The organism is Facivitalis istanbulensis (assembly GCF_040560405.1).
GTDB lineage: Bacteria > Pseudomonadota > Alphaproteobacteria > Sphingomonadales > Sphingomonadaceae > Sphingomonas > Sphingomonas istanbulensis.
Map to the genome: position 1 here is coordinate 166,454 of NZ_JAVSCQ010000001.1, position 57,671 is coordinate 224,124.

General features: G+C 66.3%; 51 protein-coding genes and 1 tRNA gene (2 of these 52 running past the window's edge). 18 read left to right on the forward strand and 34 right to left on the reverse strand.

From position 1 onward, the window contains the following. From RN629_RS00860 to RN629_RS00890, 7 genes are all read left to right on the forward strand, one after another. Nucleotides 1-123, forward strand: partial view of a peptidylprolyl isomerase gene (locus RN629_RS00860; protein WP_407033374.1) — the 3' end only. The gene continues 642 nt to the left of window position 1, outside the view; only the last 123 of its 765 coding nucleotides appear in the window; the start codon falls outside the window, past its left edge; it ends in the stop codon at nt 121-123. Beyond that, on the forward strand, nt 120-1,157 hold the full coding sequence (gene queA / locus RN629_RS00865; protein WP_407033375.1) for a tRNA preQ1(34) S-adenosylmethionine ribosyltransferase-isomerase QueA: 1,038 nt from the start codon (nt 120-122) through the stop codon (nt 1,155-1,157). Before RN629_RS00860 ends, queA begins: the two co-directional genes overlap by 4 nt. Next, nucleotides 1,154-1,678, forward strand: coding sequence for an EF-hand domain-containing protein (locus tag RN629_RS00870; protein ID WP_407033376.1), 525 nt, complete (start codon nt 1,154-1,156; stop codon nt 1,676-1,678). Before queA ends, RN629_RS00870 begins: the two co-directional genes overlap by 4 nt. After that, nucleotides 1,675-2,820 carry a tRNA guanosine(34) transglycosylase Tgt gene (gene tgt, locus RN629_RS00875; RefSeq protein ID WP_407033377.1) on the forward strand — a complete coding sequence of 382 codons (1,146 nt, stop codon included), beginning with the start codon at nt 1,675-1,677 and terminating at the stop codon, nt 2,818-2,820. Before RN629_RS00870 ends, tgt begins: the two co-directional genes overlap by 4 nt. A 21-nt stretch (nt 2,821-2,841) precedes the next feature. Then, nucleotides 2,842-3,054 carry a hypothetical protein gene (locus tag RN629_RS00880; protein ID WP_407033378.1) on the forward strand — a complete coding sequence of 71 codons (213 nt, stop codon included), beginning with the start codon at nt 2,842-2,844 and terminating at the stop codon, nt 3,052-3,054. A gap of 25 nt (nt 3,055-3,079) precedes the next feature. Next, nucleotides 3,080-5,938, forward strand: a complete 2,859-nt coding sequence (locus tag RN629_RS00885; RefSeq protein WP_407033379.1) for a M16 family metallopeptidase — start codon at nt 3,080-3,082, stop codon at nt 5,936-5,938. Nucleotides 5,939-6,055: 117 nt separating this feature from the next. Further along, nucleotides 6,056-7,096, forward strand: coding sequence for a cell wall hydrolase (locus RN629_RS00890; protein WP_407033380.1), 1,041 nt, complete (start codon nt 6,056-6,058; stop codon nt 7,094-7,096). Nucleotides 7,097-7,195: 99 nt separating this feature from the next. Here the strand turns inward: RN629_RS00890 and RN629_RS00895 are convergent, their stop codons facing one another. Beyond that, the gene (locus RN629_RS00895; protein WP_407033381.1) at nt 7,196-7,606 is read right to left on the reverse strand and encodes a glycine zipper 2TM domain-containing protein; all 411 of its coding nucleotides are present in this window, start codon (nt 7,604-7,606) and stop codon (nt 7,196-7,198) included. Between the two features lie 215 nt (nt 7,607-7,821). Continuing rightward, nucleotides 7,822-10,734 carry an excinuclease ABC subunit UvrA gene (gene uvrA / locus RN629_RS00900; protein WP_407033382.1) on the reverse strand — a complete coding sequence of 971 codons (2,913 nt, stop codon included), beginning with the start codon at nt 10,732-10,734 and terminating at the stop codon, nt 7,822-7,824. Between the two features lie 218 nt (nt 10,735-10,952). Between uvrA and RN629_RS00905 the strand changes: the two genes are divergently transcribed. Both RN629_RS00905 and RN629_RS00910 read left to right on the forward strand, forming a co-directional pair. Next, entirely contained in the window at nt 10,953-12,467 is a 1,515-nt protein-coding gene (locus tag RN629_RS00905; RefSeq protein ID WP_407033383.1) for a S10 family peptidase, read from the forward strand. Nucleotides 12,468-12,596: 129 nt separating this feature from the next. Continuing rightward, on the forward strand, nt 12,597-13,799 hold the full coding sequence (locus RN629_RS00910) for a M24 family metallopeptidase (protein WP_407033384.1): 1,203 nt from the start codon (nt 12,597-12,599) through the stop codon (nt 13,797-13,799). A 27-nt stretch (nt 13,800-13,826) separates the two neighbouring features. Here RN629_RS00910 and RN629_RS00915 read toward each other — a convergent pair whose 3' ends face one another. Then, the gene (locus RN629_RS00915; protein ID WP_407033385.1) at nt 13,827-15,005 is read right to left on the reverse strand and encodes a glycosyltransferase; all 1,179 of its coding nucleotides are present in this window, start codon (nt 15,003-15,005) and stop codon (nt 13,827-13,829) included. Between the two features lie 261 nt (nt 15,006-15,266). Between RN629_RS00915 and RN629_RS00920 the strand changes: the two genes are divergently transcribed. Continuing rightward, nucleotides 15,267-16,709, forward strand: coding sequence for a S41 family peptidase (locus tag RN629_RS00920; protein WP_407033386.1), 1,443 nt, complete (start codon nt 15,267-15,269; stop codon nt 16,707-16,709). Between the two features lie 107 nt (nt 16,710-16,816). On the opposite strand, the gene RN629_RS00925 is transcribed toward RN629_RS00920, so the two are convergent. Next, nucleotides 16,817-17,641: a class I mannose-6-phosphate isomerase gene (locus tag RN629_RS00925; protein ID WP_407033387.1), complete on the reverse strand. Its 825-nt coding sequence runs from the start codon at nt 17,639-17,641 to the stop codon at nt 16,817-16,819. 259 nt (nt 17,642-17,900) lie between these two features. Here RN629_RS00925 and RN629_RS00930 point away from each other — a divergent pair, with 259 nt between their 5' ends. The 5 genes from RN629_RS00930 (at nt 17,901) to RN629_RS00950 (ending at nt 26,818) form a co-directional block, all read left to right on the forward strand. Further along, entirely contained in the window at nt 17,901-18,836 is a 936-nt protein-coding gene (locus RN629_RS00930; protein WP_407033388.1) for an outer membrane protein assembly factor BamD, read from the forward strand. 137 nt (nt 18,837-18,973) lie between these two features. Further along, the gene (gene recN / locus RN629_RS00935; protein ID WP_407033389.1) at nt 18,974-20,638 is read left to right on the forward strand and encodes a DNA repair protein RecN; all 1,665 of its coding nucleotides are present in this window, start codon (nt 18,974-18,976) and stop codon (nt 20,636-20,638) included. Between the two features lie 230 nt (nt 20,639-20,868). Continuing rightward, nucleotides 20,869-21,102, forward strand: coding sequence for a hypothetical protein (locus RN629_RS00940; protein WP_407033390.1), 234 nt, complete (start codon nt 20,869-20,871; stop codon nt 21,100-21,102). Nucleotides 21,103-21,135: 33 nt separating this feature from the next. Then, nucleotides 21,136-23,274, forward strand: a complete 2,139-nt coding sequence (gene ligA / locus RN629_RS00945) for an NAD-dependent DNA ligase LigA (RefSeq protein ID WP_407033391.1) — start codon at nt 21,136-21,138, stop codon at nt 23,272-23,274. Nucleotides 23,275-23,572: 298 nt separating this feature from the next. Beyond that, nucleotides 23,573-26,818: a TonB-dependent receptor gene (locus RN629_RS00950; protein ID WP_407033392.1), complete on the forward strand. Its 3,246-nt coding sequence runs from the start codon at nt 23,573-23,575 to the stop codon at nt 26,816-26,818. 382 nt (nt 26,819-27,200) lie between these two features. On the opposite strand, the gene rlmB is transcribed toward RN629_RS00950, so the two are convergent. Further along, nucleotides 27,201-27,944 (reverse strand): 23S rRNA (guanosine(2251)-2'-O)-methyltransferase RlmB, encoded by a 744-nt coding sequence (gene rlmB / locus RN629_RS00955; RefSeq protein ID WP_407033393.1) that lies wholly within the window; start codon nt 27,942-27,944, stop codon nt 27,201-27,203. Nucleotides 27,945-28,296: 352 nt separating this feature from the next. Between rlmB and RN629_RS00960 the strand changes: the two genes are divergently transcribed. Beyond that, nucleotides 28,297-28,382: transfer RNA gene (locus RN629_RS00960), tRNA-Tyr, on the forward strand. Between the two features lie 277 nt (nt 28,383-28,659). Here the strand turns inward: RN629_RS00960 and RN629_RS00965 are convergent. Genes RN629_RS00965 through RN629_RS00985 form a run of 5 tightly spaced genes read right to left on the reverse strand, consistent with a single transcriptional unit; the run spans nt 28,660 to nt 32,159 of the window. Further along, a complete protein-coding gene (locus RN629_RS00965; RefSeq protein ID WP_407033394.1) occupies nt 28,660-28,965 on the reverse strand; it encodes a hypothetical protein in 306 nt (101 codons plus the stop codon). Further along, on the reverse strand, nt 28,962-29,513 hold the full coding sequence (locus RN629_RS00970) for a glycoside hydrolase family 108 protein (RefSeq protein ID WP_407033395.1): 552 nt from the start codon (nt 29,511-29,513) through the stop codon (nt 28,962-28,964). Before RN629_RS00970 ends, RN629_RS00965 begins: the two co-directional genes overlap by 4 nt. Continuing rightward, complete coding sequence (locus RN629_RS00975) at nt 29,510-29,839, reverse strand: hypothetical protein (protein ID WP_407033396.1); 330 nt, start codon at nt 29,837-29,839, stop codon at nt 29,510-29,512. The genes RN629_RS00970 and RN629_RS00975 overlap by 4 nt, the downstream gene beginning before the upstream one ends. Further along, the gene (locus RN629_RS00980; protein ID WP_407033397.1) at nt 29,836-29,970 is read right to left on the reverse strand and encodes a hypothetical protein; all 135 of its coding nucleotides are present in this window, start codon (nt 29,968-29,970) and stop codon (nt 29,836-29,838) included. The genes RN629_RS00975 and RN629_RS00980 overlap by 4 nt, the downstream gene beginning before the upstream one ends. Next, nucleotides 29,967-32,159, reverse strand: coding sequence for a hypothetical protein (locus RN629_RS00985; RefSeq protein WP_407033398.1), 2,193 nt, complete (start codon nt 32,157-32,159; stop codon nt 29,967-29,969). The genes RN629_RS00980 and RN629_RS00985 overlap by 4 nt, the downstream gene beginning before the upstream one ends. Nucleotides 32,160-32,711: 552 nt before the next feature. On the opposite strand from RN629_RS00985, the gene RN629_RS00990 reads away from it, so the two are divergent. Beyond that, the gene (locus RN629_RS00990) at nt 32,712-32,903 is read left to right on the forward strand and encodes a hypothetical protein (protein WP_407033399.1); all 192 of its coding nucleotides are present in this window, start codon (nt 32,712-32,714) and stop codon (nt 32,901-32,903) included. Nucleotides 32,904-32,914: 11 nt separating this feature from the next. Further along, entirely contained in the window at nt 32,915-33,076 is a 162-nt protein-coding gene (locus tag RN629_RS00995; RefSeq protein ID WP_407033400.1) for a hypothetical protein, read from the forward strand. A gap of 259 nt (nt 33,077-33,335) precedes the next feature. Here the strand turns inward: RN629_RS00995 and RN629_RS01000 are convergent, their stop codons facing one another. The 24 genes from RN629_RS01000 to RN629_RS01115 all read right to left on the reverse strand — a co-directional run. Continuing rightward, nucleotides 33,336-35,822 carry a hypothetical protein gene (locus RN629_RS01000; protein WP_407033401.1) on the reverse strand — a complete coding sequence of 829 codons (2,487 nt, stop codon included), beginning with the start codon at nt 35,820-35,822 and terminating at the stop codon, nt 33,336-33,338. Then, a complete protein-coding gene (locus tag RN629_RS01005) occupies nt 35,819-38,368 on the reverse strand; it encodes a putative barnase/colicin E5 family endoribonuclease (RefSeq protein WP_407033402.1) in 2,550 nt (849 codons plus the stop codon). The genes RN629_RS01000 and RN629_RS01005 overlap by 4 nt, the downstream gene beginning before the upstream one ends. Then, the gene (locus tag RN629_RS01010) at nt 38,365-40,359 is read right to left on the reverse strand and encodes a hypothetical protein (protein ID WP_407033403.1); all 1,995 of its coding nucleotides are present in this window, start codon (nt 40,357-40,359) and stop codon (nt 38,365-38,367) included. The genes RN629_RS01005 and RN629_RS01010 overlap by 4 nt, the downstream gene beginning before the upstream one ends. Beyond that, nucleotides 40,359-40,799: a hypothetical protein gene (locus RN629_RS01015; protein ID WP_058733858.1), complete on the reverse strand. Its 441-nt coding sequence runs from the start codon at nt 40,797-40,799 to the stop codon at nt 40,359-40,361. Before RN629_RS01015 ends, RN629_RS01010 begins: the two co-directional genes overlap by 1 nt. Continuing rightward, nucleotides 40,800-41,249 carry a hypothetical protein gene (locus RN629_RS01020; protein WP_407033404.1) on the reverse strand — a complete coding sequence of 150 codons (450 nt, stop codon included), beginning with the start codon at nt 41,247-41,249 and terminating at the stop codon, nt 40,800-40,802. Beyond that, nucleotides 41,246-43,462: a hypothetical protein gene (locus tag RN629_RS01025; RefSeq protein ID WP_407033405.1), complete on the reverse strand. Its 2,217-nt coding sequence runs from the start codon at nt 43,460-43,462 to the stop codon at nt 41,246-41,248. Before RN629_RS01025 ends, RN629_RS01020 begins: the two co-directional genes overlap by 4 nt. Continuing rightward, nucleotides 43,459-44,073 carry a hypothetical protein gene (locus RN629_RS01030; RefSeq protein ID WP_407033406.1) on the reverse strand — a complete coding sequence of 205 codons (615 nt, stop codon included), beginning with the start codon at nt 44,071-44,073 and terminating at the stop codon, nt 43,459-43,461. Before RN629_RS01030 ends, RN629_RS01025 begins: the two co-directional genes overlap by 4 nt. A 6-nt stretch (nt 44,074-44,079) precedes the next feature. Continuing rightward, nucleotides 44,080-44,277, reverse strand: coding sequence for a hypothetical protein (locus tag RN629_RS01035; protein ID WP_058733854.1), 198 nt, complete (start codon nt 44,275-44,277; stop codon nt 44,080-44,082). Nucleotides 44,278-44,388: 111 nt separating this feature from the next. Next, nucleotides 44,389-44,829, reverse strand: coding sequence for a hypothetical protein (locus RN629_RS01040; protein WP_407033407.1), 441 nt, complete (start codon nt 44,827-44,829; stop codon nt 44,389-44,391). A 2-nt stretch (nt 44,830-44,831) separates the two neighbouring features. After that, nucleotides 44,832-45,761: a phage capsid protein gene (locus RN629_RS01045; protein WP_407033408.1), complete on the reverse strand. Its 930-nt coding sequence runs from the start codon at nt 45,759-45,761 to the stop codon at nt 44,832-44,834. 217 nt (nt 45,762-45,978) lie between these two features. Continuing rightward, nucleotides 45,979-46,311: a hypothetical protein gene (locus tag RN629_RS01050; protein ID WP_407033409.1), complete on the reverse strand. Its 333-nt coding sequence runs from the start codon at nt 46,309-46,311 to the stop codon at nt 45,979-45,981. A gap of 195 nt (nt 46,312-46,506) precedes the next feature. Then, on the reverse strand, nt 46,507-47,436 hold the full coding sequence (locus RN629_RS01055; protein WP_407033410.1) for a hypothetical protein: 930 nt from the start codon (nt 47,434-47,436) through the stop codon (nt 46,507-46,509). Beyond that, entirely contained in the window at nt 47,429-47,830 is a 402-nt protein-coding gene (locus RN629_RS01060; protein WP_407033411.1) for a Bbp19 family protein, read from the reverse strand. Before RN629_RS01060 ends, RN629_RS01055 begins: the two co-directional genes overlap by 8 nt. After that, nucleotides 47,827-48,054 (reverse strand): hypothetical protein, encoded by a 228-nt coding sequence (locus RN629_RS01065; protein ID WP_407033412.1) that lies wholly within the window; start codon nt 48,052-48,054, stop codon nt 47,827-47,829. The genes RN629_RS01060 and RN629_RS01065 overlap by 4 nt, the downstream gene beginning before the upstream one ends. A 47-nt stretch (nt 48,055-48,101) precedes the next feature. Beyond that, nucleotides 48,102-49,772: a portal protein gene (locus RN629_RS01070; RefSeq protein ID WP_407033413.1), complete on the reverse strand. Its 1,671-nt coding sequence runs from the start codon at nt 49,770-49,772 to the stop codon at nt 48,102-48,104. Nucleotides 49,773-49,821: 49 nt separating this feature from the next. Beyond that, a complete protein-coding gene (locus RN629_RS01075) occupies nt 49,822-50,457 on the reverse strand; it encodes a DUF7518 family protein (protein WP_407033414.1) in 636 nt (211 codons plus the stop codon). A gap of 14 nt (nt 50,458-50,471) precedes the next feature. Then, nucleotides 50,472-50,708: a hypothetical protein gene (locus RN629_RS01080; RefSeq protein WP_058733845.1), complete on the reverse strand. Its 237-nt coding sequence runs from the start codon at nt 50,706-50,708 to the stop codon at nt 50,472-50,474. Beyond that, nucleotides 50,709-52,277, reverse strand: coding sequence for a hypothetical protein (locus RN629_RS01085; protein ID WP_407033415.1), 1,569 nt, complete (start codon nt 52,275-52,277; stop codon nt 50,709-50,711). It abuts the gene before it with no gap. Beyond that, nucleotides 52,277-52,879, reverse strand: a complete 603-nt coding sequence (locus tag RN629_RS01090; protein ID WP_407033416.1) for a hypothetical protein — start codon at nt 52,877-52,879, stop codon at nt 52,277-52,279. Before RN629_RS01090 ends, RN629_RS01085 begins: the two co-directional genes overlap by 1 nt. Continuing rightward, on the reverse strand, nt 52,869-53,663 hold the full coding sequence (locus RN629_RS01095; RefSeq protein WP_407033417.1) for a hypothetical protein: 795 nt from the start codon (nt 53,661-53,663) through the stop codon (nt 52,869-52,871). The genes RN629_RS01090 and RN629_RS01095 overlap by 11 nt, the downstream gene beginning before the upstream one ends. 329 nt (nt 53,664-53,992) lie before the next feature. Next, entirely contained in the window at nt 53,993-55,918 is a 1,926-nt protein-coding gene (locus RN629_RS01100; protein ID WP_407033418.1) for a hypothetical protein, read from the reverse strand. Continuing rightward, nucleotides 55,918-56,196: a hypothetical protein gene (locus tag RN629_RS01105; RefSeq protein ID WP_407033419.1), complete on the reverse strand. Its 279-nt coding sequence runs from the start codon at nt 56,194-56,196 to the stop codon at nt 55,918-55,920. Before RN629_RS01105 ends, RN629_RS01100 begins: the two co-directional genes overlap by 1 nt. Further along, nucleotides 56,196-57,320: a DUF7146 domain-containing protein gene (locus RN629_RS01110; protein WP_407033420.1), complete on the reverse strand. Its 1,125-nt coding sequence runs from the start codon at nt 57,318-57,320 to the stop codon at nt 56,196-56,198. Before RN629_RS01110 ends, RN629_RS01105 begins: the two co-directional genes overlap by 1 nt. Continuing rightward, nucleotides 57,317-57,671: the 3' portion of a hypothetical protein gene (locus tag RN629_RS01115; protein WP_407033421.1), read on the reverse strand. 17 nt of this gene lie beyond the right edge of the window; only the last 355 of its 372 coding nucleotides appear in the window; the start codon falls outside the window, past its right edge; its stop codon occupies nt 57,317-57,319. Before RN629_RS01115 ends, RN629_RS01110 begins: the two co-directional genes overlap by 4 nt.

Below are 57,671 nucleotides of genomic sequence, written 5' to 3' on the forward strand. Positions count from 1 at the left end.
GCCACGCCCGATCTGGGCGCGCCCGTGACCCTGCCCGGTGCCGCGTCGCCCAAGCCGCGCGCGGCTCCGGCGCGGCACCCGGCGGCGGCTCCGGCCAAGAAGGCGGCAACGGCCACCAAGTGAACGTCGACCTTTTCGATTTCGCGCTGCCGCCCGAGCGGATCGCGCTCTATCCCGCCGTCCCGCGCGACTCCGCGCGGATGCTGGTCCTCGACGGTGCCGCCACCCGCGACCAGCGGGTGAGCGACCTGCCGCATGCTCTGCGCGCGGGCGACCTGCTGGTCTTCAACGACACCCGCGTCATTCCCGCCCAGTTGCAGGGGACGCGCGGCGAGGCGAGGATCGGCGCGACGCTGCACAAGCGCGAGGGGGCACGCCGCTGGCGCGCCTTCATCCGCAATGCCAAGCGCCTGCACGAGGGCGATGTCATCGATTTCGGCGTGGACGTCCGCGCGACCGCCAGCGACCGGGCCGAGGATGGCAGCTTCGCCCTCGACTTTGCGGGGGACGAGCCGGTCGAACTGCTTCTCGAAAGGGCGGGCACCATGCCCCTGCCCCCCTATATCGCGCAGAAGCGCGGCGTGACCGAACAGGACTCCGCCGACTATCAGACGATGTTCGCGAACGAGCCCGGTGCGGTCGCCGCACCGACGGCGGCATTGCACTTCACGCCCGATCTGCTGGCGTCGCTGGCGGCGGCGGGGATCGAGCATGCGACGCTGACGCTGCATGTCGGCGCGGGCACCTTCCTTCCGGTCAAGGCGGACGACACCGCCGATCACAAGATGCATGCCGAATGGGGCCGGATCGATACCGCAACCGCCGACCGGCTGAACGCGGTCCGCGCGCGCGGCGGGCGGGTGATCGCGGTCGGGACCACCTCGCTGCGGCTGATCGAAAGCGCGGCCGGCGAGGATGGCCTGATCCGCCCGTTCGAGGGGGACACGGCGATCTTCATCACGCCGGGCTATCGCTTTCGCGGGATCGACGGGTTGATGACCAATTTCCACCTGCCGCGCTCGACCCTGTTCATGCTGGTCTCGGCGCTGATGGGGCTGGACCGGATGCAGGCCGCCTATGCCCATGCGATCGCGCAAGGCTATCGCTTCTACAGCTATGGCGACGGCTCGCTGCTGCTGCCGGAGCGGGCGGCATGATGGGGCTGGCGCTGCTGCTGATGCAGGCGGCGACGGCGCAGGCGGATCAGGGCGCGAACGATACGGTCACCGTCGTCGCGCGCCCGACCCCCTTCGCGCAGACGCCCGCGACCATGGTGGTCGAGCCTGTGGCGATGATGATCGCCACGCTCGACGCCGATGGCGACGGCAAGACCAGCCGGGCAGAGATGGAGACGGGGCTGAAGCGCAGCTTCGACGCGATCGACACCACGCATCAGGGATCGATCGGCTATCTCCAGTTCGCCGACTGGGCCGAACGCTGGCTGGGCGACCGCAATGCGCTGCCCAGCCCGTTCGACGTCGACAGGAACAACGACAACCGCATCACCCTGGCCGAGTTGCAGGCGCATTTCTCGCGCCTGTTCTCACGCTTCGACCGCGACCATGACGGCGCGATCAGCCGGCCCGAGGCGCTAACCATCCGTACCATCCCCGTCGACGCCAATGGCCCGACCGGACCGCTGGCCCCCAAGGGCGAGCGTCGCAGAGACCGAAAATGACCGCCCGCTTCTCCCCCCCTCGTTTCTCCTTCGCCATCCACGCCACCGACGGCCGCGCCCGCACCGGCACCATCACCATGAAGCGCGGCGAGATCCGCACCCCCGCCTTCATGCCCGTCGGCACCGCCGCCACCGTCAAGGCGATGAAGCCCGGCGACGTGCGCGCGAGCGGCGCGGACATCATCCTGGGCAACACCTATCACCTGATGCTGCGCCCCGGTGCGGAGCGGGTGGCGCGGCTGGGCGGGCTGCACGGCTTCATGGGCTGGGACCGGCCGATCCTGACCGACTCGGGCGGCTATCAGGTGATGAGCCTGGCCGACCTGACCAAGCGCTCGGAGGACGGCGTTTCGTTCAAGAGCCATCTCGACGGCACCCGCCATCTGCTCAGCCCCGAACGCTCGATCGAGATCCAGCGGCTGCTCGGATCGAACATCGTCATGGCGTTCGACGAACTGGTCCCCACCACGTCCACGCGCGAGGTGCAGGCCGCCGCGATGGAACGCTCGATGCGCTGGGCCCGGCGCAGCCGCGACGCCTTCAACGCGGGTGGGCAGCATGCCGAGGACAATGCGATCTTCGGCATCCAGCAGGGCGCGCTGGATGAAGGGTTCCGCAAATCTTCCGCCGACGCGCTGATCGATATCGGCTTCGACGGCTATGCCATCGGCGGCCTCGCGGTCGGCGAGGGGCAGGAGGCGATGTTCGGTTGCCTCGATTTCGCGCCCGGCCAGTTGCCCGCCGACAAGCCGCGCTACCTGATGGGCGTCGGCAAGCCGACCGATATCGTCGGCGCGGTCGAGCGCGGGGTCGACATGTTCGACTGCGTGCTGCCGACCCGCTCGGGGCGGACGGGGCAGGCGTTCACGCGGCACGGCCCGATCAACATCCGCAACGCGCGCTTCGCCGAGGATCAGGGGCCGCTCGATCCCGCCTGTGGCTGCCCGGTCTGCGCGACATACAGCCGCGCCTATCTCCACCATCTGGTGCGCGCGGGCGAAATCCTGGGCGCGATGCTGATGACCGAGCATAATATCTGGTTCTACCAGCAGATGATGGCCGATCTGCGCGCCGCGATCGGCGAAGGACGCCTGACAGCCTTTGCAGACGACTTCCGCGCGCGCTACGCTGGGGGCGAATAAAGGGTCGAGTAGGAGAGTAACATGACCGATCACAGCAAGGACGTCCCCAACGAGATCCTCGCCGCCGCCAAGGAGGCCAAGGAACACGCCGTCGCCGCCGCCGAGGCGACCGCCGGGTCGGTGAAGGAAAAGACCCGCAACTGGCCGCTCGGCAAGATCGGGCTGGGCGTCGGCATCGGGTCGGCCGCGATCGCCGCGGCCGTCCTGTACGGCAAGCGCGACAAGTCCAAATAATCCGTATCCAATAAAGAGGGTTTTCATGCGCCTTTTCCGTGCCGCGCTCCTGCTCGGCGTCGCCGCCGCCCTTCCCGCGCTGGCCGGGGCGCAAGCCGCGCCGCCCCATGTCGCAGGGGACGCGCGCACGGAAAGCGTGAAGCCCATCGATTTCACGACGCGCACGCTGGCCAACGGCCTGCGCGTCTATGCCATTCGCGACACGACGACGCCCAATGTCTCGGTCCAGGTCTGGTATGATGTCGGCTCGAAGGACGATCCCAAAGGCCGCTCGGGCTTTGCCCATATGTTCGAGCATCTGATGTTCAAGGCGACGCGCAACCTCGTCCCCGAACAGATGGATCGCCTGACCGAGGATGTCGGCGGCTACAACAACGCGTCCACCGCCGACGACTATACCAATTATTTCGAGGTGGTGCCCGCCAACCATCTGCAACGCCTGTTGTTCGCCGAGGCGGACCGGATGGCGGCGCTGGTCGTCGAGCCCAAGAGCTTCGCCAGCGAGCGCGACGTGGTGAAGGAGGAGTTGCGCCAGCGCACCCTTGCCCAGCCCTATGGCAAGCTGTTCTCCATCTATTACCCCAAGCTCGCCTATTCGGTGCATCCCTATGCGCGGCCGGGGATCGGCAGCCTGGAGGAACTGGAATCGGCCGGCATCGACGATGTCCGCGCCTTCCACGCCACCTATTATCGGCCGGACAATGCGGTGCTGGTGGTGTCGGGCAATTTCGATCCCGCGCAGCTCGACCGCTGGGTCGATGACTATTTCGCCGGGATCAAGCGCCCCGCCAATCCGATTCCGCGCGTGACGGTGCAGGAGCCCGAACGGACCCAGGCCGTGACGCGCACCGTCTATGAGCCCAATACGCCGCTCCCGGCCGTCCTCATCAGCTATCACATCCCGCCCGAACGGAGCGCGGACACGCCGGCGCTGATGGTGCTGAACGCGATCCTGTCGGCGGGCGAAAGCTCGCGGCTATACGCGGACCTCGTCTATCGCGACCAGCTGGCGCAGTCCGCCTCGACCTTCCTCGACACCAAGCAGGCCACGGGCAATCTGGTCGCCTATGCGATGCTGGCCAGCGGCAAGACCGCGCTCGAGGGCGAAACGGCGCTCCGGCGCGAGATGGCGCGGCTGCGCGACACGCCGGTCACCGCCGTCGAACTGGCCGAGGCGAAGAACGAACTGCTGACCAGCGCGCTCAAGCAGCGCGAAACGGCGGAGGGCAAGGCCAGCCTGATCGCCAACGGCGTCATCATCGATGGCGATCCCCATGCCGCCGACCGCCAGATCGCCGCGGTCCAGGCGGTCACGATCGCCGATGTGCAACGCGTGGCGCGCGCCTATCTGAAGGATCAGCAGAGCGCGACGATCCGCTATCTGCCCGACAGCGCCCGCCCGGCCGATCGCCGCGAACCGCCGATCACCCTCGCCCCGACGGTGCGGATGGCCGCGCTGACCCCGCCCGCCGATATCCCGGTCGTCACCCCCGCGCCCGAGGGGCAGCGGATCCTGCCCCCCGCCCCCGGCCCGGCCATCGCCCCGACCCTGCCCCGGCCGGTGACGGTGACGCTGCCGAACGGCCTACGCGTCGTCACGGTCGAGCGGCACGAGCTGCCGCTGGTGACGGCGTCGCTGGTGGCGCTGGGCGGGGCCGCGACCGATCCCGCGGGCAAGGCGGGCGCGAGCAGCCTGTCGGCCGAGCTGATGACCAAGGGCACCACGACCCGGTCCGCGACGCAGATCGCGCGCGCGGTCGAAAGCCTGGGCGGGTCGATCGCCAGCAGCGCCAGCAATGACGGATCGAGCATCGACCTGACCGTGCCGGCGGGTCAGGCCGACACGGCGATGACCATCCTGGCCGACGTCGCGATGCATCCGACCTTCGCCCAGGGCGAGATCGACCGTGCACGGGCGCAGTCGATCGACGGCCTGAACGTCGCGATGAAGGACCCCGCGCAATTGTCGGCCATGGTCGCCAACCGGGTGGTCTATGGCGCGCGCGCTTATGGTCAGCCCTTGTCGGGCACGCCCGATTCGCTGCGCAAGCTGACCCGAGCCGACCTTGCCGCCGCCTATGCGCGAAGCTGGCAGCCGGGACAGGCGACGCTGTTGCTGGTGGGCGATGTCACCCCGGCACAGGCCCGGATTCTGGCCGAACGGCATCTGGGCGGCTGGCGCAGCACGGGGGCCATGGCGTCCAGCACGACCAGGTCGGCCGAACCCGCTTTCCCGGCACCGCGCGTGATCGTCGTCGACATGCCCGATGCCGGTCAGGCGGGCGTCGTCGTCGCGCGCCCCGGCATCCGCCGCGCCGATGATCGCTATTATCCGCTCCAGGTGGCGAATACCGTGCTGGGCGGGGGCTTTTCCTCGCGCCTGAACCAGGAAATCCGCATCAAGCGCGGGCTCGCCTATGGCGCGGGCAGTTCGGTGCTGGCGGCGCGCGACATCGGCCTGATCTCCGCGCGGACCCAGACCAAGAATCCCTCTGCCGCCGAGGTGGTCGATCTGATCGAGGCCGAGATGCGCAAGCTGGGAACCGCGCCCGTCCCGGCCGAGGAACTGGCGACCCGGCAGGCCGTGCTGGTCGGCGGCTTCGGCCGCACGATCGAGACGACCGACGGCGTGGCGGACATCCTGGCCAGCTACACGCTCCAGGGCGTGCCGCTGGAGGAACTGGGCCGCTATATCCCGCACGTCCAGGCGGTCGATCCGATGGCGGTGCAGCGTGTCGCGGCGTCCGAACTCGATCCGAACGCGGCGAGCATCGTGGTGGTCGGGGACGCCAGGCAGTTCCTGCCCGCGCTGCGCCAGGCCCATCCACAGGTGGAGGTCATCCCGGCGACGCAGGTCCATCTCGATACGCCCGGACTGAAATAGCGCCGTCGCGTCCTCGTCACGGCCTGCACCGCGCGGCGTCCCGGTTCGGGACGCCGCGACGGGCTGACGCGAAATCCTTAACCCTGTCGGCTCTATTGGTCCGGCAGAGCGGAAGCGATGAGGGGACAGCGCGCGTTGCGGGTGGCGAAGCGGACGGTACGACGGATGGTGCAGGTCTGGCTGGCATTGCTGGGCCTGATGCTGGCGTTCGGCCTGTTCCTTGCCGCGCGCGGGACCGTGCATCATGCCCCGACCGCCCCGGCAATGGTCCCGAGCCGGACCGCGAAGGCGCCTGTTCCTGCGCCCGCCGATGCGCTGGCCGCCCGCGACGGCAGCACGGGCACGGTGGCGCTTCCGGCGCTGCCCATCCCGCCCGGCGCGGGTGAGAGCGACGGCGGCCCGGTGGCGGCCCGTCCCTTTCAATGGGGCGCGGCCAGTGCGATCGACCGCGCCCGCGCGATGCAGTGCCTGACCGCAGCCATTTATTATGAAGCGGGCGGCGAGAGCGTCGACGGACAGCGCGCCGTCGCGCAGGTGGTGCTGAACCGTGTTCGCCATCCCGCCTTTCCCGCCAGCGTCTGCGGCGTGGTCTATCAGGGCGTGGCGCGGGCGCGGTGCCAGTTCAGCTTCGCCTGTGACGGCGCGCAATCGCGCACGCCCGCGATCGCCGGCTGGTCGCAGGCGGCCCGGATCGCGGCGGCGGCGCTGGCGGGCCGCGTCTATGCGCCGGTCGGCCTCGCCACCCATTATCACAGCTTCGCCGTCGTCCCCGCCTGGAACCGCGCGATGGTGATGACCGACATGGTCGGTGCCCATCTTTTCCATCGCTGGAAGGGCTATTGGGGGACCGCCGCCGCGATGGACCGACGCTATGCCGGGGGCGAAACCGCGCCGCCGCCGGTCACGGCGATCGTCACCCCGGAGGCGACGATGCTCCCCATCCCCGCCCCCGGCGCGACGCCCCTGCTCGTGTCGACCCAACCCGTGCCGCGCCAGCTTCTCGCGACGCCGACTCCGGTGACGGCACCCGCTATCAGCGACCGCCTGGCACGGTCGGGCGAGATACTCGACAAATGGAAGGACAGCGGCCGCCCGATCGTGCACCTCGGCGACCCTCGCCCAGCCGAAACGGGTGCGGCGCAGAATCCGCCGCGTTAGTCACGACCATCCTCACTGGGGCGGGTGGAAGCCCCGGCCGGCAATACCCGAAGCGGCAGGCGACCGGCCCCGATTTCCGCCATCGATCTCAGCGCGAACCTACCGACAGCGGACATTCCCCCGGTCGATCGCACGCCCGGCCAGCGCACCACCCGCCGCGCCCAGCAGCGTGCCGAGCGTCTGCGACCCGCCCGAGGTGACTGCCGCGCCCAGCGCGCCACCCGCGATGCCGCCGACGATCAGACCGGTCGTGCCGTCATTGCGCCGGCAATAATAACGACCGTCCTGGCCGACATAGACGCGGTCGTTGCGGCTCAGGCGACGTTCGCGATAGCGCGGATTGTCGTCATAATAGCGATCGGCATAATAACCGCCATAAGCGGGATCGGGTCGGTTATAGTCATAGGCGTAGCGCGGGCGACCAAAGCCGCCGCCATAACCGTCGTCATAGGTCGAGCATCCCGACACCAGTGTCGCGGCCGCGACCATGCCGGTTGTCCATCCACGCATCGCATCCTCTCTCCAGAGTGATGGGACGAAATCGCTTCCGGCGGGCAAAGGTTGCGCCGGTCGGCGGAAAGCGACGAGCCGTCAACCGGGAGGATCAGGCGAGGGATGCCCGAAAGCGGCAAGGACCATCGACCGGCCGATGCGACGCCGCACTCCGACCAGCGCCCGCCGCCGCGCTTCGCCCGGCCTGTCCTGCCGGGATCGCCGCCGCCCTCCTATTCCGCCGCCTGGGCCTGCCCCCTGTCCAGCAACGGCTTCAGATATTTTCCGGTAAAGCTGCGCGGCTCGCGCGCGACGACTTCGGGGGTTCCGGCCGCAACGACCTCGCCCCCCTTCACGCCGCCTTCCGGTCCCATGTCGATGATCCAGTCCGCAGTCTTGATGACGTCGAGATTATGCTCGATCACCACCACCGTATTGCCCTGTTCGACCAGCGCGTGCAGCACTTCGAGCAGCTTGCGCACATCCTCGAAATGCAGGCCGGTGGTCGGCTCGTCGAGAATATAGAGCGTGTTGCCCGTCGCCCGGCGCGCCAGTTCCTTGGCGAGCTTCACCCGTTGCGCCTCGCCGCCCGACAGGGTCGTCGCCTGCTGCCCGACCTTGACGTAGCCGAGGCCCACCTCGACCAGCATCGCCATCTTGTCGCGGATCGGCGGCACCGCCTTGAAGAATTCGGCCGCGTCCTCGACCGTCATGTCGAGCACATCGGCGATCGAATGGCCCTTGAACTTCACCTCCAGCGTCTCGCGATTGTAGCGCGCGCCGTGGCATACGTCGCAGGTCACATAGACGTCGGGCAGGAAGTGCATCTCGATCTTGAGCACGCCATCGCCCTGGCACGCCTCGCACCGGCCGCCTTTGACGTTGAAGCTGAACCGGCCGGGCTTGTAGCCGCGCGCCTGCGCCTCGGGCAGCCCGGCGAACCAGTCGCGAATCTGGGTGAAGGCACCCGTATAGGTCGCCGGGTTCGACCGAGGTGTGCGGCCGATCGGTGACTGGTCGATGTCGATCACCTTGTCGAGATGCTCGAGCCCGGTGATCTTCTCATGCTTGCCCGCCAGAATCCGCGCGCCGTTCAGCGTGCGCGCGGCGGCGGCATAGAGCGTGTCGATGGTAAAGCTCGACTTGCCCGATCCCGACACGCCGGTGATGCAGGTGAAGGTGCCCAGCGGAATGCTGGCCGTCACGCCCTGAAGGTTGTTCGCCACCGCCTTATGCACGGTCAGCGTCTTGCCCGAGCCCTTGCGGCGCTTGGGCGGCACGGCGATGGCCCGCGTGCCGTTGAGGTAATCGGCGGTCACGCTGGTCTTGGACTTGAGCAACTGCTTGAGCGTGCCGTGCGCGACGATCTGGCCGCCATGCACGCCCGCGCCCGGCCCCATGTCGATGACATAGTCGGCGGTGCGGATCGCATCCTCGTCATGCTCGACCACCAGCACGGTGTTGCCCAGGTCGCGCAGCCGCCGCAGCGTCGCCAGCAACATGTCGTTGTCGCGCTGGTGAAGGCCGATCGACGGCTCGTCCAGCACGTACAACACACCCGACAGGCCCGAGCCGATCTGCGACGCCAAACGGATACGCTGGCTCTCGCCCCCCGACAGCGTGCCCGAGGTTCGGTCGAGATTGAGGTAATCGAGCCCGACATTGTTGAGAAAGCCCAGCCGCTCGACAATCTCCTTCAGGATCGGACCGGCGATCGCCCGCTGCTGGTCGGTCAGATGGTCGGGAAGTCCGGTGAAGAAGGCCAGCGCATCGACCACCGACAGGCGCGTCGCATAGGAAATGTCGCGCATCGCGATCTTGACCGCCAGCGCCTCGGGCTTGAGCCGCGCGCCGTGGCAGACTTCGCAGGGCTGCGACGACTGGTAGTTGGACAGTTCCTCGCGCATCCAGGCGCTCTCGGTCTGGAGCATCCGGCGGTTGAGATTGCCGATGACGCCCTCGAACGGCTTCTTGACATCATAGGACTTCTTGCCGTCGACGAAGGTCAGCGTGACGGCCTTCCCCTTGCTGCCATGCAGGATCAGGTCGCGAACCTTGGGCTCCAGATCCTTCCACGGCGTCTCCAGCGCAAAGCCGAACTCGCGCGCCAGGCTTCCCAACACCTGCATATAATAGGGGCTGGGCGGGTTGGACTTGGCCCAGGGCACGACCGCGCCCTTCTTGATCGACAGGTCGTGATTGGGGACCACCAGGTCTTCGTCGAAGATCAGCTTCTCGCCCAGACCGTCACAGGCCGGGCACGCCCCCTGCGGCGCATTGAACGAGAAGAGACGCGGTTCGATCTCCGAAATGGTGAAGCCGGAGATCGGGCAGGCGAACTTCTCGGAAAACACGATGCGCCCATCGGGGGCGTTGTCGCCCAGCACTGCCGATTTGGGCGTGTGCGGCGTGTATTCGTCCTTGGCGGGATCGGCGGGATCGACATAGGCGAGCCCGTCGGCCAGCTTCAGCGCGGTCTCGAAGCTGTCGGCGAGGCGCGTCGCGATATCCTCGCGCACCACAAGGCGATCGACCACCACCTCGATATCGTGCTTGAACTTCTTGTCGAGCGCGGGGGCCTCGTCGATCTCGTAGAGTTGGCCGTCGATGCGGACGCGGGTGAAGCCCGCCTTCTGCCACTCGGCCATTTCCTTGCGATATTCGCCCTTGCGCCCGCGCACCACGGGGGCGAGCAGATACAGCCGCGTCCCCTCGGGCAGCGTCATCACCCGGTCGACCATCTGGCTGACCGTCTGCGCCGCGATCGGCTCGCCGGTCGCCGGGGAATAGGGAATGCCGACCCGCGCCCAGAGCAGGCGCATATAGTCGTAGATCTCGGTGACGGTCGCCACGGTCGAGCGCGGGTTGCGGCTGGTCGTCTTCTGCTCGATCGAGATAGCAGGCGACAGCCCCTCGATATGGTCGACGTCCGGCTTCTGCATCATCTCCAGGAACTGGCGCGCATAAGCCGACAGCGACTCGACATAGCGACGCTGCCCCTCGGCATAGATGGTGTCGAACGCCAGCGACGATTTGCCCGATCCCGACAGGCCGGTGATGACCGTCAACGTGTCACGGGGAATGTCGATATCGACATCCTTGAGATTATGCTCGCGCGCGCCGCGGACGGAAATCTTGGTCAGCATGAAGCAGGTTCTACTTCTGTTCCGGGAGAAAGGCCAGAGGCGAGATAGGAATGGGACAGGCCGGTTTCGAGGGGAGGCTCCGGCCGCCGGGATCGAAAAGGCGCGGCTTGCGGTAACGTCGGACACGCCCCCAGGATCCCGGCACGGCGCGGGGACTTGGCAACCACGACGCGATCCTTGATGCAATATCATATACTCTTTGGGGGAGCATTATGTTCGTGTCGAAGACCCTGCATTTGTCGGCGCTGCTGCTGTTTGCCGCAACGGGCGCCGCCGCACCCGTCGCCGCGCAAAAGGCCGAGAAGACCGAGACCAAGACGACCACCGAGGCCAAGGACGAGGATAATAAGCGCCCGCCCCTGCCCGCCGACCGGACGATCGCCCAGACCACGCGGATCGGCGGCCGTACCCTCAGCTACAAGGCGACCGTGGGCAATATCCCGGTGCGCGACGCCAAGGGCAAGGAGATCGGGCAGGTCGTCTACACCGCCTATACCGTGCCCGGCGGCGATGTGCGGCGGCCCGTCACCTTCGCGTTCAACGGCGGTCCGGGCGCAGCCTCGGTCTATCTGAACCTCGGCGCGGTCGGCCCCAAGCGAGTGCCGTTCGGCGCGCAGGGCGATGCCCCCTCCGACTCGCCGGTCGCCACCGACAATCCCAATAGCTGGCTGGATTTCACCGACCTGGTCTTCATCGACCCGATCGGCACCGGCTTCAGCCGTAGCCTGGTGGACGAGGACGAAACCAAGAAGGCCTTCTACGCCAACGACCCCGACATCAAATATCTGTCCAAGGTCGTTTATGACTGGCTGGTCAAGGAAGGCCGGTTGCGCTCGCCCAAATATATCATGGGCGAAAGCTATGGCGGCTATCGCGCGCCGCGCATCGCCTATGAACTGCAATCGCAGATCGGCGTGGGCGTCAACGGGCTGGTGATGGTGTCGCCCTATCTCGACCCCGCCTCGGGTGACGACGCCACTGCGCTTTCGCCCCTGCCCTGGATGATCGACCTGCCCTCGATGGCGGCGGCGCAGTTCGAGCGGCAGGGCAAGCTGACCCCCGATGCCATGGCGGGGGTCGAGGCCTATGCGCGCGGCGATTATTTGCGCGACCTGATGCGCGGCCGATCGGATACGCAGGCCGTCGACCGGATCGTGACGCGCGTGACCGAGTTGACCGGGCTCGACCCCGCGCTGGTCCGCAAGCTGGGCGGGCGCGTCGACACCCGCACCTATCTGCGCGAGATCCATCGCAATGATTCGACGATCGGCAGCATCTATGATTCGAACGTCACCGCCTTCGACCCCTTCCCCTGGTCGTCACAGCAAAAGTCCAACGATCCGTTGCTCGACTCGCTGATCGCCCCGACGACCAGCGCGATGGTCGATTTCGTCACGCGCGAGGTGGGGTGGAAGACCGACGCGCGCTATCATGCGCTGTCCTATGAGGTGAACGGTGCCTGGGATCGCGGCAAGCCCGACGACACCCCCGTCACCGACCTACGCAAGGCGATCGCCAACGATCCGAAGATGAAGGTCATGATCGTGCATGGCTGGGACGACCTGTCCTGTCCCTATTTCGCCTCGCGGCTGATCGTCGACCAGATGCCCAGCTATGGCGTGGCGCAGCGGGTGCATCTGAACGTCTATCCGGGCGGGCACATGTTCTACAGCCGATCGGACAGCGGCGCCGCGTTCCGGCGCGATGCGATGGCGATGTACGGCCAGAATTGATCCGTGGTCACTCCGTCGCCGGCCGAACCGGGACCGACGCCGGCGTTACAGGGGCGATCAGCCGATGTGGTGGCGTGCCGCGCCGATCCGCGCTAGACGCCAAACCGTATACGAAACGGAGCGATTGATATGGCATCGATGATCGGCGGCTCGACGGCGGAGCGGGAATTGGCGGCGCTGACGCCCTGGGCCAACCCCGCCCCGGTCATCGAAACGGCGGAGCGGATGCGGCGGCTGGACCGCGCGCGCGTGCTGATGGCCGGGATCGGCGCGGACATGCTGCTGATCGGAGCAGGCGCGTCGCTGCGCTACTTCACCGGTGTCGCCTGGGGCGCGACCGAGCGGCTGGTGGCGATGCTGCTGCCAGTGGCGGGCGATCCGATCTTCATCTGCCCCGGTTTCGAGCTGGGCTCGTTCGAGGCGAGCCTGGGCATCGCGGCGCGCGACGTCCGCCTGTGGGAAGAGGATGAGAGCCCCTCGGCGCTGGTCGCCGACGCGCTCCGGGCGGCGGGGGCCAGGACGCTTGCCATCGATCCGGCGATGGCGTTCCTGTTCGTCGACCGCATCCGCGCCGATGCGCCGGACGTGCGGCTCATCAGCGGCGCGGCGGTCGTCGATGGCTGTCGCGCGATCAAGTCGCCCGCCGAGATCGCGCTGATGCAGCAGGCGATGGACATCACGCTGGAGGTGCATCGCCGCGCCGCGCGCATCCTGCATGAGGGGATTCGCGCGTCGGAGGTCATCCGTTTCATCGACGCCGCGCACCGGGCGCTTGGCGCGTCGACCGGCAACTATTTCTGCGCGGTGCAGTTCGGCCGCTCGACCGCCTTCCCGCATGGCCTCCCGCAGGATGACGTGCTGCGCGACGGGGATGTGGTGCTGGTCGATACCGGCACGCTGATCGACGGCTATCATTCGGACATCACCCGCACCTATGCGTTCGGCGATGTCGGCGACGAGGTCCGCCGGATCTGGGACATCGAAAAGGAAGCCCAGGCCGCCGCCTTTGCCGCCGTGCGGCCGGGCGCGCCGTGCGAATCGGTGGATCGGGCAGCGCGCACGGTCCTGGAAAAGGCCGGGCTAGGGCCCGATTATCGCCTGCCCGGCCTGCCGCATCGCACCGGCCACGGCATCGGCCTGTCGATCCATGAGCCCGCCTATCTGGTCCGCGGCGACAGGACGCCGCTGGCCCCCGGCATGTGCTTCTCCAACGAGCCGATGATCGTCATCCCCGATCGGTTCGGCGTGCGGCTGGAGGATCATTTCCATGTGACCGAAACCGGCGCGGCGTGGTTCACCGAGCCGCAGCCCGCGATCGACGATCTGGGCTGATCGGCTCTCCGCCCATCCGGGAGGGCGTCAACCGGCGGCGCGGCGGCCGACCAGTTCGGCGAGATGCGAATGCAGCGCCGCCGCATTCGCCGCCCAGCTGAAATCGCGCACCGCCGCGCGCACCGCATAGGGATCGGGCGGCTGGTGCAGCAATTCGCCGATCGCAGCGGCGAAGGCCTGGGGGTCGGCCTCGGCGATGCGGCCGGCGGCGCGCGAGGTGACGACATCGCCCGCGCCACCCGCCGGGGTGATGACGATCGGCGTGCCGCAGGCCAGCGCCTCGACCCAGGCATTGGCCAGCCCCTCGGAAACGGACGCCAGCGCCATGACGTCCGCCGCCCCCAGCAGCGCGGGCAGATCGGCATGCGCCACGCCGCCGGTCAGCCGCACCCGGTCGGCGATCCCCAGCCGCTGGGCGCGCGCGGCCAGCGCCTCGCGCTCCGGTCCTTCCCCGACGATCATCAGCGTGACGCCAGGCAGGCGCGCCACCGCCTCGACCACCACATGATGGCCCTTCCGCGGAATCAGCGCGCCCAGCGACACGACCAGCGGCCCGGCCACGCCCAGCGCCGCCTTGGCCGCATCACGATCGATCGGCTGGAACCGCGTTTGGTCGACGCCGGTATGATGGACCCGGATGCGCGACCGCGCGACACCCAGCGCCGCGACGTCACGCGCCATCGCGTCACTGACCGCCAACAGGCCATCGGCGCACTCGGCCGCCCTGGCGACCTGCCGCCGCGTGGCGGATGCGCGCCCCCACAAATGAATGTCCGCCCCGCGCGCCTTGACCGATACCGGCACGCCGTAGCGCCGCCCCAGCGGCACCGCCGCCGGACCGTCGGGAAAGAAGAAGGATGCGTCGATCACGTCGAACGGCTGTTCGGCATGGAGCCGGTCGAGACAGGGACGCAGGGCATGCATCAGCGCGGACACATGAAACCGTCCCGCCGTGCCGGGCAGCGTGACGAAGCGCGGGCGCGATACGTCCAGCCCGTGCCAGTCCTCCCGCTCGGGCAGCGCCGCCTGCGCCCGGAAGCGGGGGCTCCCCGCCAGCGGCCATATGGGCAGGCCGATCGGCGCCGCGACCCGCACCGACACCCCCGGCCGCTGCGCCAGCGCCGCCGTCTGCCGCTCGACGAAAATACCGAAATTGGGCCGCGTAGCGTCGGGGAACAGGCTGGACAGGGTCAGGACATGCATCATCCGCTTTTCCAATCCCCGTCCGCCATTTCGGCCCGTATCTCGGGTTCTCTCCGTAACCGCCCCGGACCGTGATCGCCATGATGATTCATCGCGATGATGCACCATCCAAGGTCCGGCCTTGTGATGTCGCGACCCGTCATGGCAGCGTAAGATTATCGAATCATCATCGATACGTCATCGAATCGTTCATGCGCCGGACAGTTCGACACGGACACGAGGTGAACGGCCGGATGCTGTCATCCGGGTCTGGAAGGGGTTTGCATGACACGGTTGGGACAAATTGGCGCGCTCCTGGCGTTGGCCGGTATGCTGGCGGGGTGCGGTGACGGCGGCAGTGGCCAGATCGCATCGGGCGGTGGCGGCGGCGGCGGTTCGTCGGGCGGGACGACCGCCGGAGCCGGTTGCACGCTGCGCGACCGGCAGAACTGGGTGATGGCCCAGATGAACGAATGGTATCTCTTCCCCGAAACCCTGCCGTCCAATCTCGACCCCAGTCTCTATACCACCGTCAGCGACTATATCGACGCGCTGACCGCGACCGCGCGTGCCCAGCGCAAGGACCGCTATTTCACGCACATCACCTCCATCCAGCAGGAAAATGCCTATTATAATTCGGGTTCGGAGGCCGGATTCGGCTTTCGCCTGACCACCGATTCGACCCAGACCAGGCTGATGGTCGCCGAGTCCTTCGAAAGCAGCGTCGCGCTGGCCGCCGGGATCGATCGCGGTACCGAGATTCAGGGGATCGGCACCTCCGCCTCCGACATCCGCTCGATCTCCGACATCGTGCGCGCCGACCAGAATAACGGGATCGAGAATGCGCTCGGCCCGGAGACGGCGGGGACCACCCGCGTGCTGCGCATCGCCGATCCGTCGGGCAATGTGCGCAATGTCACGCTGACCAAGGCCAGCTACACGATCCAGCCGGTGTCGCCCAATTACGGCGCACAGGTGATCGTCGATGGCGGCCAGCGCTATGGCTATATCAACTTGCGCACCTTCATCGGCACCGCCGATCCGCAACTGCGCACCGCCTTCGCCACCTTCAAGCAGCAGGGCATCACCCAGGTGATCGTCGACCTGCGCTATAATGGCGGCGGCGCAGGGAGCATCGCCGACCTGTTCAACAACCTGCTCGGCGGCGCGCGCCAGACCTCGGACGTGCTGGGCTATCTGACGCTGCGTGCCAGCAAGTCGTCGCAGAACCAGACCGACTATTTCGCGCCGCAGCCCGAATCGATCGCACCGACCCGAATCGCCTTTATCGGCACCGGCGGCACCGCCTCGGCCAGCGAATTGGTCATCAACCGCAGCCTGCCCTATATGGGATCGAACAGCGGCCTGATCGGCGCCAACACCTATGGCAAGCCGGTAGGCCAGATCGGGCTCGACAACGCGGCCTGCGACGATCGGCTGCGCGTGATCGCCGTTGCGACCCAGAACGCCGATCGCCAGGGCGATTATTATGACGGCCTGGCCAGCCGGATGAGCGCTACCTGCCAGGCGGGCGACGACCTGACCCGGCGCATGGGCGACCCGCAGGAGAGCTCGACCCGCGCGGCGCTCAACTTCCTGCAGGGCAAGAGCTGTACGCCGATCCGCGTATCGTCGTTCAGCGCGCAGTCGACGGGCGACGGGTCGCGCAAGCTGGTCCAGCCGCGCAATCCCTCGCCGGCCCAGCGCGACGTACCGGGATTGTTCTGACCGGCGCGGCCTGTTCGGACGGGTTCAAGCCGCCCGCGCGTGTGGTCTCCTTGCCGCCCCCTCCTGCCCGAACGATCCGGCGGAGGGGGGCAGCAAGGTCGTCCCGCTTACAGCCGCTGCGTCCCCGCATAGGCGAACAGCGCGTCGCCATCCGCCGACAGCATGACCGTCTCGCGGCCGGTCACGGTCAGGCACTGGCCCGCCTTGAACGCGACACCGGCCACCTCGCCCGTGCCGGTGATCGGGATCAGCCACGCGGTCCGCCCCTCCGGCAGCGCCACCGCATGATCGCCCGCCGCCCAGCGTTCCAGGACGAATTTGGGCCCCTCGACCAGGATATCGCGCCCCTCGCCTGCCCGCCCCGGCGACACGATCGGCCGGTACGGCTCGAGATGCGCGACATCGACACCGTCCTCCAGATGCAGTTCACGGTCGCTGCCATAGTCATAAAGGCGATAGGTGGTTTCGCTGTTCTGCTGCACCTCGATCACGGTCAGGCCCGCGCCGATCGCGTGGATGGTGCCCGACGGCGCGTAGAAGAAATCGCCCTCCTTGACCGACACCCAGTCCAGATCCCCCTCGATCGAACCGTCCCGGGCATCGGCGCGCAGTTGATCCTTGGTCATCACCGCCTTGGGGCCCAGGGCGATGGTCGAATCGGGCTCGGCGGTCAGGATCGTCCAGCATTCGTCCTTGCCGCGGGGCAGCCCCCGCGCCTGCGCCTGTTCGTCATCGGGATGGACCTGCACCGACAGCTTCTCGCTGGTGAACAGATATTTGATGAGCAGGTCGGGCGAGGTGTCGCCCGGCTCCTGGAACCAGACCTCGCCGATCGGCGCGTCACCGGGCGCCGCATCCTCGAAGCCGGGATACAGCGTGTGGCGGCCCCAGGGCTTTTCGACGCGGTGGGTGTGGAGCAGCGTGGCGGGCATGGGTCAGTCTTCCTTCCGATCAGGCGACGGTTCAACCGTCCGGGCGATGGGCTGTTCCGCCGCGTCTCGCCCCGAACGCGGCCCATGCCGCGACGGCTCACCCGCGGCAAGCGCGCAGTACTCATCCCGGCGACGATCCCGGCACGGGGCCGACGATCGCCATGACACGCCTCCGGTCCCGCCCCCTGTCACAGTGCATGTCACGCTGTTGCGCGGGGGGACTGTTCCCGGCCCGCGCGCTGCGCTAAGGACATCCGCGATGCGTATCCCCCGTTCTCGTGCGCTGTCGCTGGCGCTGATCGCCGCTCTGGCCCTTCCGATCGCGGGATGCGCCCGCAACCGCACCCGTACCGACCTGCCTTATGTCGCGCGCGACGTGGGCACGCTGTATACGGCCGCCAAGAAGCGGCTGGATCAGGGCCGCTACAAGGAAGCGGCCTTGCTGTTCGACGAGGTCGAGCGACAGCATCCCTATTCCGTCTGGGCCCGCCGCGCGCAGTTGATGAGCGCGTTCAGCTATTATCTGGGCCGCGAATATACCCAGTCGATCCAGTCGGCGCAGCGTTTCATCGCGGTCCATCCCGGCAATCGCGATGCCCCCTATGCCTATTATCTGATCGCGCTCGGCTATTATGAGCAGATCCAGGACGTCACCCGCGACCAGAAGATCACCCGCCAGGCGCTGGACGCGCTGGGCGAGCTGATGCGCCGCTATCCCAACAGCCGCTATGCCGCCGATGCGCGGTTGAAGGTCGATCTGGTCAACGATCACCTCGCGGGCAAGGAGATGGAGATCGGCCGCTTCTACGAGGACCGGCACCAGTGGCTGGCCGCGTCGATGCGCTTCCGCACCGTGGTCGACAAGTTCCAGACGACCAGCCACACGCCCGAGGCGCTGATGCGCCTGACCGAGGCCTATCTGGCGCTGGGCGTGCGCGAGGAGGCGGAGCGGTCCGCCGCCGTGCTGGGTGCCAATTATCCGGGCAGCGACTGGTATAACCGCGCCTATAAGCTGATGCGCCAATATCCGGTCCAGCAGATCGCACCGATCCAGCCGGGGCAGCCGGTGGTGCCGGTCGGCACGCCGGGTTCGGTCAATACCGGCCTGCCCGGCCAGGAAGGCACCGCCATCCCCAATGCGGCCGCACCGGGCCGACCGACGCCGACCGGCAACAACAGCTCGCCCACCGGCTGAACCCCACCGGCCGGACCAAGCCGATCCGCCCGCGCGACCTTCGGGGTGGCGCGGGCGCGGTTCCACCCGAACAAATCGTGACCATTTTCGTGCGCGGGGGATAACATCGCGCGCGATTTGCCTTTATATCGGGCGTCATGCTGACCGCGCTGTCGATCCGTGATGTGGTGCTGATCGAGGCTCTGGACCTCGATTTCGGCCAGGGCCTGGGTGTGCTGACCGGGGAGACCGGGGCGGGCAAGTCGATCCTGCTCGATGCGCTGGGTCTGGCGCTGGGCGGGCGCGGCGATAGCGGCCTGGTCCGCCACGGCGCGGGACAGGCGATCGTCACTGCCAGTTTCGCGGCCCCCGCCCCCGGCGGCAGGCTCGCCACGATCCTGGACGATGCGGGCATCGCGGTCGAAGAGGGCGAGCCGCTCGTCATCCGCCGTCAGGTCAAGGCCGATGGCGGCAGCCGGGGCTTCGTCAACAACCAACCCGCCTCCGCCGCGCTGCTGCGTGAGATCGCGCCGATGCTGGTCGAGATTCACGGCCAGCATGATGATCGCGGCCTGCTCAATCCGCGCGGCCACCGGATGATGCTCGACGGCTTCGGACGGGTGGATACCGGCGCGACGGCGGCCGCCTGGACGACGCTGCGCGAGGCAGAGGCCCGGTTGGCCGAGGCGCGCGAGGAGATCGAGACGGCGGCGCGCGACCGCGAATGGCTGGACCATGCTGTCGCCGAACTGACCAGACTCGCCCCCGAACCCGGCGAGGAAGAGACGCTGGCCGATCGCCGCCGGACCATGCAGCGGTCGGAGAAAATCGCGGGCGAGCTGGATGCGGCCGAAACCTGTCTGCAAGGGTCCGACGGTGCGCTGGCGGGGCTGCGTCAGGCGGCACGCGTGTTGGAGCGGATCGGCGAGGATCATCCCGCCCTGGCCGAGGCGCTGGCGGCGATCGACCGCGCGGTGATCGAGGCGTCGCTGGCCGAGGATCGGCTGGTCGAGGCGCAACGCGAACTGGCCTATGATCCCCGCGCGCTGGAGGAGGATGAGGCGCGGCTGTTCGAGTTGCGTGGCATGGCGCGCAAGCACCGGGTCCAGCCCGACGACCTCGCCGCGCTGACCGAGGAATTGCGCGGGCGACTCGAACGGCTGGACGCGGGCGAGGAGGGGATCGCTCGGCTCGAAGCGGCCGTGGCCAGGGCGCGGACCACCTATGACCAGGCCGCCGCGCTCGTCTCGCAAGCCCGGCAGGCCGCTGCGATCCGGCTGGATCAGGCGGTGAAGGGCGAACTCACGCCGCTCAAGCTGGACGCCGCCCGCTTCCGTACCGTCGTCGCCGCCGCCGAACCGTCGCAATGGTCGGCGGCGGGCAAGGACCGGGTCGAGTTCGAAATCTCGACCAATCCCGGCGCCCCCTTCGCCCCGTTGATGAAGATCGCCAGCGGCGGCGAATTGTCGCGCTTCATCCTGGCACTGAAAGTCGCGCTGGCCGAGGAGGGGGGCGCGGCGACGATGATCTTCGACGAGATCGATCGCGGGGTCGGCGGCGCGGTCGCCTCGGCGATCGGCGACCGGCTGCACCGGCTGGCGACGCGCACCCAGTTGCTGGTGGTGACGCACAGTCCACAGGTTGCGGCGCGCGGCGCGGCGCACCTGTTGATCGCCAAGAGCCATGACGGCACCGTGACCCGCACCGGCGTTCGCCCGTTGAGCCATGCCGAACGGCGTGAGGAAATCGCCCGGATGCTGTCGGGCGCGACCATCACCGACGAAGCCCGCGCCCAGGCCGATCGCCTGATCGAGACCGCATAGCGCCAACCGGCATCCAGCCCGTTCCTTTTCTGAGAGAGCTGATCGGGCAGGCTCGGCGAGGAACACTTTCATGCACCTTCACGTCCTCATCCCCGGAACGGGCGTATGTTTCGTGTGAATGATGCTTGAGCATCGGCGCGCTCGTCACTAAACTTTATTATTAGTAAGGCATGGAACCGGATAAGGTGACATATGTTGTGTTACGCCCCCTTTGCATCGGATGCTCGCAAATGCCGGCTCATCTGACTTCCCTGTCCAGCATCTCGCCGATTGACGACCGATCGATGCTGCTGGTCGGGCTGCGCGATTGCCTGACGATGGCGGATCGGCTGGGCCTGTCGATGGTCAGCATTCATATCGAACAGGCGTGCGACTGGCTCACCGTTCAGGATGGCCGCGTGACCGGCGGCAATGCGATCGCCGATCCCAAGCCGGTCGTGACGATCGCCCCGCCCAGCGCTTGATCCGGGGCTGCGGGGTGGATTAGCAGGGTTCGGGTGACCGCAACGCCTCCCCTGCCCCAGACCGATCTGGAAGCCGCGATCGAGCTGGAATCGCTCGCCCGCACCATCGCCCATCACAATCGCCTCTATCATACCGACGACGCGCCCGAGATTTCGGATGCCGACTATGACGCGCTGGTGCGCCGCAACATGGCGATCGAAACCGCCTATCCGCATCTGGTGCGCGCCGATTCGCCCAATCGCCAGGTCGGCGCCGCCCCGGCCGCGCATCTCGCCAAGGCGCCGCACGCCCGGCCGATGACCAGCCTCGACAATGCCTTCACCGACGAGGAGGTGGAGGATTTCGTCGGCCGCGTCCGCCGCTTCCTCAAGCTGCCCGAGGACGAGCCCGTCACCCTGACCGCCGAGCCCAAGATCGACGGCCTGTCCTGTTCGCTCCGCTACATCGACGGCCGGCTGGCGCAGGCGCTGACGCGCGGCGACGGCACGATCGGCGAGGATGTGACCGAGAATGTCCGCACCATCGCCGACATTCCCCAGTCGCTGCCCGACGACGCGCCTGCGATCTTCGAGGTGCGCGGCGAAGTCTATATGAGCAAGGCCGATTTCGCCGCGCTCAATGCCAGGCTGGCACAGGACGCCGCCGAGACCGGCAAGGAGGCGCGGCAATTCGCCAATCCGCGTAACGCCGCCGCCGGTTCGCTGCGCCAGAAGAACCCGGCGATCACCGCAGGCCGCGCGCTACGTTTCCTCGCCCATGGCTGGGGCGAGGCGAGCGCGGTGCCCGGGGAGACGCAGGACGAACTGGTCGAATATCTCCGCCGCTGGGGGTTCCCCATCGCGGATAGCTTTGCGCGGGTGCCCGATGCCGCCGCCGCGCTGGCGATCTATCGCCGGATCGAGGAACAGCGTGCCGACCTGCCCTTCGACATTGACGGCGTCGTCTACAAGGTCGACCGGCTCGACTGGCAGGCGCGACTGGGCATTGTCGGGCGGACGCCGCGCTGGGCGATCGCGCACAAATTTCCCGCCGAGCGCGCGCAAACCACGCTGGAGAAGATCGACATCCAGGTCGGGCGCACCGGCGCGCTGACCCCGGTCGCGCGGCTGGAGCCGGTGACCGTCGGCGGCGTCGTCGTCACCAATGCGACGCTGCACAATGCCGATGAGATCGAACGGCTGGGCGTGCGCCCCGGCGACCGGGTCGTCCTGCAACGCGCGGGCGACGTCATCCCGCAGATCGTCGAGAACCTGACCCGCGACACGCCCCGCGAGCCCTTCGCCTTCCCCGACCATTGCCCCGAATGCGGCAGCCTGGCCACGCGCGAGGACGGCGAGGTGGTCATCCGCTGCACCGGCGGCCTGATCTGCCCGGCCCAACGGGTCGAACGCCTGATCCATTTCGTCTCGCGCCATGCCTTCGACATCACCGGCCTGGGGCTGGTGCGGGTCGAGGATTTCTTTCGCGACGGTCTGATCGCCTCGCCCGCCGACATCTTCCGCCTGCACCAGCATCGCGAGGCGCTGGTCGCGCGCGACCGCCTGTCCGAACTGGTGGTCGACAAGCTGCTCGCCGCGATCGACGCACGGCGCGAGATCGCACTCGACCGATTCCTCTTCGCGCTCGGCATCCGCCATGTCGGCGAGATCACCGCGCGCGACCTGGCCCGCCGCTTCGTGTCGATGGCGGGTTTCCGCGCGATGATCGACGCCGCGCTTCATGTGCGGGCCGAGACGGTGCCTGCGCTGGGCGAACCCGACCGCAAGTTCGAGCTGCGCCGGCAGCGCGCCATCGTCGCCGCCATCGACACGCCCCAGATCGGACCCGAGGTCGCCGACGCGCTGCTCGACTTCTTCGCCGAGGATCACAACCGCGTGGTCGTCGACGACCTGCTGTCCCAGGTCACGCCGCTCGACGTCGTGCATCGGACGCGCGAATCCGAGGTCACCGGCAAGACACTGGTCTTCACCGGCACCCTCGAAACCCTGTCGCGCGACGAAGCGAAGGCCCAGGCCGAGGCCTTGGGCGCGCGCGTGTCAGGATCGGTTTCGGCCAAGACCGATCTGGTCATCGTCGGCCCCGGCGCGGGGTCAAAGCTGAAAAAGGCGCAGGATCTGAACATTCCGGTCATCGACGAAGCCGAATGGAATGCACTGGTCGCGAATAGCTGACTATCTGTCCAGGCGATGACGGGTGCGACAGAAAGGGCAGGCCGCCGACGCTCCGATCGCGCCATCGCCCGGCACGGCGCGTGGATCGGCCGCGGACGGAATATCCGTTGATGTGAGCCGCATAGCTTCGACAAGGGCAAAACCGTTGCCGATCTGCAACGCCTTTGGACAGAGTGCGCTGGCCATTCTTCCCCACCCGCAATTTGTAACATAACGGCAATGTCCGAGGCGCAGGGGCCCGCAGAACCGAACCGAAAAAGCGGTCGGACCGCGCTCCGCGCGAAAAGGAGACCATATCATGCGCAATTCTCTCTTCCTGAGCGCGGCCATCGTCGCGCTCGCCATTCCGGCGGCGGCGTCCGCTCAGGAGACGACATCCGCCATTCGCGGCACGGTCACTGCCAATGGCGCGCCTGTTGCGGGCGCGACGGTCGTCGCCATCCATACGCCGTCCGGTACCCGGGCTCAGACAACGACCAGCGCCGATGGCAGCTTCTCGCTCAACGGCCTGCGGGTGGGCGGCCCCTTCACGGTCGAAGTGACCAGCAGCCAGGGCAGCCGCACCATCTCGGACATCAACACCGTGGTGCAGCAGGCATTCACGCTCCCGGTGGAACTGGGCGATAGCACCGCTGGCGATATCGTCGTCACCGCATCGTCGATCCGTGGGGCCGGCTCGCGGTCGGACGGGCCGCAGACCACGCTGACCCAGGCCGATATCCGCAAGGTGGCCTCGGTCAACCGTGACATTCGCGATATTGAGCGTCGCGATCCGTTCGCCTCTCTCGACCTCAGCAACAGCGGCGATCGCGGCGGCGCTGTCAGCTTCGCGGGCGTGAACCCGCGCTTCAACCGCTTCACCATCAACGGCGTGACCGTTGGCGACTCGTTTGGCCTGAACCAGGACGCCAGCCCGACCAACCGTGGTCCCGTCCCCTTCGACGCACTGGCGCAGGTGTCGGTTTCGATCGCACCCTATGACTTCCGTCAGAGCGGCTTCCAGGGTGGTGCGATTGACGCTGTGCTGGCCTCGGGTACCAACACCTTCCACGGCACCGGCTTCTACTCGCAGAACACCGACGGCCTATCGGGCGACCGCATCGGTTCGACGACGATCGTCACCCCGCACTACAAGTCGGAAACCTATGGTGCCCGCTTCGACGGCCCGATCATCAAGGACAAGTTGTTCTTCATGGTCACCGGCGAGCGCAACACCGATCCGCGCCCGTTCAGCACGCTTTTGGCGCAGGTTCCGAACCTGAGCCAGAGCGATATCGACAACGTCGCCGGCATTGCCAAGAACACGTATAACATCGACGCTGGCTCGGTTCTGACGATCAACAATCGCAAGGACGAAAAGATCGTCGGCCGCATCGACTGGAACGTCACCGACGGCCATCGTCTGTCGCTGTCGTACATCAATGCGTTCGATTCGCTGGTCAGTCAGAACAACACGAACGTCAATCCTTCTTCGCCGCAATATGGCCTCAGCACCAACGCCTATGCGCTGACCGAACTGCTTCGCGCCGGTATCGTGCAGTTGAATTCGGACTGGAGCGATCGCTTCTCGACCGAATTGCGCGGCAGCTACAACTGGACCAGGCGTGGCCAGGAACCGCTCGGCGGTCGCCCGAACGGTCAGTTGCAGGTTTGCAATGATGCCACCTCGACGGGGGTGACCACGGGTTGCAGCACCGGTGTTCCACGCATCACCTTCGGCCCGGACAATTTCCGCCAGACCAACCAGTTGTTCTTCGACACCTGGGCCGGTTCGTTCCTCGGCCGGTATCGCGCGGGCGGCCATGAAGTGAAGGTGCTGCTCGACGTCGCGACCAATCGCACCTTCAACAACTTCGTCCCCAACAGCCTGGGTTCGTGGTATTTCGACTCGCTTCAGGACTTCCAGAACCGGCAGGCGAACTCGGTCACCTATGCCGCCACCATCGCGCCGGCCGCAGCGGATTTCAAATACACCCGCTACACCTTCGGCCTGCAGGATGACTGGCAGGTCACCGACAATTTCAAGTTCACCTATGGTGCCCGTGCGAACATGTACGGCATGCGCGGGATGCCGGTGTACAACCCGTATTTCCAGCAGCGCTACGGCTTCTCGAACACCAATACCTATAAGGGCCGGTTGCTGATCGAACCGCGCGCCAGCTTCGATTGGCGTCCGGAATCGCGTCTCAACATCCGTGGCGGCGCCGGCATCTTCGGCGGCGGTTCGCCCGACATCTATCTGTCGAACAGCTATTCGAATACGATCACGACCAACTCGATCACGTTCCAGCGCATGGCGCAGGGTTCCAATAGCTGCACGAACGCGGTGCCCGACTCGGTGTGCCAGGCGGCGCTCAACAACGTCACCGGTCAGATTCCGGATGCCGTGGCGCAATATGCCAGCAGCGCGACCAACGCCGCCGTTCTGGCCCGCACCAACACCAGTGCGATCGCTCCCGACTTCCGTCTGCCGTCGTCGCTGAAGGCGACCCTGTCGGCCGATTACGACCTGTTCGGTGTCAAGCTGGGTGCGAGCTACTATTACTCCAAGACGGTTGACGGCATTTTCCTCCAGGACCTGCGTTCGGCTCCCGTCGGCACGCTTCCCGATGGTCGCCCGCGCTATAGCGGCGTGACGGCGTTCAACGATGCGAACTACGACATCCTCGTTCGCAACACGTCACAGGGTCGCAGCCACATCGGCGTGTTCACCGTGTCGAAGGATTTCGACTCGGGCTTGTCGCTCTGGGGAAGCTATACCCGGCAGGACGTGAAGGACGTCAGCAACCTGACGTCGTCGCAGGCCAGCTCGCTGTACCGTAACCAGATCTTCTCCGACCCGAACATGCCTGCATACGGCACCTCGGCGGACCAGATTAAGTGGGCATTCAAGTACAGCGTCGGTTACGATCACGCCTTCTTCGGCGACTACAAGACGCGCATCCAGTTGTTCGGCGAAACCCGCGCGGGCCGTCCGTTCAGCTACACGATGCTGGACCAAACCAGCACGCGTTCGCCGGTGTTCGGTACCAATCTGGTGAGCAATCAGGGCACCAACCTGCTCTATGTTCCGACCAGCACCAGCGATCCGCTCGTCACCTATGGCGATTCGACGACAGCGGCGGCGCTTGACGGCCTGATCAACAGTTCGGAGCTGGGCAAGTATCGCGGCAAGATCGCGCCGAAAAACATTGCGCGCAACCGCGCCTTCACCCGGCTCGATATCCATCTGGAGCAGGAAATCCCGACCTTCATCGGCTCGTCGCGCGTCACCCTGTTCGCCGACATCAACAACCTGCCGAACCTACTCAACAAGGATTGGGGCGGGCTGCGTCAGGTCGCATTCCCGGGTATCGCCTCGGTCGTCACCGTCGGTTGTGCGAACGCCGCCGGCGTGCCGCTGACCGGTGCCATCGGCTCGGCGACCAATCCGGCGGGTGGTTGCGCGAAATATGTCTACTCGGGCTATCGCTCGCCCAAGGAAGCCCTGAACGTTACCCAGTCGCTCTATCAGATCCGCATCGGCGCGCGCTTCAGCTTCTAAAGCCTGCGCGTCCGAACAATCGGACATGGGGCCGTCCTTCCTTGGGGAAGGGCGGCCCTTCTTTTATGCGCGACGATGGCGGTTGCACGACAGAACCAGTGTACGCGCCGCCCATCAAGTCACGCCACCCGAGCAGCGGGTCTCATAGGTAGCGGAGGGCCATCCCGGCCCTCACCGGAGCGGTGGTGAAGAATGATCCGCCGCTATGCCATCACGCGTCGCAAAGGGCGGACAGCCATGGGCCAAGCGGCGTGCGGCCTTTCCCATCCGGCGCGCACGGGACCGAACGGGCATCAGCTATGGAAAAGCCACTCCATCGCGGGACGGCCTTCCCTCGGAAGCAAGCACAAGGCGGCGAGGTTCGCCCCCACCGCCCCGTCCTTTATCGCGCCGCCACGGCGTAGAGCGCGATCGCGGCGGCGTTGGAGACGTTCAGGCTTTCCACCTTCGAACTGATGGGCAGCTTGGCGAGTTCGTCGCAATGCGCCTCGGTATTCTGGCGCATCCCCTCGCCCTCGGCACCCAGCACGATGGCGATACGCTGCGTTCCCATTGCCTGGGCCAGCGTCTGGTCCGCGTGGCCGGTCAGGCCGATGCGCCAGAAACCGGCCTCGGCGATCTCCTCCAGTGCGCGCGCCAGATTCACGACGCGGATCCACGGCACCGTCTCCAGCGCGCCGCTCGCCGAACGCGCGACCGTGCCCGATTCGGGCGGCGCGTGCCGGTCCTGCGTCACGATGCCGAGCGCGTCGAAGGCAGCGGCCGAGCGCAGGATCGCGCCGACATTGTGCGGGTCGGTCACCTGGTCGAGGACGACGAGCGGCCGCTGGTCATCCCGTCCTTCAAGCAGCAGGTCGCCCAGCCACATATCCTCCAGCGGGTCGACCTCGGCCACCAGGCCCTGATGCGGTGCGTCGGCGGGGACCAGACGGCCCAGGTCCGCCGCGTCGGCATAGGTGATCGGCACGACCGGCGGCAGGTCGAGCGCGGCCAGCGCCTCGCGCGTACCCCAGATCTTGCGCACCGTACGGTTGGGATTGGCGAGCGCCGCCGTCACCGCGTGTCGCCCCCAGAAACGCGGGCGGTTCGCGGAAGCTTGGCTGGGGCGATGTCCTCGGCGTGCCATTGATCGTCGGTATCCGTATCAGAAAAAGGAATTGGTCGGCACCGGCTGCCTGCGGCACCGGCGGTCTTGGCAAGGCCTTGTCCGCATTCGCCGCCGCAAGCAAGACCCCGCCCGCGCGACACCCCCTGACGCAGACCCGCGCCCAACGGCCGATGGACGGGCGTGACGAAGGCTTCGCCGCCGGGAACGGGAGCACCGGACCGTCCGCCGTCGATCGACAAGCCATCGCCCGATCCCGGCATATGCAAGGCCGCCAGAACAAGCCGTGAGAGGCAAAAACCCGCAAAACGCCGTTGACAGCGCGGCGAAGCTTCGGCATTGGGCCCGCCTCGCTCCGGTGGAGCGACACCCCGGAAGGGTGGCCGAGTGGTTAAAGGCAGCAGACTGTAAATCTGCCCGCGTGAGCGTACACTGGTTCGAATCCAGTCCCTTCCACCATCCCCGCCAATCGGCTAGGGTCGATCACGGCGCCGGATCTGAGCGGGTATAGCACAATGGTAGTGCAGCAGCCTTCCAAGCTGATCCGACCACGCAAAATCAAGCACTTAGCCTAGATTTTTATTCCAATTTTTCGACAGCCTCCGCCGTTTGTCGGAATGCGGGACACTCTAGCCGGGCTTCTTTTTGATCGCTTCGACGATCGGTTTTCCGACCGCCTGCACCGTCACGATAGTCTGCGCCACGGTCACCACCAGCTTCAGCAATTTGGCGACATTCATGTTTCGGCTCCCTTCACCGTCGCGACATCGTCCGGCACGCGGGGATCGGCCGCGACAGCGACCCAGCGTGCATGATTGAGCTTGGTCCGCCCCCACGACCAAGCAGCCGCGACGCCCCAGATGATCAGGCCCGCCACCAGGTCGAGCATCTGGTCATTGACCGCCCATGCTGGCAGAGCCTTGCGAAGCACTAGCGCCCCGCCGATCGCCGCCAGCGCCAGCCGCAGTTGTGCTTTGGCCTGCCCTGCCAGGATGGTGGGCGGCACGACGATCGGCTGGCCAGGTTCATCGGACGCGCTCATGCCGCCTGCCCCAGTCGCCCGGAGAGCCAGCCATAAACGAATGCCTTATTGGCCGGGCGGCTTTCTGCCAGAGCGATATAGCGTTCGCCCTGAAGCGCATCGAGCGCCTTGACCAGAACGACGGCGCCCGCCGCACCGCGCTTGGCGACGAACTGGCGCAACGCATAGATCGTCACTGGTCCGATCTGACCGTCGGCCTTCAGGTCGGGATAGTCGACCGCTCCGCGGTTCAACACGTTCAGTGCACGCTGCAGGAACCCGGCCGCCACCGACACGCCCATGTTAACGCCCGTGTCGAACAGCTCGGCCGCGACCAGGGCGGACACGCTTGCCACCTGGTCGAAGGCGGGCCGCGTCCAATAGGTCGAACGATAGATCGCCAACGCCCGATCGCGCGGAAAAACCTTCATATCGCCGGTATAGCCATTCGCGCGTGCCACCTGCTCCGTAATGCCGAAACGAGTTGGCCCGCCTCGATCGGCCGGGTGGTCGCTAAAATCTCCCTCACGCGCGATTACCTCGTCGATCAGCTGATCGATCGTCTTCATTTCACACCTCCCGTTTCCAGCCGCCCGATCCGCTCCTCGATGCGGTTCAAGCGCTCTTTCATCTCCCGGCGATCATCCGCCGTGACCTGTTGCCGCTCGTCGATGCGCGCGACCGTCTTCGTCAGATCGGACAGCGTTGCCGCCATCCAACTGCACATGCCGACGATCAGCGCGACTAGGACGGCACCGCCGATGCTCCCGATCCATTTCATGTGAGGCGGCATCTCTGCTTTCGGTGGGTTTTCGCGGACATATTCTTCGATCGCAGCGCGTGCGACCGTCTCGGCGATGATGCGAGCCTGGACGGCGTTGGCGGTATCGGTCATGCCGCCGCGCCTTCGCCAAGCGGCGGACCATCGACGATAGGCCGATCGTCGCGATTGGGAGGCTCGTTGTTCTGCTTAGCGGGGTCCAGCCGCCACCAGGGCGGATAGACGGGCGTGGGGGTCTCGATCATGCTAAGAACCACTTGTTGGCGGTGGCGTTGAATTGCATCGCGAAGCGCGAATTGCCGGCAAGCGACGTCGGAAGGTTGGTGTAACGACCGTCGGCTGGCCAGTTGATCGCCGTAATCGGCCTGGTCGTCGTGATCGAAAGATACCACCCATGGTAGGGTGCCTGCCCGCTCTTGATCGAAAAGTTCACGAAATCGAGACTGGCGACGGACGGATCGATGATGATCGAAGTGTATCGCATACCCACGGACAGGTTGATCGGCCCGGCTGGTGCAACATAAAGCGGGTCGAGCGAATTTCGTCCGGTGGGCACCGATGCAAGCGACGACGTGTCACCGATGAACGTCACACGCCGGAGCGAATGCCCATCGTCCTGCTCGTCAAACATCGCCTCCATCTTGTTGGCCGCATTTGACGTACCGTTGGTCACGGTAAAATAGCCGACCGACGACGGATCGATCGGATGAGGGATCGCCCCCAGGCCATAAAAGCGCAGGTTCGTGATCGTCAGCCCCTGGCCGGGCCGGATGGCGAACTTAACCCCGCGCGTATCGGGCTGAAAGACGTTACTGGCATAGGTGTTTAAGAGCGGTAGATCGAGATGGCTGGCGATCGTCTGGCTAAGGTCCATAACGACACGGGAAGGCGCACCAATCCCCGTACTCGGATCGCCGGGATTGTCCTCAGGAAGCCGCGTTGCCCAAATGAATTCGATCGAGGGGCGAATATAATTGCCCTGCCCTCCGATCTTGATGCAGCCGTCACCCACGATGTCCGCGAAGGAGTGGCCGAAATCCATCACCGCCAGGAATTTTTCGCAACGTGTCAGGAATAGTTTCCATCGCTGATATACACCGCCGCCACAGGTTACGGCGTTGTCGAACGCCTGCTCTCCAGAAATATGGAAATCGCAGTCATAGACGTTGGGACCCGTATCTCCCGGCTGGACTTCGATGAACTTGGCCACATTTTGCGCGTGGAACTCGAACCACGACCGAGTGATGGCATAGCCGCCATAGCCTGCTACCCGAACCGCTGCCGCGACGGGATTTGGACAACCGAGCAGCGACACGCCCGAAATCTTCACGCCCAGCAGCTGGCCCACCGATGCGTCGGACAGGCAGTCGATGATCCGCGATGTCGGATTTTTCTGCAGGAGGAAGGTGGCGTTCCGACCATCGCCCAGCAACTGGCTGCGATTGAGCATGCGCAGATCGGCGATCTTGTAACCGCCGGCCGGAACCACGACCAATTCGGCCGCCGCCAGCGCGCGGTTGAACGCGTAGGTGACATCGGGCAACGTCGCCGACCAGCCGAGCGATGGATTATAGGCGCGACAAGCGACGCGATCGGCCTGGAACATGAAGTCCAGGACGCTGACCATGTCGTCGTTTTTGGATTGCTGACTGCGCGGCACCGCGCCAGGCGCTAGGGAGAGTGCCGTCAAGCCGTCGGCTTCTTGCCGCACCAGCGCGCCTACGGTCAGGTCGACCGCCAGCAGCCGGACCTTTGCACCGCTGACAAAGTCGTTCGAGTATTGCGCCCCACTATAGTCCCCCGGTCGAAAGAAGTAGGTCCCGGGTGGAAATCCGCTAAAATCGAACTGGTCGGGTGCGAACTGATACGAACGATCGGTGACACGGGCACCGCGCAACTGGTCGATCGTCGTATAGGTACTGTTCGCCGGGCCCGTCGGACCGGCCGGAAAGCTGCCGATCGGCAGGGTGGTCAACGCCTTATCCCCACCGAACGCGATCACGGACGACGGTACCGGCTTGATTTCATCCGCCACGGCCCCGGGGGGCAGCATCAACGCCCGGCTGGCCGTATCCGCCTGGCGCGCATCCTGTTCCTGCGCGATCAGCATTTGCCGGTCGAGTGCCTCTTCATGGCTGGCCGCCGGGAAACGGTCGCCCGTGGCATAGGTCATCGGCTGCGCCAGCGCCGTGCTGCGGGTGATGCGCAGAACTGCCCCGTTCGTCGAGACGTTCCGGATGAGCGTCCCTCCGGCATCGGTCTGGCCGCCGGAAACGACATAATCGGTGCCGAGTTGCAGCGTCAGGACCTGATCGCCAAACAAGCGCTCGACAACCAAATCGCTGGCCGCCTTGAAGCGGAACGGAACGGCGAACACCGTCGAGGTGCCGTCCTCGGCATAGCTGATGGTACTGGGCTTTGCGGCAACGGTCACGGCACTTCCCCGATGGGTATAATTCGGGGGCGGTGCCCGGCGCCGTAATCACCGGGGCCCTGTGTGGGCGGTTGGACCATAGCGCAGTTGTGATTCGGCTCGCAAGAGCCATCGACAGCGATCCACCGCGGTGGTGGAACAATGTCACCATGGTGGTCGAACAGACACACCGCGCGTTAACGGCCCCGATTAATTTTTTATTTTTGCGACGAACGGTAGAACGGAACAGGAAACCGACGCAAAACCGCGCTTTTCGCATATCTGTTATGCGTCGCGAATCGCGCGTGTTTGCCTGTTCTGCAGGAGTCAAGCCCTCAGGAGAGGTGCGAACACTTGGTTAATACTGGTTCATGTCGGACCGGTTGACACGAAAAGCACAGTATTCCAAACGCAGAAAGGGACCGGAAAGGGTGCAACCTCTCCGGTCCCGGATCAAGAAACGCCTCGTGTGAGGAGCCGTTGAAACTGTAGCGCTACGAGGGCCCCTATAAGCCCTCGTATAACTACCGGTCAAATGAATTTCTCGCACGGGGCCCTTTGAAGGGTACCGAAGTGAAGCGACAATCCTCCCCCCGTGTGACCGCCCCCATGGCGGCGCACATCCGTTTTCTGGTGCAGATCAAGGGGCTGTACCAGCACCAGGCCGCCGCGCTGATGGGCGTGAACCCCGGCCGGGTGAACGAGGTCATCAAGCAGCACCGCTGGCCGGGGGTTCTCCCGGCGCAGGGGCCGTTCCCGATGTGACCGGAGAGGGGGTGGCGTCCGTCACCCCCTTTTTCATCCGGCTGCTGAAACTGTCGCACTGCGGCGATCGGGCGACGGAATTGAACCGCTCCATCATGTCCATCGTCAACCGGATACCCGCACGGCGCACCATGCCCTGCCAGCACGAAAACATATGGGTGCTGGCCGCATAACCGGAATGATCGCCCGGAAAGGCGTCTTCCCGGCAATAGCGCCAGAAATCATCATAGATCCGCCGATCGCCACCGCTGACGCCGTGCAGATAGCCCAGCACGACGCGCAGCGCGGCCGACTGCTCGACCGGGCCCGATGCTCGTTCGTCCGCTATCTCCTTCGCGGCGACCAACGCCAGGAACGTCAACCGGGTAGGAGGATGTCGAGCGGACGAATCGCGGTACATAACGAGAACATAGCGCCGCTTTCGTCATCCGATCAATCCGCCCCCTGCACGACATTGCCCCAGTCGGGCGCACGTTCCGGCATCGGGTCGCCACTCTGCCACCACTGGCCCTGGTGGTTCTTCTCCAGCCGGGTTTCCCGGCGCTTGACGTCGCGGTCATGCGTGTTGCTGACCATGGCGTCGAGCTGGTCGATGACCATCCTCTCCCATGCCGCGCGCAGATACCAGAGGTTCGATCCCGGGACGTAGCGCTTGGCCAATTTCACGGCCGCGCCGCCCGGGTTGGCTTGGCGGTGCGTGCCGTCCTTCCGCTCTTTGCCAGGCAACGCAGTCCGCACCGCAGCGCGAACATCCTGGACCGCGCCATAGATAGGACCGCCGATAAAGCCCCCAAGGCTATCGATGCGGTCGTTCTTGAACACACCGACAAGATCGCCAAGGATGCCGATCCCGCCGCCCTGCAGCGCCGCGTCGCCCCAGAATTCGGCATTGTCCATCGGTCGCGGATCATTGCCCTTGGCCAACTCGCGCAGCTGGATCACCGCCGCACCGTAGATGGTCAGCCCGATGAAGAATTGCGCCGCGTACATCGCCCCGCCAGCGGGCCCCAGGTTGCTGATGATACGGGCATGCCTGGCCATCAGCGCCACGGCAAACCCTTTGAACTGCAACGCGCTGGTCCACAGTTCACCGCTGATGCTGCCCTTCGCCAAGTCCATCGGGTTTGCCAGCGCGCGTGAGGTGGCGGATGCCTCTTGCACCGCCGTCGCCTGTCCCCGGATGACCATGTCGAGCAGCCGGTTTTGCACCGCCTGATCACGGATTAGGGTCGGGTCGATGATTTCCGATCCTCGGATCTCCGTTACGGCCCGGCGGATGGTCAACCAGTCGAACTTATCAATGCCGTTCCGCTCCATCGCGGTTCGCAACCCGGGCGATACGTCATCCCAATTCCGCGCACGCTCATCAGCAATCGCTCCAAGCAAGGCCTGCCCAAACGCGCTCTTTCGATTTTCGGTCAGGCGGTTCAGACCAGACAGGCGGAGAACATCGTCCGCCACGACCTGCGTCCAAGCTGGGCCAGTTACCTCACCGATGAACCGCGCGCTCTGCCCCAGCGAGTGCGCGGCATCCTCCATGCCCAGCGCAAGGCGCGCGGCCGCCTTCCGGTTTTCGTGGCTCAATTGCCCGGCGTTGTCGCGCAGGCTCGCAAGCGTCCTGGTCAGCAGGTTCGTCTCGGGCAGGCCATACAGGCCCCGCGCCATCGCCTGGGTGTGAATGTCGCTGATCGAGGACAATGTGGCGGACCCCAGCCAGGCCGCGGTGATCAGATTGCGGCCGCCCTGCAAAGTCGTCACGACCCCGCGCCGGATCGGATCAGGATAGATATGTTGAGCGGTGGCATCGCCCTTCACATAGCGCCACAGATTTTCCGACTGGCGCCGCTCGACCGACTTGGCGCTGACTTCAGGCACCAAGGCTGTGTCGCCCTTCGCCTTGTCATAGGCGATCTTGTCGAGCAGGAACCGCACTGTCGCATCAGGGTTGGGCCCCAGCCGCTCCATCATCGCGATCTCGCGCGACCGGCCGCTGATACCGCTCATGATGACGGTGAACAGATTGTCGCCGGTGCCGAATTCCTGATTGACGGCCTTCCAGGCGTCATAGTCCTTCCAGTGCAGCACCCGGTGTTCCTGCCCCCGGTTGGCCATCTTGCCACCGCCCCGAAAGGCCGCGCTGGGCTCGCCGGTCATGCCATTGGTGCGGATCGTTTCGCGCACGTCCAGCAGAAACGGCTTCAACGCTTGGTCGGTGAACGGCACGCCCGTCCTCTCGTCGATCATCTTCGACCGATCCAGATTGGCTGTGACCACCTCCAGCCAGCGTTCCGGGGTCGCGTCGCGCACCCGCGCCGGTTCATAACTGATCGGCACTCCGTAATTCGCCAGCTTGCGGATCGCACCGCCCGCCGCATTGAAACGCTGGCGCAGTTCCTCACGCGCGATCGTCACCGCCTCGGCAAAGACCTTGGCGCGGTCATTGCCGGTGGCCTGCCCGAACAATTCCCGCCCGACATCATCCAGCCCTTCAACGTCCTTGGGCTTGCCGGTCAGGTCGCGGCGATGCGTCTCGATGAAGTCGACCATCTTGGCATGCGCCAGACGCTCGATCCGACGCGCGCCGGTCGCGACATTGCCCTTGCGATAGGGCGCGCGATCGTCGTCATCGAGAAGCGCATTGACCGCCGCATAGGGGTTATCCCCCTTGAACGTCTTCAGGTCCTTCAGCGCGTCGCGCTGGCGGTTGATCTGCAGCAGCGCCTGGCGCTTCTTCAGCAGGGCTTCGGTGCGCAGCTGGCGCAGCGTCGCCTCGCTCGCTTCGGCCGCCGCAGCGTCCGGGCCCATCGACTGGCGGTAATAGCCCTCCAGCTCATCGAACAGGTCCTTCATCCGCTTGGCGCGGACTGGATCGATCTCGCCCCGACGAACCATGTCGGGGATGCAGCGGCCCAGGCTCACGCGTCACCGCCCGGCCGCATACAGGCCTCGGCCGCGTCGAGCACCGACCAATCGGTGTCGAGCTCGTCCAGCACATCCGCCGCGCTCATGACATTTCCTTCCTCGTCCAGCCGCACCGTCAGCCCGGCCGCCTCATCCTCCGCCAGGAACATCCGCAGGTCGTGCTCCAAGCTATCGATCTGGCGGGCGGCCGCGATATCGTCGGGCCCGTCGAAACCCTCGATCGCGCCCGGCGGCCCGCCGTCCGCGCCGATCGGCCGCTCGCCCGCTGCCCAGCGCCCGCGCATGGCCGCGAAATCCTCGGCCGGGATCGCCATCTCATAGCCGCGCGCCGCCAGCTCGGGCGTCAGCTCCGGCGCGACGACCCAGCGCCGGGTGCCCGTTTCCGCCTCGATCCAGTCCGCAAACTTGCCCGCCCCAGGCACCGGATCTATATTGCCCTCTGCCCCGTGGTCGGGGGAGGCCCGACCGTCAGCTGCGTCACGAGAGGACACCGACGCGGCCGGGGCATCACCGCCACGCGGGTCATAGGCGGTGACCAGCCAGCGTTGTTCCTGGCCGTCCCAGTCCAGCCGCACACCCGCCTCGTGCGGGTCGCCGCGCAAGCGCACTGTCCGCCCGTCATTGCTGACGATATCCATGCCCGCGATAATCTCGGGCAGGTCCGCCAGCCGCGCCTCCATTTCCGGGTGCTTGGCCAGGATATGGGAAAGGCCATACCCGCCTGCCCAGGTCGGCGCCGCCTTGCCGGGTGTCCCCCATTTGACGTCGATCGGACCGATATCCGGGTGGTGGAGCGCACCGGCAATCTCGCCCTCCCCGGCATCCCGCAAGGCCCGCATCGCCGATAGCCAGCTGCCACGTGGTCCCTCGACGATCGTGGCGCCCGGCTCCCAATCCATGCCCACCGGTTTCACCTCCGGCGCGATTACGGGATCGTCCATCATCCAAGTGCGCGGATCGCCGATATCGGCTTCGTCCGGCCGGGGTACCACCATCCGCTCGGCATCGAGGGCGGCGATCTCCCGTGCGGCCGCATCGGCCTCCGCCTGGGCACCGGCCCACGCGCTATCGTCCTCGAACACATCCTTGCGCAGGATCGCGCCTTCATGCTTCGCGTCGCCCATCTTGGCATGGGCCCAGTCGACCACGTCGCCCGCCGTCTTGCCCTTCAGGAACGGATTCGCTTCGATCGCGCCGCGCGACATGATCTGCTCGATCGGCGTGTCGGGTAACGCCTTCAGGATCTTGGTCCCGCCCGACTGCCCCGCGAAATGCAGCAGGTACATGTTGCCGTCGGTCACCGGCTGACCGGCCTTTTCCAGCGCAGCCTTGTTTTCGTCGACCAGCAGCTTGAAGACATGTTCCTGCGATGCAGGGTTGGTCCGCTTGCTCCAAAGATAATCGTCCGACAGCTTGATGTTGGAATATTCCGGATCTTTGCGCAGCAGCCGCAACCAGGTCGGCCGCGTGATCTGGTAGAGACCATAGGCGCTCGATCCTTCCGCCTGGATCTGCCAGCGGCCACTGCTCTCCGCGCTGCCCGTCTTGATCGCGAATTTCTGCCAATCGAAGCGTGGCACCGGGGCAGGCAGGACCTGCCCGCTCTGCAACTGGTCACGCGCCATCGCCATGCGCGCCTGGTGCGTGTCGCCACCCACGCCGGGCTGGTAAGGGGACACCCCCGCAATTTCGTCTTCCCGATCCAGCGCCGCGACCGCCGCGCGCTCCTCGGGCGTCATGCGGTCTTCGCCGATCGTCCGCCGCATCCGGTCCGCCAACTGTCCCGCGACCGACCGACGGGCAGCAGCGGCACCTTCCGCCAGGGCATGGACACCACCACCAAACAGAGCGCCCGTCCCCGCCGCCAGACCCAGCGTGGCCAGGACCTCGCCCGGTCCACGAACCTTGCCGCGCTTCGCCTCCTCGATGGCACGCGTCGGCTCCTGCGCCAGCTCGATACCGACATTCAGCCGCGCGTCGCGAAGCGCCGCCTGCGCGATCGAGCGGGCGGTGCCCGCCCCCGCCAGCATCCCGATCTGGTTGATCGGGTCCGCCATGCCGCCGATGAATTGCCCCGGCAGCCAGGCGGCCCAGCCGCTGCGCGCCTGAACATCGCGTTCCTGCGCGATCGTCGCCTCGACCGGCGCGGCGATCCGCTGCTCGAATTTGGCGGGATCATCTTCGACACCCTCGAACGCCTTGCCATCGGTCGCGCGGGCCCGCGCGATGCCGCGCCAGATTGCATCGCGATTATAGGATAGCGACCAGCCGTCGCGCGCCAGGCGCTGGGTATAGGCCGGGTCATCGACACCGCGCGTGCGCAGCTCGTCGACGATCGGCTGCATGGCCGCCTCGATCGCGTCGCGCCGTCGCGCCGCTGCGGCGGCCGGATCGTCATTCCCCGCTGCGCCACGGATCGAGGTGGTGAACTGGTCCCAGAGCGATGGCGGCGGAAGGGGACGGGACACGCCTAACCGTCCCTGCAGGAAGGTCGGATCGGTCGATGCCGTGCCCGCGATCAGCGGGCTGCGCTGGTCGGTCATCGCCCGGTCAGTGCCTGGACGTCGACGGCAAAGACCTGGCCCTGGTCATCGGTCAGCAACCGGCCCGATCGCCGGAAGCCGTATCGCCCATCGGGCAATGCTGTGGGTAGCAGCCCCTTCAGTTCCGCCTCGCTGACCGGATGGCCATCGCCCCAGACGGGTTTCCGACCGCCGGATGCCGCGATGTACATGGGCAATCTGGCCGATGCCAGGCGACGCTTGAAATCATCGGCGGTCTGGTTGCGCGGCAGGATGACGACGGGGCCATCGGGCTGGCCCCAATGCGCGATCCCGCCGCGTCCGTCGCGGTCGCGGCCCAGGATGGTGATGGCCGCCTCGGCAAAGCGGCCGGGCACATATTGCGTCAAACCTCCGTCGGTCGCCCGCTGTGCGAAGAACGACCGGCTGGCCTGATACACGTCATTGGCGGTCGATCCCCCCAGGAAAGACAGCGGCACCCCGAACCATTTCTGGAAATCGCTGGACGCCTGCTTTTCCTTCCACACCTGCGGATTGCTCTTCAGCGTGTCCGCCCCGCGCAACACGTCACGCGCCACGCTGTGCGGCAGGACGGCCGCCATACGAAACGCCCCGTCGTCATTGCCCGCAACCTGGCGCGCCGCCCCGGCAATCACCCGGACGTCACCGAACTGGCGCAGCAGGTCGACCGCCTGCAGCTGGCCGTTGACGCCATTGGCATAAAGGTCCTTGAAGGCACGCAGTTCGTCCGGGAGGATGGGCTCGACCGTCGCACGCCCCCAATCGCGCGCAGCCGCAATGGCTTGCTGCGATCGACTTCGGAACGAGGCAGGGTCTGCCACATTCAGGGCACCGATCGCGCGTCCGGTCGCATACTGGGTCTGCAGGAGCGCTCCGCCCTCCTTGCTGAGGTTGGACTCCTGGATCGTGCTGAGTTTTTGCAGGGCGAAAAGCCGATTGGCATCCTCCCCGCTCAATCCACCGCCCGCCTGCTTCCCCTGCAGCGTCGTGATTTCCTGTCGCAGCTGCGCAGGCGCCATGCCCTTGTTCGCCTGGATCGTGCCGAACTGCGCGGCCTCGCCCATCCACTGCGTGGCTTTGGACTTGTCGCCCATGGCCTCATAGTCATGCGCGAGCTGCAGGCGATCCTGATAGGTGCCACCGCCCGCGTTCAACGTCACTTCGCGCGCCGCCAGTTCGTCCGTCCTCACCGAACGGTCATGGGCAGCGGCTGCACGCGCCTCCGCTTCCGATCGCCGGATCTCCGCCTGGGCACCGTGGCGCAGCTGCTCTTGCTGCTGCGGCGTCACCAGCTCGTCGAACTGTCCGCTCTTCAGCAACGCGTCGATCAGCTGGGGGGATCGCTCGACGACGCCGTTTAGGAAGGACGTGGCGATCAACTGATCGGACTCGTGGATCAACCCGGTCTTGACGTCCTCGGGTACGCCCACCATCGCTTCGATACCGCGACGGCGATAGGTCAGCTCCTGATCGAATGCATCCAGATTATCGACCCGGCGCACCCGATTGGCGGCGATCTGCCCCGCCTGTTGCTCGTCGGTCACCAGCTTCTTGACCCGCGCGCCCTGTTCCCAGGTATATTCGGCCGTGCCGATACGAGCCCCGAAATCGTCGAGCTGCGCCTGTGCCGATCGCCGCAGGCGTTCGTCGGTGATGCCCTCTGTCAGTGAAGCTGACTGATCGCGCCACCACCCGTCCATCGCCTGCGCATGGCCCGCCCCGCCCGGAGCGGACTTGGCACGCATATCGACCGACATACGGTCATACGCGGCCCGGATGTCCGCAAACTGACGGTTGAAATCGGCGGCCTCGGTATCCGTCCGCTGCTGCCGCTCGATCTGCAGGTGGGTCAGCTTGTTCCGTCCGACCGCCTGCCCCAGGTCGTCGACCGCCGCGCCGATCGACGCCCCGAAGGCGGCTGGCGACGTGCTCGGCAAGCCCACTGGCGCGGACGTCCCCAGCTGGCGCTGATATCCGATTTCCTGTGCCATCACCGCCCCCCGCGTGTCGTGCCCGACTGAGCGCTGGTGCGGGAGCTGGCCCAATCAGTGACGCGCGCGGCCGCCCCCAACATGCCCGCCACCAAGGCATTGTCCCCCTGCGCCCTCGCAATGGCACCCGCCGTCCGCGCCGATCGGGCGCGCAAGGCGGCATCACGACGCACCGTCATCGCGTCGAGCGCCGCATTCACCTGGCTCTGCGCCAAGGCGTCCAGCGCCGATCCAGTGCCCATCGCAAAACCGTTGCCGCCTTGCGCCGCCAGCTGCTGGCCGATCGCCGCCCGCGCCGCTTCACGCACCCGGCCCTCTTCGGCTGCCCCGGCACGCTCCTGCTCGATTGCCTCGGTATTGGCGACCGCCTGGTTGTACTTGCCCGCCTCATACCCCGCGACGCCCTGGACGATATTGCCTGCGGCCTGGAACGCCTCCATTCAATCGCCCTCCCGGATGCGTTCGCACAGGATATGCGTCTCGCTGTTCTGGCCAAATCGGCGCATGACATGCGCGGGCTGCAAACCGACCAGCATCGCCCACACCAGCTCGGCCGGGACCGCTTCGCGCACGATCGCTTCGATCCGCGCCAGCGGGCTGGCCGCGATCCGGCGCCGGGCATGGCGGGTGACCGCCAGATGCGCAGTGCCGATCCGGTCGGACAGGATCGCCCACGCCACCGCCTGCGCCCCAGGAAACGTCTCCCGCAACCCCAGGCAGGCGACGATGCGGCCGTCCTGGCGTACCGTCCACGCCTCGCCTGCCCCCTCCGCCAGGTCGCGCGCCTCCTCGACGCTCATGTCCCGCTCGATCCCCAACTGGACGCGCTGGCTGGCCTGGCGCTGGATGACCAGCGCGTCGGTCGCGACCATCGGCGCGATGGCGATCATTGCGTCACCGTCAGCGTCGGCATCGCCGCGACGATCGTCGCGGGCAACGGGCCATAGCTCTCGAACACCGCCTGTCCGTTCCGGTCCCAGCCGCCCGACACCGACCGTTCCGTGTCCCCGGTGAAGAGCGGCACGGGCGCATCCATATGCTCGCTGCTGGCCCGGTCGATCAGATTGTCGAGCTTGCCGCCCGCCGCACCGATACGGATCGCGGCGGTCGCGATCAGGCGCAGGACCATGCGGACCAGCCGCTGGCGCTTGCCCTGCTGCGTATCGCCGCCACGCAGCTCGGGACGCAGCGTCACCGCCCGCGCGACATAGGGCAGACCCACCGTCATCCGGTACGCCCGATCGGCGGGCACCACGCTGGCGGGCACGTCGAAACTGCCATCCGCCGCCACCGTGACGCCCGTCACGATGCCGCCCGCCGCCAGGATCGCGACCGCCTGCCCCTTCAGCTGTACCGCCCCGGTGAAGCGCGTCTGTCCGGCCGCCGCTATCACGGTCAGCCCGCTGTCGACATAGAACGCGTCCTCGATCGGATCGTCATCCTCATGCCACACCGCCATGCGCTCGACCCAGCGCGTGCCATCGGTCCGCTGCACGAGCACCCATAATTCGTCCTGGTCGCCGCTGGCGGATGCGCAAGCCACGGCGGACAGGATCTTGCCGCCGCCATGGCGGATACGGGAAAAGCCCTTGATCTCCTGCTCGGGCGCATGCGGATGCACCACCAGCTGCCCGTCGGCGCGGACACCGATCATCAGCTCTTCCGGTTCCTTCTGGAACGTCAGCTGGACGATGCCGCCCTTGGTGATGTGACGGCACCACACCGTCATGTTGGCGGACTGATACCGGTCGCGCGCGAAATCATATTCCGCCTGGCGCAACTTGCGCTTGCCGCGCTGGACGAACACGCCGGTGGTGCCGATCTGGATCGGGAACACCCGCTCCGATCCATAGAAGCTCTGCGGCACCGCCTCGATATTGTCGCCGCTCACCGCCTGCGCCTGGTTGATCGCGCCCACCGCGATCTCCCGGCTGGCGGTGCCGACGATCAGGCGACGGTCTCCCATCGCCCACAGCACCGGGTCCTCGGTCGACAGGGTGCGTCGAAACGCCAAATCGGCCGCCGTCACCCCGCTGGAGGTATAGGCCTGGTGGTTCAGATAATCCCCGACCACCGACGCGACCAGCTCGAACCCCTTGAAGTGGCACAGACGCGAAGCCCAGGCGATGACGACGCTGGGCCACCCCGCCGCTGCACTGAACGCGCCGTGGGCCCAGCGAAAGGAGGGGACCGTCTTCAGGCTGTCGGGGATCGGTCGCGTCACCGTCGCACCGGCGCTCATCCCGTCGGCCGCGACACTATCGATCCGCACCATCCCGAACCGATCGTGCAAATAGGTCCACTGCACCCCGAACGGCCCCTTGTCGTTCGCATCCTTCAGGTTCTGGCCGTCCCATTCGGTGCCCGCCGTATGGATCGGCACCACCGTGCCGGTCGTGCCGCCACTGGCCGCGACATAGACCTTGCCCTCCGATCGGCGCTTCAACCCTACCGTGATGTCCTTGGTCTGGGCTTCCCAGGCTGGGATGGTCGAAAAGTCCGCCGCCTCCAGCCGGAACGGCGCACCGACATGACCGGGCTGAAAGATCGGCGCGCTGGCGGTGATGACGATCGCCCCCGTCGTGCCGCTGACCGTGACCGTGCGACCGGCGTCGATATTGGCGTCCGCGAACGGCCCATTGACCAGCGGCAGCACCTCATAGGTAAAGGTGGTCGCGGACGTCCGCGTCAGCCGCGCGGGCGGATAATTGGGATGGTTCAGGTACAGCCGGTCGAACGACTGCTGACACGACACCGATCGCGCCTCGGCCGCACTGTACGGCACCGCCACCTCATAGGCGTTACCCGGCGATGTCTCGATGCGCTCGCCATTGGTGTAGAAGCGGATTTTCTGGTCGCTCCACTCCAACACATAGTCCTGGGTCAGGTTGAACCGGAAATTGGTCAACCACGCGGCACCGTCCCGCGCGGCCCGGATCGTCTCGAACCCCGGCCGCTTGACCAGCGCGCCTTCCACGGTGGGAACGAAATTCTCCGCCTCGGCAAGGCCGACCTGATAGATCGCCGTATCGACCCGGCCACCCATGCGCGGGGACAGTTCGCCCCCGTTGAAACTCGTCGCGATCGGTCGCGCCAATGTCATGGCCAGACATATCCCTTGCTGTCGACACGCGTCAGGCAACCCATGCGCGCCTCTTCCCACCCGGTCGGTGCCTGGGCCACCGGCGGGTTCTCCCGCGCGTCGACGCGCTTGGCTTCCATCAGGGCGGCGCGATACTTGCGCTCCGCCATCTGCACCCGGTTGGGATCGCCCGTGATGCGGTCCGCGATCTGCCAGGCGACGCGCATCGCGAACGCCTTCACGAACAGGGCGTCCCAGGCGGCCGGTTCCGCGACGTCGATGATGCAGCGGACCCGGAGCGGCGCGGCTGCGCCCGACAGGATATACGGCCCCTCGACCTGATAACTGTCGGCCCGCGCGCCCATCACCTCGACCAAACGGACGCTCTCGGCGGGCAGGCGATAGACGTAAGCAAATGGCGTGGTATCGAAATCGGGATTGGCGACGCGCGGCAGGGCATAGCGGCGCATCGCAAAATTCCACGTATGATCGCGCAGCGCGGCCACCCGCTCGACATCGAACACCGCGCGCACCGATCGCGACAGGTGCGTATCGTCGTCGGGGGACCGCAACTGATCGTCCTCCCCCAGCGAGGAGGCGGCAAGGTTGGCGACGGTGACGAAATCCGCCACCGGCGGTTACGCCATCGGCCAGGGCGCGTTGAAGATCCGCGCGCGCAGATTGTCGATCATGACCAGGGCATCGCCCTTGCTCATCTTGGTCTGGTCGATGTTCAGTTCCATCGCGTCCGATCCGGCGATCGGCGTGCCCGCTGCGATGGGAATGTCCTTCAGATTGGGCTTGCCCCGGGTGACCGTCAATTTGACCTGCGCCATGGCACCGTCTCCGTAAAAAGGGATGCCGGGGTGGCGATTACGGCACCACCCCGGCCTCGGCCGGCTCCAGCGCCCCCGCTGGCGCCCGCACGAGTATCGTGGCGAACCGGATCAGTTCGCGATCGTGTATTCGAAATAGAAGGCACCGATGACGGCCGCCGGGATCGCGGCCGTGCCGATCGTCACCCACAGGTCCTCGTCGGTCGCGACCGGCCCGTTGACGGCCGCCGACGCGCGCGGCCCGATCGACGTCGGCCGATCCGTCGTCGTCAGCGTCTGCGCATTGACATATTTCGCTGGGGTCGCCGTGGTGCCGATCGACAGGGTGGTGCTGCCCAGCGAGGTGTCGAAATTGCCGATGATCGACTGCATCACCGCATTGGCGGGCAGCTTGCCGATATACAGGCGATCACCGACGTTCAGGATCGTCGCGGGCTTGGTCGACCGCGTACGGCGCTTCTTCGCACCCACGATGCGACCGTCCAGCTTGCGCGGCGGGTTCGACGTGCCGTCGGGGCCACCGACGAATTCCAGGCCATAAAGATCAGCCATGATTACGCCTCGCTATTTTCGATGTAGCCGACCTTGCCGGCCTGGGTGCGCGTCGCGGCCATCGTGGTGCCAGCGAACACATTGCGCGTGTCGACCTTCTGCGGCTGGTCCTTGATCGACGTGCGCAGCTTGTTCCAGACGCCCTTACGAATGCCGGAGCGGACCCAGAACGGATTGCGGGTGTAGCCGCCGGGCGTGACCGTGAGGCCACGTTTGAAAGCGCGCAGCTTCGGATTGCGAAGTTCGATCCGCTTGATGTTGAAGCCGAGCAGGCCGATCAGGTTACCGTCGGCGTCGAGACGAACGCCGAACGCCTTAGCATAGTCGCCGTTGGTGGCCTGGACTTCCGAGAGAAGGTCGTCCGCCTGGACAGCGCTCAGCGCCATGTAACGCGGATCATCGGCTTCATTGAAAGCCTGATCCAACACCAGTTTTGCTTGGCGAACTTTCGCGACGTTCATCCGCTGCGGACCGCTCACGCCGCCAAGCATAACGGGGACGATCATGGTCGACGGTAGCGGCTGGGTAGTGATGCCGTCCTTGCCCATCAGCATGGGGCCGTACGCACCTTCCAGGATCGCGGAATCCCACGCGCGATGCATGGTCGCCATAGCGGCCATGGTATAGCCGCCGGTCAGTCCGATCTTGGTCGCCAGCTGATCGGCACCGTCGACGAACTTGTTGAAATAGCGCTCATTCGGCTTGACGATCCAAACGCGGTCATGGCCGGGATCGGTTTCCTTCAGATCGCCGTGACGCTCATCCGCCTCCTGATCCTCGGCTTCGCCGATCAAATCCTTGACGGTTTCCTTTTCGGAACCGCTGCACTGCTGTTCCTCACAGGTGTCCCACAGCACCGAATTCTTGTGCTGCAGCTGCAGTTCGATGTTATTTTGAAACTCGATCTGCGCGGTCGTATTGACGTCGCCCATAATGGCCTCACGAAACGGGTTTGAACCTGGTTTCGCTTGGCTAGGGGACCCGAACGGTCCGGCCGCGCTATCGTTTTACGCCCGCGATCGGCGCTGCACTCCAGCAGGGGGACCCGGGCGACGTGGCTAGGCGGGCACTAGATCGGGGAGATTGGGAACGGTTCCCCCCGGAACCGTCGAACCGCACAAAATCACACGGCGATTCGCGCGTCAAGCATCATGCATAATGCGCAGTGCAGTGAATGCGAAAAAAACTGCCTTCGGTCAGGCCGGGCATGCGCTTGACGGTCGTCAGGACACGCACCTTCCCCCTGCCTGGCACGTCCACCACGACGGTATCGGCAAATTCTTCACCGGTCTCGCAACCGCTGATCCCGATGGCAATGACATTATCCAATGCATTACCGTACGGGCGCAAGGTTGGCTCCTTGCCCGTCGGCAAGAAGATATAACGAACGGTGACGTCGCTCTCGAAATCAACGGTGGTTCCTTCGCGGGTGATCGCGACGTCCGAAATGATCGCCCTTTGATTACCAAACTTGATTGTCATGTAACTCTGCCTGCTAGCAGTCAGCATTGACGCAGCAGCCCGACGCACGCAAATAAACGCTTCGGGCTCCCATCCGGCGTGCCGACCAACATCACGCCGTTACCCCGAAAGGAAGCCCCGGCATGGACCGCCGGGGCTTCCACATAATCAGGGGCGCGCCCCACGAGATGGCTTGGACAGCGGATCTTTCAACCGTCACGCCGCCTTCGACGCCTGATATTCCGCCGCCTGCTTGTTCAGCCGGTCCCAGCGCTGACGCTCCGGCGTCCCCTCCTTCATCGCCTTGGCCTTGAAATCGCTGTCCGACATCAGGCGGTTCAGCTCGGCCTGGGCCTCTGCACCCGACACACCGAACCGGTTACTGCCCCCGGTGATCATGACGTCTTCCGCCATGCCAGCCCCCAGCTTCGCCAGCAGCCCCAGCGCGCGATCGGCCCCCATGCCGGTGCGCAGGCCCGCCATGTCGGCCTTCGTCAGCCCCAGCGCGCGGACGGCGCTGTTGACATGCGCGATCTGTTCATCCGCCTTGCCGCCCTGCGCCTTGACCCACTCCGACGCCAGACCGTCCTGCCGTTGCTTTTCCGCATCGGCATCGGCCATCTGGATCTGGATGAAGTCATTCACCAGGCCCTGGAACGCTCCCTTCGGCACGCCGTACTTCACACCAGCCACTGCCAGCTGGCTCAACACCGCGTCGTTCAGCTGGACGCCCTCGGGCCCCTTGATCTCATATCCCTCGGCTTTTTCTGGCACGCCGATCGCCCGGTGGAATGCCGTCACCTCGTCGGGCTGCGCACCTTCCCCCGGCACCTTCACGCGGCCGCTTTCGCGCACCGCCCGCTGGTTGTCGCGCGCGACCTTCACCAGGCCGTCCAGGTCCTTGATGCCCAGCGACCCCAGCCAGTCGCGATTGGATGCCGTCTCGCCTTCCCCCAACTTGTCGGAGACATTGGCGAACCAGTCCGGTGCCGCGCCGCCATCGCCGCCCTGTCCGCCATCCGCAGCACCCGCCGCTGCACCACCGGCGCCACCATCCGGTACAGCGCCCGCCGTCCCGGCATCGCCACCGGTCGCGGCACCACCGATCAGGTCCGCCGCACCACCGAAATCCGCCCCGTCACTCATCGTCCTGCTCCATGATGATCAATTGCTGGACTTCCGCCTCGTCCAGGTTGAGGTAATTCGCGATCCGCAACCACACGTCGCGCCGCCCCTGCCGCCGCGCCATGATGATCGGATCAGGGTCGAAGGCAGATGACCGCGCGAAGGTGAAATCGCGCAGGTCCGCCAGCACCGCCCGCGCCGCCATCCGCCGCGTGCCGCCTTCGGTGAAGACGATGCGGTACAGCCACCGCCGCCACGCCTCCCGCCCACCGGTAAGAAATACGACTAGCAGCACGATCGCCGCTGCCAGCTGATGCCGGACGTTCAGGATCGCGGCGGGCCGGAACGTCGCTTTGAAATTGCGCGCGGTCTGCATCGCCGATCGCCGCATCGCGTTGCGCATCCGGGCGTTCATGCCGACACCTCGCGAAGATGCGCCGCCAGCTGCATCAGCGTCGCCGCCCGTGCCTCCAGCGTATCGGCCGCCGCGATCAGGTCCGCATCGGTCAGCGACCGGTCGCAGGCGATCTTGTGATTGACGCACCGCCGCCCGACGCCCATCCCGGCCGCCAGCTTCCCCGCCCCGATCGCGTTCGCGGCCGCCTCGAACAACAGGCCGCGCCGCACCTCCCGCGCCATGGCATCGATCCTGTTCCCACTTTTGGGAACGGCTTGCCCGTCCGCCATCATGCCGCCTCCGAAATCTGATTTGCCTTCGCGACGTCGAGATACGCGCCTGCCACATCGCCCAGCGCACCCGGTCCGGCCTGCGCCATCTGCGCATCCTCCCGCGCCTTGCGCTTGGCCGCGACCTTGTCCGCCGTCGCGATCCAGCTGGGCCGCACGCCCAGAACCTCGCCCAGCCCGGGCGCGGCCGCGTCGGTGTCGATATGGTCGAACACACCCGGATCGACCTGCGCCATCGGCGTCAACGCCTCGAACCACCGCGTCAGACCTGTCGCCTCTTCCGCCCGCGCCATGCGCGTCAGCGGGTTTTCATACTCGATCAGGGGATAGGCCCCCGCCTCCAGCACGACGTCGGGGAACGGCTCGACCTGGCCCGCGCGCATCGCCAGGTCCAGGTCGCGCTGCGTCACCGGGTTCTGCTTCTCGGTTTCGTACTGACCGGCATAGGGCGCGACCAGCACGCCCTGCTTGCCGACCATCTCCAGCACCTGTGTCGCGGTCATGCGGTCACCCGGATCGGTCAGGATCTTGAAGAACTCTTCCATGAACGCGCTGCGAATGTCCGCGCGCTCCTGTTCGATCATCTCCTGCCCGATCGGCAGGTTGCCGCCCCCCGGCATCCGATGGACCAGCGGATCGCCCTGTTCGTTCACCAAGCCGGGATTGGCCGACCCGGGCGTGGTGTTCAGCGAGGTGATGCCGTCATCGTTGAAGAAGATCAGCGCCGGGTCGACCTCCTTATGCGCGGCCCGCAACACGGTCCGCTTCATCGCGTTCACACCCTTGATCGCGGGCAGGACCTCCATCGCCGGGGACGTGCCATAGATCTCGCCTGCCTCGGACTGGTGGCGCGACACGCTGATCGGCATCGAATGATATCCGGCCCGGCGCATGACGATCTTTTCGTCGATCGCGATATGCATGCTGGCGATGGGCTTGCCCTGCCAGTCGAACCGATCGGCGCGCATGTCCGCATTGGGGCAGACGATGTGCAGGATCTCGAAATCGCGGTCATAGGTCCGCTTCTCGACCGCCTCCGCCATCTTTGGGGTCAACGCGGCCGCCCCGAACTGCTGTTCGCACTGGCGCGCGTTCAGCGTGTAGCGGCGATGCACGGTATCGACCCGCCCGCTGAAATCCTCGTCGATGTAACATTCCGCCAGCGGCAGGGCGCGGTAATACAGGCCCACGCCCTTCCGTTCCTCGGTCAGGAACGGCGCGGTGCCATAGCGCCCGAGCTGGCGGAAATCCTTCGACGACTGCACCCCGAAACCGGCGTGCGCGGCATAGCGGATCGCGTGCAGCCGGTCGGCCGTCCGCTCGCACCAGCGCTGCACCTCCGGCAGCTTCTGCAGGTCGGCGTCGCGAAAGCGCAACCGGATATACTGGGTATTGCGCGGCACGGTGATCGCCGCCATCGCCGCGGCAAATCGCCCCAGGCTCTTGACCGCGGTCGTATCGAAATTGTGCCCGCCCTTGACGGTCCCCGCGCGGCTGGCCCGCCCGGCGCTGCCCGTCGGGCCGCCGATCGTGCCCGCGTTCATCGGGCTGACCCGCTCGTCGATCTCCCGCCACAGGCTTTCCCAGGGCGCCCGCAGGGCGACCAGGCGGTCATGGTTGCGCAGGTGCTCGCGCACCAGCTCGTCGTCTTGCAGCTTGTCGTCGGCCATCACCGCCCCCGGAAAAATGGGGCCCGCCACCCGGGCAGGCCCCGGATGATCAGAACAGGATATCGTCGGCGATCTGGATGCGCTGGCCCGGCGCGATCTGCAGCGGCATCGACCGTTCCCGCCACGCGACCTGTTTGTCGTCGAGCAACAGGGCATAGCCCGCGATAGAGGTGCTGCCTGCACTCTCCGGCCCGACGATATCGACCGGCCGATCGAGCAGCAGCCCGAACGCATGTTCCTTCCACGCCGCCCCCTCGACCGCGATCGGCGGGACACCCACCTCCCGCTTGCCGTCCGAGAACACGATCTCGACGGCATCGGCCTTGGCGATGGCGTCGCGCAAAGCATCACCGGTCAGGATCTTGTTATCCGGCATGACCCCGAACGCGCGCGGCTTGGTCGGCTTGCCCAACTGGCGCAGCTGCCCCTGTGCCGCTCGGCCCTCCTTTTCGGCCGCCTCCGCACGTCCGGTCGCTTCGTCACGCGCCAGCTCGGCCGCGTCGGCGCGTTCCCGTTGATGGACCAGCTCGTCTTCCAACCCGGTCTGGGCAGCGGTCAGCGCCGCGACGTGCCCCTCCAGCTCGGAAACGCGCTGCGCCAGAACGACCGGGCCGTCCTTCTCCAGCCCAGCCTTGAACTCTTCCATCAACTGCTGTTCGCGCGTCAGTTCGGTGTTATCGCCCATGTCGATTTCCTTCCTTACCCGAGGGTTAGCTTGCCACCGGTCAACGGGGCCTCGGCGCCCCCCGTGCCGGTGATGATGTCGGCCGCCGCGCCCTGGCGGCGCCGCAATTCGTCGTCCGACGCGATGGCGGCCGCTGCGTCGTCGCGTGTGACAGGACGCAAGGGGGTTGGCGGCTTGCCGGGCGTCGATACGATCCCCAGCGCCTTCAGCGGCGCGGAAATCAGTTTGCCGATGGGGTTCAGCAGGGCCATTCACCCAACTCCTTCATGCTCGTTGAAATCGCTTTTGACGGTGACCCCGCGGACCTTCCGATCACGGCCGCGCAGGTCGCTGATCACATGCTCACCCTCCAGGGCGGCGTATTGCTCGGCATCGCAAACATGGGTGTAGATCGTGTCGGCGATCTCCGGGCTGGACCGGATTTCGCCTGTGCTCATTTCCGCCTTGGCATAGCGGTATCCGCCCGAGTGCCCCTTGATCAGGTGGCGACACCCGGGGTCGACCGCATAGCCGCCGATCTGCCCATGCGCGTCCCAGATGGCCTGGTTGCGCAGACCCGCGCTGTTCGTCTTCGCCTTGTGGACCTTCAGCCCCAGCGCCTTCTGGAACGCCAGCAGCCAGTCATGTTCATTGTCCTTGCGATCCTTGGCCGCAAAGGCCGCCGGATCGGCAACCACTCGGATCATGTCATCGGCGATCCCAGGGAACGCCTCGGTCAGCATCCGCTTCAGCTTTTTGCCAAAGGCGGTCGGCCCGACCTTCATCAGCTGGACCTTGCCCTTATCGTCGCGCGTGGTGTTGACACATTCCGCCAGCGTGCGGATCGCGCCATCCCAGTTGCGCTGCAGGCACACGGCCGCCGCGAACAGGCCCTGGTCGACACCGACAATCAACTTGCGACGCGGGTCCCACTCCACCGGCCGGACATGCGTGGTGTAGATGAAACCCGCATTGACCGGCTGCCCATGCTGGATCGGCACCGGCTTGTTGTCGACCATCCGATCGACATAGCCAGGCGTGTTGCGGTTCGCCGCGACCTGCAGGACGTAATACCCCCGCCCGCCCGGCAGGTTGTGCAGGTTCTCGGCATCGGGCTCGCGACCGCCCGGCTGGACGAACTTCTCGATCAGCTTGCGATCACCCAGCGTCGACCGCAGGATTTCCGCTTCTTCGTCCGTCAACCCCAGGACATCGGAACTCTCGTCCATCAGCAGGTGATAGATATGGTTGTCGATGTCCGGCATGTTGAGCGACAGGATGATCTGGGGATCGACGACCAGCGACGGGTCCAGGTCGCTGAACCGCCCGACGCGGCCGGTCAGGAACGGCACCAGGCTGGGCGGCTGCAGGTCGGCTTCGTCGATGATGACGGCGTTGACCTCCCAGCCACGACACGCCTCTTCCACCGACAGGTCGCCGATCGCGCGGAACTCGAATTCGCACTCCAGGATTTCGAGGACCCGGCCGTCCTTGCGGTTGCCTTCGCGCTTCAGGATCTTGGTGAACTTGTGGGTGTAGGGGGCTTTCCAGCTGAACGTGCCCTCTTCTTCCGGCACGATACGGAACCAGGACTTCAGCGTCGTCGACTGCAGGCTCGGATAGCTTTCGCGGATGACGCCGATCCGCGCCTTGCGCACGATGACACCGTCCGGGCGCACGGTGCCCAGCTGACGCGCCGCCAGGCGTAGCCCCTTCTGCAGCGCGGCCATGGTTTTGCCCGAGCCCACCGGCCCGATGATGCCGACGATGAACGCCGGGTCGCGCACGAACGCATCCGCGATCGGCCCGGGGGATTTCATCCGGCGGACGGCCATGCCCATCAGCCGCAATCCTCTTGGTCGACGGGTAGGAATTCCGCGTCGACGATGTCCTCGACCTCTTCCGAGGTGTGGGTGACGCCCTCGATGATCAGGTCCGCGACCCCGCTGAAGCTCATATCGACCTTCAGCGGCTTCTTGCCCTCGATGTACGGGAGCATGATGTCGGCACAGCGGATGCGCAGCGACTGCGCCGCCTCATAGGTCATGTGCTCGATGACGACATTCTCGGTGCCGTCCTTCCGGAAGCTGTGGACCTTGCGCCGCTTCGACGCCTCCATCAGGACTTCGGGCGCGGTCGACTGGATCTGCATCAGCGTAATCGCCGGATGTTGACCGAAGCCCAGGATGTACCGCTCGAAATCATCGGTCCGGCGGTTGCGCGATCCCTGTGGTCGCCCACGCTTGCGGGTCCGTGCCAGCTTGGTGACGGCAGCATGATCCGCAGCCCCGCCAAGGGCCTCGCGAGCATCCCAGATATCTTCCGCCGTCACCGGCGCCAACAGGTCCAACTGCTCGGCTTCCTCGCGAGCGGCCGCCAACTGGTCCTGTGCGCTCTCGACGATCGCGCGGCCGATCGCGGCGTCCCCCGTCTCAGTTGACACGGGCAACCTCCCCCCATAGCGTCGTCGTTCGGCTTCGCCCCCAGCCAAGGACCTTTCGATCCTCCCCGACCCTTCCCGCCCATTCGGACTTTGCGGCGTCAGCGCCCCGGGTCAGCGCGGCTAGGATCAGGATCGAAACCCCCGACCCCGTTTTGACGCTGGAGGAAAGGCGGCCGTCCTCGGTCACCGCACGCGCCTGGGCATCCCGGCGAATTTGAAACTGGCTCGAAATCCAGAAAATCGGCTGCGCCAGGGGCCGGATGGAGGTGGCGCGCGGCTTGGGGGGGGTGCCCCCCTGGCGGCCGTCGACACCCCCCCGGGGGGTCAGCGGCGCGGCCCAGGCGGCCCCGCCCGACGCCGCCCACAGCCTCGCAGGCTGACGACAGGGCATCGCAAAGCACTGACCAAGAACGGTTTTTCTGGCGCGTTCCGACACGGCCATTCCAACACGGCCCGCCCCGCCCTCAAAAAACGGCGGAAATCCGACATTCTTGCCCGCCGCCTGGTCGCCGCACCGATCGGCGTCGACCGCGCCCACGCTACCGGCCGCCAGCCGCGCGCGGCCCCGAAAGTTTCGCGCCGCACTCCCTCTATCGAGGCCCGGATACGCGCCACCCGCCCCAGCGAAGGCGGTGAGGCAATATCCACCCCATTGTTTATTGCTCGCAGAACCGGAAAACCGAGACGGTTCAATGGCTTGCGCGGCAGCACGAGAACCGTCGGAGAAACCGAGAACCGGTACAGAACCGTTAAACCATTGGATTACATAGGTTTTATAGGTCAAGTTCTGAGTTCTACGGTTCTGGTGGTCCTCCACACGCGCATGTGCGCACATGCCCGCGCACGCGTCACGCGTGAGGGTTCGGAACAGAACCATAGAACCGTTAGATTTCAGGTGCTTAGCGGTTCTACCCCCCGGCCCGTTTAGAACCGTAGAACCGGGCAGGCCCCACCCCGCCCCAATTCGTCCCTGATAGCGACGGGCCGGGGTCGGGGCGACAAAAAAAGAAGAGGCGAAGTAAAAAACAGGCAGCGCACAGTCTTCGTGACGACGCGCAAAGATGATGATGAGCGCGGCCGCACCACTGCGCTGCGCTCCGTTGGCCGCGCGCGTCATTGGCCGATCGCCTCGATCGACGGGCACGCGACCCATCCCGCGACGCTGGAGGAGTCGATGGCGTGCTCGATCGGCACCAGCACGGCGGTCAGCGACCGGCCTGCAAACTTGGCCTTCACCCCACGGATCGCCGCCGGAGAGCGGGCCAGGGTCTGCGACCAGCCGCCGTTCTTCCACTTGGTGGTCGCAAACAGCTCTCCCAGAGACCGATGGTCCTGGGCCACCGCCAGATAGCAGGGCTGGCCGGGAATGTGCTCCACGGCCCCGAAACGCGGCCTCCCGCTGGCATCGTCCGCCAGGCGCTTGGCATTGACCACCTTCAGCCCCAGCTCACCCAGGCGGGTGCGGGCGATCTGGATCTTCTGCGCGTCCAGCCCGGCCTCGATCGCCGTGCGCTCAACCGAGACAGCCCGCGTCAACCAGGTCGACAGCGTTTCGCGCTCGTCACCACCCCGCGCCTGCACCGTCGACGTGGTGAGGTGGTTGAGACAGCGATCATGGTCAGCCGCCGCATCCGATATCTCGGCGATGCTAGTCGGGATGAACTGCGCCACCCAGTCGTCGACGACGTTCAGCTGGATATGATCGTACAGCGCCAGGTCGGCCGCCGCCAGCAGCGTGCCGAACGTGTCGGCCGATCGCCGCGTGTGGCCCGACTGCATCAACCCGTCATGATAGGCCAGATAGGTATCATGCCACCGGCTCCAGCCGTCGATCATCCGCCGCGCCAGCACCGCGCCCATATGAGGCAGGTTCGCGCCATCGAGGTCGAGCTTCTTCGCCCCCTCGCGAACCGGGTCCATCTCCAGGATGGCGAAGCGGCTGCGGTCCTGCGGCTCCATGTGCGGGACCAGGATGGCGGAGAACTGGAAGCACGAGCGCAAGGTGAACTCGGCCGCCTTATGGTCGCTGCCACCCTTGTGCATGTCGTCGCCCGAGCTGGCGATGCGCGCCAGCTCCAGGATCACCGCCAGCTTCTGCTCGTTGAACGCGTTGGGCTCGAACTCGTCGAACATGACCGGGATGGTCTGGTCGCGCAGCTTCTGCCGCACGGCCGCCTCGGTCGCGCCACCCGTGCGCAGCACGCCGCGCCCCAACAGGCGGTCGCACAGCCCGTCCTTGCCGTTCCACGACGACTTGCCGGTGCCCGCACCGCCCGTGACGAACAGGTGCGAGCGCCAGTCCATGGCGCCCGCGATCGTCGTCTGCGCCAGCCAGCCCAGCGCCAGAATCGCGTCGACATGCCCGCGCCGCCAGTTCCAGGTGTTGATCAGCGCCAGCAGCTGCTCGACGACACCGACGCCGCCCGGCTCGTGATGTGGGCGCGGCGTCGGCCCACCCGACGGATAGACGTAATTCGCGATCAGACCGGTGTCGTGCCACTCCACCCCGCCCATGCCGGGCTTGGCGACCATCACCTTGTCGCCAAAGTGGATGGTCAGCGCCCGCCCATCGCCACGATGCGCCCCACGGCCGCGCACCCGGCCCTGCGGATCGAAGATCCCCGACGCGCCACAGGCGGAAATCAACGCTTCGCTGGCATCGTCCTGCTTGAAACCGACGATCTCGCTTTCCTTGACGACGTTACCCGCCCGGTCCTTCTTCGGCTCCGACCAGCGTGGCCAGTATTTCGCCAGCAAATGGGTCCGGGGCGCGAACAACGCATGCAGGTTGTTCTTGCCATGGTCGCGCGGGCCCAGCGGGACGAGCTGCCCCAGCATGTTGAGATACCAGCACGTCTGGCCATCGGTGCCGATCCCCAGCGTCTTGACCGGGCAGTCATGCGGCACGCGCGGTGCGTCGAAATCATCATCGTCGTCACGGCCGCCAAACGGACGCTGGTCGCCCTCCTGCGCCAGGATCGGTGCGTCGACGGGCGCGTTCAGCGCCTCGGCAATGGATACGACCTTCGCCTTGGTCATCAGTGCTTGACCGCTGCAGGAAATTGCAGGCCGATATTATCAAGCACGCTGCGCTTTTCGCCCTGCGGACAAATTGCCATCCGTGCTTCGAGGCCATCAATGCTTGTCGTTGCTCCCGCAAGATTGACGCCTGCGGGAAGGCCCAAGAATTGGAATTGACGACCACAATCAGCGCAACGAATTTTGACGTCGGCATTGAACGATGACACCCGGCCATCGCAATCGGTCAGACGCGCCACGTCGACCGCCGCATAGAAGTTTTCGTGCTCACAGGCCATCACGCGGCTTCCTCCAGCGTGGCCATCAGCCAGTCGTTCATGTCCTTCAGCCCGGGCGGGGGCAGGACGAACTGGACGCGGTGGCCGCGCGCTTGTTGTTTGGACACGGCGCGTTCCAGCGCCTCGATCTTGCGCTGGGCCTTCGCCAGCTCGACGGCGTCGGCGCCGATCGGCGCGGCGTCGTCATCCTTCATGTGGACGATCGTCTCGATCAGCTTGGGAAATTCGATCGAGCCCAGATTGCCCAGCGAATAGGTCGCGATCACCCGCGCGTCGGGCTTCATGACCGCGCCCGACAGCGCGTTTTCGATCCCCTCGGCGGTGTAGATCGCCTCCGGCCGCCGCATCTGGCCCATGGACTGACCCGACACGCCCTTGCGCAGCGGCACAAACGCCCCGCGCGACTGCCCCAGGACCTTCTTCGACTGGCCGCGCGGCACCCCCAGATCGGCCGCCTCCGCCTTCACCCAGCGGCGGGTCCTGGGGCACCGCCCCAGGAAGGTGCGGTGCGTCGCGACATGCTCGCCGCTCGGCAGGATCATCTGCGCCAGCATCGCGGGCAGCTTGACGCCCGCGTCGCGGTTCCAGACTTCCGAATGGTAACGGAGCGCCCCAGGCCAGCGCCCCAGCGCCGCCAGGGTGATGCCCCGCCCCTCCAGATAATGCGCGGCCGGGCTGCCCTCGATCGGCTGGGCGTTCAGCCACAGCGCCCGCGCGCCGCGCTTCTTCGCCTCGGCCTCCCGCGCCGCGTCCGCTTCGGCCCGCGCATCCGCCTTCGCCGCCTGTGCCCGCACCACCTGCAGGCGCGCGGGGTCCAAATCGTCCAGCCCCAGGAAGCTCTTGACCCAGGCCACCGCCTGGCCGCGATCCCCTCCGAACTTGGTCTTTTCGACCAGCCCGATCATGTCGCCCTGGTCGTTCGATGACCAGTCGCGCCACATCCCCCGGTTGGAACCCGCCAGGTTGAGCACCAGCGACCCGCCGCGCTCGCCACCGATCGAACCGGCCTTCAGGTAATTCCCGTCCTTGATCGCGCCGGGCAGGCAATCGCGCCCGATCGCCTCGGCACGGCCGCGCGCCTGCATCTCGATCTCGCGAACGCTGATGGCGGCGGGATAGGTCACGGGATGGCCCGCGCCACCAGCGTGACCTGCGATCCCGCGATCGATCCGCTGAACAGGGCCCCCAACAGGCCCGACAGGTTGGTCCGCCAGCAATGCACCGTCACCGACGTCGTGGAGCGGCTCATCCAGTTGCAGATAATCGGATTGGTCGCGTCGGCCGCGCGCGGCAAATGCACGATCGCGGGCACGACGGGCGGCGGATCGGCCGGATCGAAGGCCCAGGTCGCGTTGCCGCTGGTGTCCAGCGTGACGTCGGTCTGCTTGATCCACGTCGTCGTCACACACGGCAGGCCGTCGCGATAGCATTGCCCCACCGCCGGAGCCGAAGCCCCGACGCACAGCATCGCGATC

Coding starts and splice junctions, on each gene's coding strand:
- RN629_RS01045 (WP_407033408.1), bottom strand. CDS start 45,761: ATGGGCGACGTCAATACGACCGCGCAGATCGAGTTTCAAAATAACATC.
- RN629_RS00980 (WP_407033397.1), bottom strand. CDS start 29,970: ATGATCGAGACCCCCACGCCCGTCTATCCGCCCTGGTGGCGGCTGGAC.
- tgt (WP_407033377.1), top strand. CDS start 1,675: ATGACCGCCCGCTTCTCCCCCCCTCGTTTCTCCTTCGCCATCCACGCC.
- RN629_RS01085 (WP_407033415.1), bottom strand. CDS start 52,277: ATGGGCATGGCCGTCCGCCGGATGAAATCCCCCGGGCCGATCGCGGAT.
- RN629_RS01055 (WP_407033410.1), bottom strand. CDS start 47,436: ATGAGTGACGGGGCGGATTTCGGTGGTGCGGCGGACCTGATCGGTGGT.
- RN629_RS01100 (WP_407033418.1), bottom strand. CDS start 55,918: ATGACCAAGGCGAAGGTCGTATCCATTGCCGAGGCGCTGAACGCGCCC.
- RN629_RS00880 (WP_407033378.1), top strand. CDS start 2,842: ATGACCGATCACAGCAAGGACGTCCCCAACGAGATCCTCGCCGCCGCC.
- RN629_RS01060 (WP_407033411.1), bottom strand. CDS start 47,830: ATGAACGCCCGGATGCGCAACGCGATGCGGCGATCGGCGATGCAGACC.
- RN629_RS00975 (WP_407033396.1), bottom strand. CDS start 29,839: ATGACCGATACCGCCAACGCCGTCCAGGCTCGCATCATCGCCGAGACG.
- RN629_RS00890 (WP_407033380.1), top strand. CDS start 6,056: ATGAGGGGACAGCGCGCGTTGCGGGTGGCGAAGCGGACGGTACGACGG.
- RN629_RS00970 (WP_407033395.1), bottom strand. CDS start 29,513: ATGAAGACGATCGATCAGCTGATCGACGAGGTAATCGCGCGTGAGGGA.
- RN629_RS00950 (WP_407033392.1), top strand. CDS start 23,573: ATGCGCAATTCTCTCTTCCTGAGCGCGGCCATCGTCGCGCTCGCCATT.
- RN629_RS01035 (WP_058733854.1), bottom strand. CDS start 44,277: ATGGCGCAGGTCAAATTGACGGTCACCCGGGGCAAGCCCAATCTGAAG.
- RN629_RS01020 (WP_407033404.1), bottom strand. CDS start 41,249: ATGATCGCCATCGCGCCGATGGTCGCGACCGACGCGCTGGTCATCCAG.
- RN629_RS00885 (WP_407033379.1), top strand. CDS start 3,080: ATGCGCCTTTTCCGTGCCGCGCTCCTGCTCGGCGTCGCCGCCGCCCTT.
- RN629_RS01040 (WP_407033407.1), bottom strand. CDS start 44,829: ATGGCTGATCTTTATGGCCTGGAATTCGTCGGTGGCCCCGACGGCACG.
- RN629_RS00965 (WP_407033394.1), bottom strand. CDS start 28,965: ATGAGCGCGTCCGATGAACCTGGCCAGCCGATCGTCGTGCCGCCCACC.
- RN629_RS00870 (WP_407033376.1), top strand. CDS start 1,154: ATGATGGGGCTGGCGCTGCTGCTGATGCAGGCGGCGACGGCGCAGGCG.
- RN629_RS00930 (WP_407033388.1), top strand. CDS start 17,901: ATGCGTATCCCCCGTTCTCGTGCGCTGTCGCTGGCGCTGATCGCCGCT.
- RN629_RS00920 (WP_407033386.1), top strand. CDS start 15,267: ATGACACGGTTGGGACAAATTGGCGCGCTCCTGGCGTTGGCCGGTATG.
- RN629_RS01010 (WP_407033403.1), bottom strand. CDS start 40,359: ATGGCACAGGAAATCGGATATCAGCGCCAGCTGGGGACGTCCGCGCCA.
- RN629_RS01025 (WP_407033405.1), bottom strand. CDS start 43,462: ATGACATTGGCGCGACCGATCGCGACGAGTTTCAACGGGGGCGAACTG.
- recN (WP_407033389.1), top strand. CDS start 18,974: ATGCTGACCGCGCTGTCGATCCGTGATGTGGTGCTGATCGAGGCTCTG.
- RN629_RS01105 (WP_407033419.1), bottom strand. CDS start 56,196: ATGGCCTGTGAGCACGAAAACTTCTATGCGGCGGTCGACGTGGCGCGT.
- rlmB (WP_407033393.1), bottom strand. CDS start 27,944: ATGGCACGCCGAGGACATCGCCCCAGCCAAGCTTCCGCGAACCGCCCG.
- uvrA (WP_407033382.1), bottom strand. CDS start 10,734: ATGCTGACCAAGATTTCCGTCCGCGGCGCGCGCGAGCATAATCTCAAG.
- RN629_RS01005 (WP_407033402.1), bottom strand. CDS start 38,368: ATGACCGACCAGCGCAGCCCGCTGATCGCGGGCACGGCATCGACCGAT.
- RN629_RS00895 (WP_407033381.1), bottom strand. CDS start 7,606: ATGCGTGGATGGACAACCGGCATGGTCGCGGCCGCGACACTGGTGTCG.
- RN629_RS00940 (WP_407033390.1), top strand. CDS start 20,869: ATGCCGGCTCATCTGACTTCCCTGTCCAGCATCTCGCCGATTGACGAC.
- RN629_RS01070 (WP_407033413.1), bottom strand. CDS start 49,772: ATGGCCGACGACAAGCTGCAAGACGACGAGCTGGTGCGCGAGCACCTG.
- RN629_RS01015 (WP_058733858.1), bottom strand. CDS start 40,799: ATGGAGGCGTTCCAGGCCGCAGGCAATATCGTCCAGGGCGTCGCGGGG.
- RN629_RS00925 (WP_407033387.1), bottom strand. CDS start 17,641: ATGCCCGCCACGCTGCTCCACACCCACCGCGTCGAAAAGCCCTGGGGC.
- RN629_RS00910 (WP_407033384.1), top strand. CDS start 12,597: ATGGCATCGATGATCGGCGGCTCGACGGCGGAGCGGGAATTGGCGGCG.
- RN629_RS00915 (WP_407033385.1), bottom strand. CDS start 15,005: ATGATGCATGTCCTGACCCTGTCCAGCCTGTTCCCCGACGCTACGCGG.
- RN629_RS01050 (WP_407033409.1), bottom strand. CDS start 46,311: ATGACAATCAAGTTTGGTAATCAAAGGGCGATCATTTCGGACGTCGCG.
- RN629_RS01080 (WP_058733845.1), bottom strand. CDS start 50,708: ATGGCCCTGCTGAACCCCATCGGCAAACTGATTTCCGCGCCGCTGAAG.
- RN629_RS01075 (WP_407033414.1), bottom strand. CDS start 50,457: ATGGGCGATAACACCGAACTGACGCGCGAACAGCAGTTGATGGAAGAG.
- RN629_RS01065 (WP_407033412.1), bottom strand. CDS start 48,054: ATGGCGCGGGAGGTGCGGCGCGGCCTGTTGTTCGAGGCGGCCGCGAAC.